General features: G+C 72.2%; 48 protein-coding genes and 1 pseudogene (2 of these 49 running past the window's edge). 28 read left to right on the top strand and 21 right to left on the bottom strand.

Annotated features, from left to right (window positions below):
* The 3 genes in view from ngcE to AC0NH5_RS21455 are tightly spaced (at most 20 nt apart) and all read left to right on the top strand, a layout consistent with a single transcriptional unit that may run on beyond the window.
* A protein-coding gene (gene ngcE, locus AC0NH5_RS21445) for an N-acetylglucosamine/diacetylchitobiose ABC transporter substrate-binding protein (RefSeq protein ID WP_474406504.1) crosses the window boundary here: on the top strand, positions 1-1,258 show its 3' portion. 176 nt of this gene lie to the left of the window's left edge; 1,258 of the gene's 1,434 nt are visible here — the last part of the coding sequence; its start codon lies beyond the left edge, outside the window; its stop codon occupies positions 1,256-1,258.
* 20 nt (positions 1,259-1,278) lie between these two features.
* On the top strand, positions 1,279-2,178 hold the full coding sequence (locus AC0NH5_RS21450; protein ID WP_474406506.1) for a carbohydrate ABC transporter permease: 900 nt from the start codon (positions 1,279-1,281) through the stop codon (positions 2,176-2,178).
* A gap of 12 nt (positions 2,179-2,190) precedes the next feature.
* Positions 2,191-3,093, top strand: a complete 903-nt coding sequence (locus AC0NH5_RS21455) for a carbohydrate ABC transporter permease (RefSeq protein WP_474406509.1) — start codon at positions 2,191-2,193, stop codon at positions 3,091-3,093.
* Here the strand turns inward: AC0NH5_RS21455 and AC0NH5_RS21460 are convergent.
* Complete coding sequence (locus AC0NH5_RS21460; RefSeq protein WP_474406512.1) at positions 3,086-3,493, bottom strand: hypothetical protein; 408 nt, start codon at positions 3,491-3,493, stop codon at positions 3,086-3,088. The genes AC0NH5_RS21455 and AC0NH5_RS21460 overlap by 8 nt on opposite strands.
* Before the next feature lie 99 nt (positions 3,494-3,592).
* Between AC0NH5_RS21460 and AC0NH5_RS21465 the strand changes: the two genes are divergently transcribed.
* From AC0NH5_RS21465 to metH, 4 genes are all read left to right on the top strand, one after another.
* Positions 3,593-4,447 (top strand): aldo/keto reductase, encoded by an 855-nt coding sequence (locus tag AC0NH5_RS21465; RefSeq protein WP_474406514.1) that lies wholly within the window; start codon positions 3,593-3,595, stop codon positions 4,445-4,447.
* Position 4,448: 1 nt separating this feature from the next.
* Positions 4,449-5,438: an L-glyceraldehyde 3-phosphate reductase gene (gene mgrA, locus AC0NH5_RS21470; protein ID WP_474406516.1), complete on the top strand. Its 990-nt coding sequence runs from the start codon at positions 4,449-4,451 to the stop codon at positions 5,436-5,438.
* Between the two features lie 30 nt (positions 5,439-5,468).
* Positions 5,469-7,106 (top strand): bifunctional 3'-5' exonuclease/DNA polymerase, encoded by a 1,638-nt coding sequence (locus AC0NH5_RS21475; RefSeq protein WP_474406518.1) that lies wholly within the window; start codon positions 5,469-5,471, stop codon positions 7,104-7,106.
* Positions 7,107-7,220: 114 nt separating this feature from the next.
* Entirely contained in the window at positions 7,221-10,841 is a 3,621-nt protein-coding gene (metH, locus tag AC0NH5_RS21480; protein ID WP_474406520.1) for a methionine synthase, read from the top strand.
* Positions 10,842-11,258: 417 nt separating this feature from the next.
* On the opposite strand, the gene AC0NH5_RS21485 is transcribed toward metH, so the two are convergent.
* A complete protein-coding gene (locus AC0NH5_RS21485; RefSeq protein WP_474406522.1) occupies positions 11,259-12,080 on the bottom strand; it encodes a metal-dependent hydrolase in 822 nt (273 codons plus the stop codon).
* Positions 12,081-12,169: 89 nt separating this feature from the next.
* Positions 12,170-12,604 (bottom strand): DUF1707 SHOCT-like domain-containing protein, encoded by a 435-nt coding sequence (locus AC0NH5_RS21490; RefSeq protein ID WP_474406524.1) that lies wholly within the window; start codon positions 12,602-12,604, stop codon positions 12,170-12,172.
* Between the two features lie 243 nt (positions 12,605-12,847).
* On the opposite strand from AC0NH5_RS21490, the gene AC0NH5_RS21495 reads away from it, so the two are divergent.
* Positions 12,848-14,365 carry a sensor histidine kinase gene (locus AC0NH5_RS21495; RefSeq protein ID WP_474406526.1) on the top strand — a complete coding sequence of 506 codons (1,518 nt, stop codon included), beginning with the start codon at positions 12,848-12,850 and terminating at the stop codon, positions 14,363-14,365.
* A complete protein-coding gene (locus tag AC0NH5_RS21500) occupies positions 14,362-15,036 on the top strand; it encodes a response regulator (RefSeq protein ID WP_474406527.1) in 675 nt (224 codons plus the stop codon). The genes AC0NH5_RS21495 and AC0NH5_RS21500 overlap by 4 nt, the downstream gene beginning before the upstream one ends.
* A gap of 9 nt (positions 15,037-15,045) precedes the next feature.
* On the opposite strand, the gene AC0NH5_RS21505 is transcribed toward AC0NH5_RS21500, so the two are convergent.
* Positions 15,046-15,540: an NUDIX hydrolase gene (locus AC0NH5_RS21505; RefSeq protein WP_474406528.1), complete on the bottom strand. Its 495-nt coding sequence runs from the start codon at positions 15,538-15,540 to the stop codon at positions 15,046-15,048.
* Positions 15,519-17,018: a GGDEF domain-containing protein gene (locus AC0NH5_RS21510; protein WP_474406531.1), complete on the bottom strand. Its 1,500-nt coding sequence runs from the start codon at positions 17,016-17,018 to the stop codon at positions 15,519-15,521. Before AC0NH5_RS21510 ends, AC0NH5_RS21505 begins: the two co-directional genes overlap by 22 nt.
* Before the next feature lie 329 nt (positions 17,019-17,347).
* Here AC0NH5_RS21510 and AC0NH5_RS21515 point away from each other — a divergent pair, with 329 nt between their 5' ends.
* From AC0NH5_RS21515 to AC0NH5_RS21530, 4 genes are all read left to right on the top strand, one after another.
* On the top strand, positions 17,348-19,969 hold the full coding sequence (locus AC0NH5_RS21515) for an MGH1-like glycoside hydrolase domain-containing protein (RefSeq protein WP_474406533.1): 2,622 nt from the start codon (positions 17,348-17,350) through the stop codon (positions 19,967-19,969).
* 87 nt (positions 19,970-20,056) lie between these two features.
* Positions 20,057-20,734: a CDP-alcohol phosphatidyltransferase family protein gene (locus AC0NH5_RS21520; protein ID WP_474406534.1), complete on the top strand. Its 678-nt coding sequence runs from the start codon at positions 20,057-20,059 to the stop codon at positions 20,732-20,734.
* Complete coding sequence (locus tag AC0NH5_RS21525; RefSeq protein WP_474406536.1) at positions 20,731-21,258, top strand: hypothetical protein; 528 nt, start codon at positions 20,731-20,733, stop codon at positions 21,256-21,258. The genes AC0NH5_RS21520 and AC0NH5_RS21525 overlap by 4 nt, the downstream gene beginning before the upstream one ends.
* 26 nt (positions 21,259-21,284) lie before the next feature.
* The gene (locus AC0NH5_RS21530) at positions 21,285-21,686 is read left to right on the top strand and encodes a VOC family protein (RefSeq protein WP_474406539.1); all 402 of its coding nucleotides are present in this window, start codon (positions 21,285-21,287) and stop codon (positions 21,684-21,686) included.
* Here the strand turns inward: AC0NH5_RS21530 and AC0NH5_RS21535 are convergent.
* The gene (locus AC0NH5_RS21535; protein WP_474406541.1) at positions 21,683-21,952 is read right to left on the bottom strand and encodes a hypothetical protein; all 270 of its coding nucleotides are present in this window, start codon (positions 21,950-21,952) and stop codon (positions 21,683-21,685) included. The genes AC0NH5_RS21530 and AC0NH5_RS21535 overlap by 4 nt on opposite strands.
* A gap of 141 nt (positions 21,953-22,093) precedes the next feature.
* On the opposite strand from AC0NH5_RS21535, the gene trpB reads away from it, so the two are divergent.
* Both trpB and trpA read left to right on the top strand, forming a co-directional pair.
* The gene (gene trpB, locus AC0NH5_RS21540) at positions 22,094-23,260 is read left to right on the top strand and encodes a tryptophan synthase subunit beta (RefSeq protein WP_474406543.1); all 1,167 of its coding nucleotides are present in this window, start codon (positions 22,094-22,096) and stop codon (positions 23,258-23,260) included.
* Entirely contained in the window at positions 23,257-23,985 is a 729-nt protein-coding gene (gene trpA / locus AC0NH5_RS21545; protein WP_474406544.1) for a tryptophan synthase subunit alpha, read from the top strand. Before trpB ends, trpA begins: the two co-directional genes overlap by 4 nt.
* Before the next feature lie 92 nt (positions 23,986-24,077).
* Here the strand turns inward: trpA and AC0NH5_RS21550 are convergent, their stop codons facing one another.
* Complete coding sequence (locus AC0NH5_RS21550) at positions 24,078-25,883, bottom strand: anthranilate synthase family protein (RefSeq protein ID WP_474406546.1); 1,806 nt, start codon at positions 25,881-25,883, stop codon at positions 24,078-24,080.
* A 186-nt stretch (positions 25,884-26,069) separates the two neighbouring features.
* The gene (locus tag AC0NH5_RS21555; RefSeq protein WP_474406547.1) at positions 26,070-26,303 is read right to left on the bottom strand and encodes a hypothetical protein; all 234 of its coding nucleotides are present in this window, start codon (positions 26,301-26,303) and stop codon (positions 26,070-26,072) included.
* A gap of 174 nt (positions 26,304-26,477) precedes the next feature.
* On the opposite strand from AC0NH5_RS21555, the gene AC0NH5_RS21560 reads away from it, so the two are divergent.
* Entirely contained in the window at positions 26,478-26,852 is a 375-nt protein-coding gene (locus tag AC0NH5_RS21560; RefSeq protein WP_474406550.1) for a response regulator transcription factor, read from the top strand.
* On the opposite strand, the gene AC0NH5_RS21565 is transcribed toward AC0NH5_RS21560, so the two are convergent.
* Positions 26,849-29,050 (bottom strand): glycoside hydrolase family 3 C-terminal domain-containing protein, encoded by a 2,202-nt coding sequence (locus tag AC0NH5_RS21565; protein ID WP_474406553.1) that lies wholly within the window; start codon positions 29,048-29,050, stop codon positions 26,849-26,851. The two genes, AC0NH5_RS21560 and AC0NH5_RS21565, sit on opposite strands and share 4 nt — an antisense overlap.
* 140 nt (positions 29,051-29,190) lie before the next feature.
* On the opposite strand from AC0NH5_RS21565, the gene AC0NH5_RS21570 reads away from it, so the two are divergent.
* On the top strand, positions 29,191-29,808 hold the full coding sequence (locus AC0NH5_RS21570; protein ID WP_474406556.1) for a TetR/AcrR family transcriptional regulator: 618 nt from the start codon (positions 29,191-29,193) through the stop codon (positions 29,806-29,808).
* A gap of 256 nt (positions 29,809-30,064) precedes the next feature.
* Here AC0NH5_RS21570 and AC0NH5_RS21575 read toward each other — a convergent pair whose 3' ends face one another.
* The 3 genes from AC0NH5_RS21575 to AC0NH5_RS21585 form a co-directional block, all read right to left on the bottom strand.
* The gene (locus tag AC0NH5_RS21575) at positions 30,065-31,321 is read right to left on the bottom strand and encodes an NYN domain-containing protein (RefSeq protein WP_474406559.1); all 1,257 of its coding nucleotides are present in this window, start codon (positions 31,319-31,321) and stop codon (positions 30,065-30,067) included.
* 55 nt (positions 31,322-31,376) lie between these two features.
* The gene (locus AC0NH5_RS21580; RefSeq protein ID WP_474406562.1) at positions 31,377-31,643 is read right to left on the bottom strand and encodes a GlsB/YeaQ/YmgE family stress response membrane protein; all 267 of its coding nucleotides are present in this window, start codon (positions 31,641-31,643) and stop codon (positions 31,377-31,379) included.
* Between the two features lie 128 nt (positions 31,644-31,771).
* Positions 31,772-33,949, bottom strand: a complete 2,178-nt coding sequence (locus tag AC0NH5_RS21585; RefSeq protein ID WP_474406564.1) for a sigma-70 family RNA polymerase sigma factor — start codon at positions 33,947-33,949, stop codon at positions 31,772-31,774.
* Between the two features lie 268 nt (positions 33,950-34,217).
* On the opposite strand from AC0NH5_RS21585, the gene AC0NH5_RS21590 reads away from it, so the two are divergent.
* The 3 genes from AC0NH5_RS21590 to ctaD all read left to right on the top strand — a co-directional run bounded on the left by AC0NH5_RS21590 (position 34,218) and on the right by ctaD (position 38,363).
* Positions 34,218-35,963, top strand: coding sequence for a DNA polymerase IV (locus AC0NH5_RS21590; protein WP_474406566.1), 1,746 nt, complete (start codon positions 34,218-34,220; stop codon positions 35,961-35,963).
* A 137-nt stretch (positions 35,964-36,100) separates the two neighbouring features.
* Positions 36,101-36,457, top strand: a complete 357-nt coding sequence (locus AC0NH5_RS21595) for a hypothetical protein (RefSeq protein WP_474406568.1) — start codon at positions 36,101-36,103, stop codon at positions 36,455-36,457.
* Between the two features lie 157 nt (positions 36,458-36,614).
* Positions 36,615-38,363 carry an aa3-type cytochrome oxidase subunit I gene (gene ctaD, locus AC0NH5_RS21600; RefSeq protein WP_474406570.1) on the top strand — a complete coding sequence of 583 codons (1,749 nt, stop codon included), beginning with the start codon at positions 36,615-36,617 and terminating at the stop codon, positions 38,361-38,363.
* Positions 38,364-38,503: 140 nt separating this feature from the next.
* Here ctaD and AC0NH5_RS21605 read toward each other — a convergent pair whose 3' ends face one another.
* From AC0NH5_RS21605 to AC0NH5_RS21635, 7 genes are all read right to left on the bottom strand, one after another.
* Complete coding sequence (locus tag AC0NH5_RS21605; protein ID WP_474406573.1) at positions 38,504-39,403, bottom strand: NAD-dependent epimerase/dehydratase family protein; 900 nt, start codon at positions 39,401-39,403, stop codon at positions 38,504-38,506.
* A complete protein-coding gene (locus AC0NH5_RS21610; RefSeq protein ID WP_474406575.1) occupies positions 39,400-40,821 on the bottom strand; it encodes a cytochrome P450 family protein in 1,422 nt (473 codons plus the stop codon). Before AC0NH5_RS21610 ends, AC0NH5_RS21605 begins: the two co-directional genes overlap by 4 nt.
* Positions 40,818-41,609, bottom strand: coding sequence for a glycosyltransferase (locus tag AC0NH5_RS21615; RefSeq protein ID WP_474406578.1), 792 nt, complete (start codon positions 41,607-41,609; stop codon positions 40,818-40,820). The genes AC0NH5_RS21610 and AC0NH5_RS21615 overlap by 4 nt, the downstream gene beginning before the upstream one ends.
* The gene (locus tag AC0NH5_RS21620) at positions 41,606-43,078 is read right to left on the bottom strand and encodes a class I adenylate-forming enzyme family protein (RefSeq protein WP_474406580.1); all 1,473 of its coding nucleotides are present in this window, start codon (positions 43,076-43,078) and stop codon (positions 41,606-41,608) included. The genes AC0NH5_RS21615 and AC0NH5_RS21620 overlap by 4 nt, the downstream gene beginning before the upstream one ends.
* Positions 43,075-43,815 carry a glycosyltransferase family 2 protein gene (locus tag AC0NH5_RS21625; RefSeq protein ID WP_474406583.1) on the bottom strand — a complete coding sequence of 247 codons (741 nt, stop codon included), beginning with the start codon at positions 43,813-43,815 and terminating at the stop codon, positions 43,075-43,077. Before AC0NH5_RS21625 ends, AC0NH5_RS21620 begins: the two co-directional genes overlap by 4 nt.
* Positions 43,812-44,759: a 3-oxoacyl-ACP synthase III family protein gene (locus AC0NH5_RS21630; RefSeq protein ID WP_474406586.1), complete on the bottom strand. Its 948-nt coding sequence runs from the start codon at positions 44,757-44,759 to the stop codon at positions 43,812-43,814. The genes AC0NH5_RS21625 and AC0NH5_RS21630 overlap by 4 nt, the downstream gene beginning before the upstream one ends.
* 188 nt (positions 44,760-44,947) lie before the next feature.
* On the bottom strand, positions 44,948-46,399 hold the full coding sequence (locus tag AC0NH5_RS21635) for a serine/threonine-protein kinase (RefSeq protein WP_474406588.1): 1,452 nt from the start codon (positions 46,397-46,399) through the stop codon (positions 44,948-44,950).
* 139 nt (positions 46,400-46,538) lie between these two features.
* Here AC0NH5_RS21635 and AC0NH5_RS21640 point away from each other — a divergent pair, with 139 nt between their 5' ends.
* The 3 genes from AC0NH5_RS21640 to AC0NH5_RS21650 are packed head-to-tail and all read left to right on the top strand — an operon-like array spanning position 46,539 to position 49,490.
* On the top strand, positions 46,539-47,789 hold the full coding sequence (locus tag AC0NH5_RS21640; RefSeq protein WP_474406591.1) for a hypothetical protein: 1,251 nt from the start codon (positions 46,539-46,541) through the stop codon (positions 47,787-47,789).
* A complete protein-coding gene (locus AC0NH5_RS21645) occupies positions 47,747-48,397 on the top strand; it encodes a class F sortase (RefSeq protein ID WP_474406593.1) in 651 nt (216 codons plus the stop codon). Before AC0NH5_RS21640 ends, AC0NH5_RS21645 begins: the two co-directional genes overlap by 43 nt.
* Complete coding sequence (locus AC0NH5_RS21650) at positions 48,369-49,490, top strand: vWA domain-containing protein (RefSeq protein ID WP_474406595.1); 1,122 nt, start codon at positions 48,369-48,371, stop codon at positions 49,488-49,490. Before AC0NH5_RS21645 ends, AC0NH5_RS21650 begins: the two co-directional genes overlap by 29 nt.
* A 22-nt stretch (positions 49,491-49,512) precedes the next feature.
* Here AC0NH5_RS21650 and AC0NH5_RS21655 read toward each other — a convergent pair whose 3' ends face one another.
* Positions 49,513-51,081 carry a CocE/NonD family hydrolase gene (locus AC0NH5_RS21655; protein WP_474406597.1) on the bottom strand — a complete coding sequence of 523 codons (1,569 nt, stop codon included), beginning with the start codon at positions 51,079-51,081 and terminating at the stop codon, positions 49,513-49,515.
* Positions 51,082-51,202: 121 nt separating this feature from the next.
* Between AC0NH5_RS21655 and AC0NH5_RS21660 the strand changes: the two genes are divergently transcribed.
* Positions 51,203-51,766, top strand: a complete 564-nt coding sequence (locus AC0NH5_RS21660) for a TetR family transcriptional regulator (protein ID WP_474406600.1) — start codon at positions 51,203-51,205, stop codon at positions 51,764-51,766.
* 97 nt (positions 51,767-51,863) lie between these two features.
* Positions 51,864-53,165, top strand: a complete 1,302-nt coding sequence (locus AC0NH5_RS21665) for a hemolysin family protein (protein ID WP_474406602.1) — start codon at positions 51,864-51,866, stop codon at positions 53,163-53,165.
* A gap of 17 nt (positions 53,166-53,182) precedes the next feature.
* Here the strand turns inward: AC0NH5_RS21665 and AC0NH5_RS21670 are convergent, their stop codons facing one another.
* On the bottom strand, positions 53,183-53,716 hold the full coding sequence (locus AC0NH5_RS21670; protein ID WP_474406604.1) for a TetR/AcrR family transcriptional regulator: 534 nt from the start codon (positions 53,714-53,716) through the stop codon (positions 53,183-53,185).
* A 69-nt stretch (positions 53,717-53,785) separates the two neighbouring features.
* Here AC0NH5_RS21670 and AC0NH5_RS21675 point away from each other — a divergent pair, with 69 nt between their 5' ends.
* The 3 genes and pseudogenes from AC0NH5_RS21675 to AC0NH5_RS21685 all read left to right on the top strand — a co-directional run.
* On the top strand, positions 53,786-54,991 hold the full coding sequence (locus tag AC0NH5_RS21675; RefSeq protein ID WP_474406606.1) for an FAD-dependent monooxygenase: 1,206 nt from the start codon (positions 53,786-53,788) through the stop codon (positions 54,989-54,991).
* 233 nt (positions 54,992-55,224) lie between these two features.
* The gene (locus AC0NH5_RS21680) at positions 55,225-55,956 is read left to right on the top strand and encodes a hypothetical protein (protein WP_474406608.1); all 732 of its coding nucleotides are present in this window, start codon (positions 55,225-55,227) and stop codon (positions 55,954-55,956) included.
* A gap of 45 nt (positions 55,957-56,001) precedes the next feature.
* A pseudogene (locus AC0NH5_RS21685) lies at positions 56,002-57,042 on the top strand (sensor histidine kinase); its annotated part runs 375 nt beyond the window's last position; the annotation flags it as partial.

Below are 57,042 nucleotides of genomic sequence, written 5' to 3' on the forward strand. Positions count from 1 at the left end.
CGACCCGAAGGCGCCGATCGAGATCGTGATCTTCGACGGCGGTCTGGGCACCAAGTACGCGACCGACGTGGACACCCCGCTCTACTCGAAGAAGTGGCCGGAGTCGAAGGTCAACTACTCCGCCACGCAGGAGATCTCGACGGTCGTGCAGCCGCGGCTCAACGCCGGCGACGCGCCGGACATGATCAACAACTCCGGCGCGAAGATGATGGACTTCGGCGCGATCGTCGCCGCCGGCCAGGCGCAGGACCTCACCGACCTGTTCGCCGCCCCGTCCTGGGACATCCCCGGCAAGACCGTCGCCGAGACGCTGGTGCCGGGAGCCGTCGAGCAGGGCACCTACAGCGGCAAGCCGTACGCGGTGAACTACGCGTACACCGTCTTCGGTCTCTGGTACAACAAGACGCTGTTCGACAAGAACGGCTGGACCGTCCCCACCACGTGGGCCGACTTCACCGCGCTCTGCGACCAGATCAAGGCCAAGGGCATCGTGCCGTTCGGCTACGCCGGCTCGAACGCGGCGTACTACATGGTCCGGGCCCTGCTGACCAGCGCCGGCAAGATCGGCGGCGAGCAGGCGCTCAAGGACATCGACAACCTCAAGCCGGGCGCGTGGACCGCCCCGGCCGTGCTCGAGGCCGCCAAGGCCTGGGGCGAGATCGGCAACAAGTACCTGGACAAGTCGTTCCAGGGCCTCAAGCACACCGAGGTCCAGCTGCGCCAGAACCAGGACAAGGTCGCCTTCTACCCGTGCGGCTCCTGGCTGGAGAACGAGCAGGCCAAGGACACCCCGCCCGGATTCCAGTACGCGGTGGCGGCGTACCCGAGCGTCACTGCCTCGGACCAGCTCCCGGCGACCGCGCTGAACGCCGCGGCCGGCGAGATCTACTTCGCCTCGTCGAAGGGCAAGAACCCGCGCGGCGGCATGGAGTACCTGCGGGTCATGCTCTCCAAGGAGGCGGCGCTCGAGTTCACCAAGCTCACCAAGTCGCTCACCGTGGTGGCCGGCGCCGCCGACGGCGTGGAGATCTCTCCCGGCCTGACCAGCGGTAGCGCGGCGATCGCGGCGGCCGGCAAGGACGTCTTCATGGGCTACCTCTTCGACACCTGGTACAAGAAGCTCAACGACGAGTCGCTGAGCGCGGTCAACGACCTGATGTTCAAGGGCGGCGACGCGCAGAAGTTCTGTGACCGGATGGAGGCGGCGTCGCAGGCGATCGCCAAGGACTCCTCGGTCCAGAAGCAGACCCGCGCCTAGTAGTAGTGAGGTAGAGCGCCATGCGGCACGGTAAGTACCCCTTCATCATCGGCTTTCTTGCCGTGCCGGTGGCGCTCTACGCCACGTTCGTGGTGGCGGCGTACATCCAGACGTTTCAGCTGTCGCTGACCAGCTGGTCGGGCTTCGGGCCGATCAAGTACGTCGGCTTCGACAACTTCGTGAAGCTGTGGAACGACGACCTGTTCTGGAAGTCGTTGTGGAACAACGCGTACCTGCTGGTCCTGCTCCCGCTCGTGACGATCGCGCTGGCGCTGGTCTTCGCGTTCCTGCTCAACGTCGGCGGCGGGTCCAAGGGCGGCATGACCCGGGGCGTCTGGGGCTCCAAGGTCTACCGGGTGATCTTCTTCTTCCCGCAGTTGATGGCGCTCGCCATCGTCGCGGTGATCTTCGGCCGGGTGTTCTCCTCGGACAAGAGCGGCATGCTCAACGGCCTCTTCCCGGAGTCGTGGTCGCCCTGGCTGTTCCTGGCCGACGAGCGCTGGGCGCTGACCTGCATCCTGGTGGTGCTGGTCTGGCAGGCGGTCGGCTTCTACGTGGTGCTCTTCTCGGCCGGCATGGGCTCGATCGAGCACGAGATCTACGAGGCGGCGGCGCTGGACGGCGCCACCCGGGTCAACCTGTTCTTCCGGATCACGCTGCCGCTGCTCTGGAACACCATCCAGGTCGGCTGGATCTATCTGGGCATCGCCGCGTTCGACGCGTTCGCCCTGGTGAACATCATGACGGTGGACCGCGGCGGGCCGGACGGCGCGACCTCGGTGCTGGCCATGATGATCTACCGCAACACCTTCGAGTACTCCCAGGTGGGATATGCCTCCGCGCTCGGCGTGGTGCTGTTCTTCCTGACCCTGACTTTCGCCGCGATGACCCTGCGGGTCACCCGGCGCGAATCCGTCTGAGCGGGGACGACGATGACCACTTCCGTTACCGCACCCCCCGAGGCCGCTCCGGTGCAGGCCAAGCAGACCCAGCACCGCGAGATCCGCGCCTTCAACAGCCTGGCGCACCTCGCGCTGGTCGCGTGGGCGCTGGTCACCGCCGGGCCGCTGCTCTGGGTGGTGCTGGCCTCGTTCAAGAGCAACACCGAGATCTTCCTCGGCGAGCCGTTCGCGATGCCGGCGAATTTCTCACTGGAGACGTACTTCTCGGCGTGGGACCAGGCGCACATCGGGCGGTACTTCCTCAACAGCATCTTCGTGGTCGCGCTCAGCACTGCGGGCACCATGCTGTTCGGGTCGATGGCGGCGTACGTGCTGGCGCGTTACCGGTTCTTCGGCAACCGGTTCATCTATTACCTGTTCGTCTCGGGACTCGCGTTCCCGACGTTCATGGCGCTCGGCCCGCTGTTCCACATCCTCAAGAACATGGGTCTGCTGAACTCGTACTTCGGCCTGATCCTGGTCTACATCGCGTACTCGCTGCCGTTCACGATCTTCTTCCTGGCCGCGTTCTTCAAGTCGCTGCCGCACGAGATCGACGAGGCGGCGACGGTGGACGGCGCGTCGCACACCCGCAAGTTCTTCCAGATCATGATGCCGATGGCGAAGTCCGGCCTGGTCAGCATCACGATCTTCAACATCGTCGGGCAGTGGAACCAGTACCTGTTGCCCTTGGTCATCATGCAGGGGCAGGGTGCCGACCAGAAGTGGGTGCTCACCCAGGGCATCGCGAACATCTCCACGCAGGCCGGTTACCAGGCTGAGTGGTCGACGCTGTTCGCCGCGCTGACGCTGAGCATCCTGCCGATGATCGTGGTCTACGCGATCTTCCAGCGGCAGATCCAGGCGGGCCTGACGGCCGGCGCGGTCAAATAGGCGGGCGCTGCTGCCGCTCATAGAGCCGGTCGTTCTCGTAACCGGTCAGGTGCAGGCGGGACAGGCCGCGGGCGAGTTTGAAATCGATGCCGGCGTCGACGATCGGCTGGGCGGCCGGGTGGGTGACACCCTCCCGGCCGAGCACCTCCCAGACCAGGGCGGCCGCGCCGTAGGTGGCGAAGCCGCCCCGGTCGGCGGCGGCCACCTCGGCCAGCTCGGTGAGGAAGGCGGCCGGGTCCCGCTGCGCCGGTGCGATGAGCGGCGCCACGATCGGCGACCAGATCTCGTCGGGCTCGACGCCGCTGTGCTCCGGATCGATCGAATAGCGGCCGAGGAGTTCCAGCCGCCGCAGAATATCGGCGGGGAAGAGGCCGGTCCGCCGGCGGGAGAACCATCGCATGCCCCCTCCTGACGGACAGCGCGTCCGTCGAGTCGGCTTGGACTCGCCGCGACGGGGGATATCACCGGGGACAATCGGTGAAGCCTGATGGAGGAACCCATGCAAACCCGTCGTATCGGCGACGTACCGGTCAGCGCGATCGGGCTCGGCGGCATGCCGATGTCCATCGAGGGCCGTCCGGACGAGGAACGCTCCATCCGCACCATCCACGCCGCGCTCGACGCCGGGGTGACCCTGATCGACACCGCTGACGCGTACCACCTGCACGCGGACGAGGTCGGGCACAACGAGTCGTTGATCGCCAAGGCACTGGCCTCGTACGGTGGGGACACCTCCGGCGTGCTGGTCGCCACGAAGGGCGGGCACCTGCGGCCCGGTGACGGCAGCTGGACGCTGAACAGCTCACCGGACTATCTGAAGCAGGCCTGTGAGGCGTCCCTGAAGCGCCTGGGCGTCGAGGCGATCGGCCTCTACCAGCACCACCGGCCGGACCCCCGGGTTCCCTACGCGGACGCGATCGGCGCGATCCGGGACCTGCTCGACGCCGGAAAGATCCGGATGGCCGGCATCTCCAACGCGAACCCCGCCCAGATCCGCGAGGCGCAGGAGATCCTCGGCGGCCGGCTGGTCTCCGTGCAGAACCAGTTCTCGCCGGCGTTCCGCTCCTCCGAGCCCGAGCTCGAGCTCTGCACCGAGCTGGGCATCGCCTTCCTGCCCTGGTCACCGTTGGGCGGCATCAGCAAGGCGGCCGAGCTGGGCGGGCACGCGGCGGCTTTCAAGAAGATCGCCGAGAGGTACGACGTGAGCCCGCAACGTGTCTGTCTGGCCTGGCACCTAGCCAAGTCGCCGGTCGTGATCCCGATTCCGGGCGCCAGCCGGCCCGCTTCGATCGAGGACTCCGCCCTGGCGCCTACGCTGGAGCTGACTGCTGACGATCTTGCGGAGCTCAACTGACATGGAATACCGGCGCACCGGCCGCAGCGGCCTGAAACTGCCCGAGATCTCGCTCGGCCTGTGGCACAACTTCGGCGACGACAAGCCCCTGGAGACCCAGCGGGCCATCCTGCGCCGCGCCTTCGACCTGGGCATCACGCATTTCGACCTGGCCAACAACTACGGCCCGCCCTACGGTTCGGCCGAGTCGAACTTCGGCCGGCACCTGGACCGGGACTTCCGGTCGCACCGCGACGAGATGGTCATCTCGACGAAGGCGGGTTACGACATGTGGCCCGGCCCGTACGGCGACTGGGGCTCGCGGAAGTACCTGACCGCGTCCCTGGACCAGTCGCTCAAGCGGATGGGCCTGGACTACGTGGACATCTTCTACTCGCACCGGTTCGACCCGGAGACCCCGCTCGAGGAGACGATGGGGGCGCTGGACGCGGCGGTGCGCGCGGGCAAGGCCCTCTACGTGGGCATCTCGTCGTACTCGCCGGCCAAGACCGCGGAGGCCGCGGCGATCCTGCGTGGCCTGGGCACGCCGCTGCTGATCCACCAGCCGTCGTACTCGATGCTGAACCGCTGGATCGAGGAGAGTCTGCTGGACACCCTCACCGACGTCGGCGCCGGCTGCATCGCGTTCTCCCCGCTCGCCCAGGGCATGCTGACCAGCCGTTACCTGGACGGCGTGCCGGCCGGCTCCCGGGCCAGCGAGGACAAGTCGCTCAGCACCGACCTGCTCAGCGACGAGAACCTGGAGAAGGTGCGGGCGCTGAACGCGATCGCCGAGCGGCGCGGGCAGAGCCTGGCGCAGATGGCGATCGCCTGGGTGCTGCGGGATCCGCGGATGACGTCGACGGTGCTCGGCGCGAGCAGCGTGGCCCAGCTGGAGGCGAACGTCGCGGCGCTGGAGAACACCACGTTCGGCGACGACGAGCTGGCGGAGATCGACAAATACGCGACCGACTCCGGCATCAACCTGTGGGCCGGATCGAGCGCGCACTGATATGTCGTACCCCCGGGTGAGAATGGCGGCGTGTTGGTAGCCGTCTCACCCGATCCCGCGGGCCGCGGCGGCAGTCTGGTGGAGCTTTCCGCCGGCGGGCCGCCGCGGCACGTGGCCGACATCGCGCCGGCCGTCGCCGAGCTGGAGGCCGCGGCCGGCCCGCGCTGGATCTGGGCGGCCACCACCGACCTCTATCCGGCGCTGCTGCGGTCCGGGGTGCGGGTGGCGCGCTGCCATGACCTCGAGCTCACCGAGGCGCTGCTGCTCGGGCACGCCGGGCGGTGGGGCGAGCCGCGCAGCCCGGCCGCGGCGCTGGCCAGGGCACGCGGTCTGCCGGCGCCCCCGGATCCGGCGCGGCCCGGCGCCGAGCCGCCCGGCTTCGCCCAGGGTGCGCTCTTCGAGTCGGTCGCGGCCCCGGTCCCGGAGATCAAGGACCTCCTCCAGGTGTACGAGGATCAGCGGCGCCGCATCGAGGAAACCGAGCACCCCGGCCGTTTCCGCCTGCTGGTGGCGGCCGAGTCCGCCGGGGCGCTGATCGCCGCCGAGATGGGCCACGCCGGCCTGCCGTGGCGCGCCGACATCCACGACCAGTTGCTGCGGGAGCTGCTCGGCGCCCCGCAGCCGGTCGGCCCGCCGCGCCGGCTCGCCGAGCTGACCGCCGAGGTCAACGCCGCGTTCGGCGTCCGTGGCCTGCACCCCGACTCGCCGGCGGAGGTGATCCGCGCCTTCGCCCGGGCCGGCGCCGACGTGCCGAACACCCGGGCCTGGGTGCTGCGCCGGGTCGAGCACCCGGCGGTCGCCCCGCTGCTGGAGTTCAAGGAGCTCTACCGCATCTGGACAGCGCACGGCTGGGCCTGGTGCGACGCGTGGGTGCGCGACGGCCGCTTCCGCCCGGAATACGTGCCCGGCGGCGTCGTCTCCGGCCGCTGGGCCGCCCGCGGCGGCGGCGCCCTGCAGGTCCCCAAGGTGGTGCGCCGGGCCGTCGTGGCCGACCCGGGCTGGACGTTCGTGGTCGCCGACGCCGGCCAGTTGGAGCCCCGGGTGCTGGCCGCGGTCTCCGGCGACGAGCGGCTGGCCCGCGCTGCCGCCGCCGGCGACCTCTACGCCGCCCTGGCCACCGACTCCTTCGACGGCGACCGGGCCAAGGCCAAGCTCGCCCTGCTCGGCGCGATGTACGGGCAGACCGGCGGCAACGCGATCCCGGCCCTGGCCGTCCTCCGCCGGCAGTACCCGACAGCCTTCGACTACGTGGAGACCGCCGCCCGCACCGGGGAGACCGGCGGCCTGGTGCGGTCGTGGCTCGGGCGCACCTGCCCACCCGCCTTCCACACCCGGGACGCGGGGCTCGATCCCCCCGATGAGGTGGCGCCACCACCCGGACGGGCTAGGGGACGATTCACCCGAAACTTCGTGATTCAGGCCACTGCCGCCGAGTGGGCGCTCGTCCTGCTCGCCACTCTGCGTGGAGCACTGGAAGGGACCGCCGCCGAATTGGTCCTCTTCGTGCACGACGAGGTGGTCGTGCACTGCCCCGCCGAGCAGGCGGAAAGCGTCGTGGCAGCGGTGCACGAGAGCGCGGCGACGGCCGGCCGGCTGCTCTTCGGGGCGACCACGGTGCGTTTTCCCCTCGACGTCTCAGTGGTTGGCACCTACGCCGACGCGAAGTGAGATGGTGGGTATCGTGGGTGCTCCGGCCGAGAGGCGCTGCAGCGGGCCCACCCGTCACGCTCGACCGGTGAAAAACCCGCACAAGGGCGCCTCCGACTATTCGGAGGTGTCCCGTTGACAGATACCGTCAGCAAGCTTCGTGAGCTGCTCGCCGAGCGGATCCTGGTGCTCGACGGGGCGTGGGGCACGATGCTGCAGGGCGCCCGGCTCACCCCCGAGGACTACCGCGGCGACCTCATCCCGGCGGACCACCCGCAGGACGTCACCGGCGACCCCGACCTGCTGATCCTGACCCGGCCCGACGTCATCCTCGACGTCCACCGGCAATACCTCGCGGCCGGCGCGGACATCACCACCACGAACACCTTCACCGCCACCAACATCGCGCAGGCCGACTACGGCCTCGAGCACCTGGTCCGCGAGATGAACGTGCAGGGCGCCCGGCTGGCCCGGCAGGCCGCCGACGAGGCCGCCGCGGCCGACGGCCGGCCCCGGTTCGTGGCCGGCTCGGTCGGCCCGCTCAACGTCACCCTGTCGCTGTCGCCCAAGGTCGAGGACCCGGCGTACCGCGCGGTCACCTTCGACCAGGTCAAGGCGACGTACGAGGAGCAGATCTCGGCGCTCGCCGAGGGCGGCGTCGACCTGCTGCTGATCGAGACGATCTTCGACACGCTGAACGCCAAGGCGGCGATCGCGGCGGCCCGCGAGGTGGCGCCGCAGCTCCCGCTCTGGATCTCGGTCACCATCGTCGACCTCTCCGGGCGGACCCTCTCCGGCCAGACCGTGGAGGCGTTCTGGCGTTCGATCGAGCGGGCCGAGCCCCTGGTCGTCGGCGTGAACTGCTCGCTCGGCGCGGCCGAGATGCGCCCGCACGTGGCCGACCTGGCCCGGCTGTCCGGGGTCTACGTGGCGTCGCACCCCAACGCCGGCCTGCCCAACGCCTTCGGCGGTTACGACCAGACCCCGGAGGAGACCGGCCAGCTGCTCGCCGGCTTCGCCGCGGACGGCCTCGTCAACATCGTCGGCGGCTGCTGCGGCACCACCCCGCCGCACATCGCGGCGGTCGCCGCCGCGGTGGCCGGAGCCGCGCCCCGGGCCGTCGACCCGCCGGCGCCCACCACCCGGTTCAGCGGCCTGGAGCCGTTCGAGATCGGCCCGGACACCGGCTTCGTCATGATCGGTGAGCGGACCAACGTCACCGGCTCGGCCAAGTTCCGCCGGCTCGTCGAGGCCGACGACTACCAGGCCGCCGTCGACGTGGCCCTGGAGCAGGTGCGCGGCGGGGCCAACCTGCTCGACGTGAACATGGACGCCGACCTGCTCGACAGCGAGCGGGCGATGACCACGTTCCTCAACCTGATCGCCACCGAGCCCGAGGTGGCCCGGATCCCGATCATGATCGACAGCTCGAAGTGGTCGGTGCTCGAGGCCGGCCTCAAGTGTGTGCAGGGCAAGGGCGTGGTCAACTCGATCAGCCTGAAGGAGGGGCCGGACTCCTTCCTCGCGCAGGCCCGCCGGATCCGCGACTTCGGCGCGGGCGTCGTGGTGATGGCCTTCGACGAGCAGGGCCAGGCCGACACGACCGAACGGAAGGTCGAGATCTGCGGCCGCGCCTACGACCTGCTGGTCGGCGACGGCTTCGACCCGACCGACATCATCTTCGACCCGAACGTCCTCGCCGTGGCCACCGGCATCAGCGAGCACAACGGCTACGCCAAGGCGTTCATCGACGCGCTCCCGCTGATCAAGCAGCGCTGCCCGGGGGTGCGGACCAGCGGCGGCATCTCCAACCTGTCGTTCGCCTTCCGCGGCAACGACGTGGTCCGCGAGGCCATGCACTCGGCCTTCCTGTTCCACGCGGTCCGGGCCGGCCTGGACATGGGCATCGTCAACGCCGGGCAGCTCGCCGTCTATCAGGACATCCCCGCCGAGCTGCTGGAACTCGTCGAGGACGTGATCTTCGACCGGCGGCCGGACGCCACCGACCGTCTCGTCACGTTCGCCTCCACGGTGACCGGCAGCGGCGCCAAACGGGAGATCGACCTCAGCTGGCGGGACGCGCCCGTCGAGAAGCGACTCAGCCACGCGCTGGTGCACGGCATCGTCGACTTCATCGAGGCCGACACCGAGGAGGCCCGGCAGAAACTGCCCCGCCCGCTCGACGTCATCGAAGGCCCGCTGATGGACGGCATGAGCATCGTCGGCGACCTGTTCGGCTCCGGCAAGATGTTCCTGCCCCAGGTGGTCAAGAGCGCCCGGGTGATGAAGCGGTCGGTCGCCTACCTCCTGCCCTACATGGAGAAGGAGAAGGCGGAAGGCGCCCGCGGGCAGGGCAAGGTCGTGCTCGCCACGGTCAAGGGCGACGTCCACGACATCGGCAAGAACATCGTCGGAGTCGTGCTGGGCTGCAACAACTACGAGGTGATCGACCTCGGCGTGATGGTGCCGACAGCGAAGATCCTGGACACCGCGGTGACCGAGGGCGCCGACGTCATCGGGCTGTCCGGCCTGATCACACCGTCGCTGGACGAGATGGTCGCGGTCGGCGCGGAGATGCAGCGGCGCGGCCTCAAACTGCCGCTGCTGATCGGCGGGGCCACCACCTCGAAACAGCACACGGCGGTGCGCATCGCCCCGGCGTACGACGGGCCGACCGTGCACGTGCTGGACGCCTCCCGGGTGGTCGGCGTGGTCTCCGACCTGCTCGACGCGACCCGCGCCCAAACCCTCGACGAGGCCAACCGGATCGAGCAGGAGCGCCTGCGGGTGCAGCACGAGAACCGGCACTCGCAGCCGATGCTCACCCTCGCCCAGGCCCGGGCCAACCGGGAGACCGTCGACTTCGGCGAGCTGCCGACGCCGGCCTTCACCGGGGTACGCGAGATCGCGCCCACCATCGCGGAACTGCGCCGCATGATCGACTGGCAGTTCCTGTTCCTGGCGTGGCAGCTCAAGGGCAAGTACCCGGCGATCCTCGACCAGCCGGTCGCCCGCGAGCTGTTCGACGACGCCAACACGATGCTCGACCAGATCATCGCGGACGGCTCGTTCCAGGCGCGGGGCGTCTACGGCTTCTGGCCGGCGCACGCCGACGGCGACGACATCAAGCTGGCGAACGGTTTCTCGTTCCCGATGCTGCGCCAGCAGACGGCGAAACCGGCCGGCCGCGCCAACCGGTCCCTGGCCGACTACATCGCCCCGGCCGACCCCACCACCGGCTCCCCGCGCGACCACCTCGGCGGATTCGCCGTCGCCATCCACGGAGCCGACGAACTGGCCCACCGGTACGAGGCCGAACAGGACGACTACCGGGCCATCATGGTCAAGGCCCTGGCCGACCGGCTCGCCGAGGCGTTCGCCGAATATCTGCACCTCAAGGCCCGCCGCGAATGGTTCGAGCCGGACGCCCAGCCGGAGCTGGCGGACCTGCACGCCGAAAGGTTCCGGGGCATCCGGCCGGCCCTCGGCTACCCCGCGTGCCCGGACCACAGCGAGAAGCGTGAGCTGTTCGAGCTGCTCGGCACGTCCGCCATCGGGGTGCACCTGACCGAGTCGTTCGCGATGATGCCGGCGGCCGCGGTCAGTGGGCTGATCTTCGCGCACCCGGAGTCCCGCTACTTCACGGTCGGCAGGCTGGCACGTGACCAGATCGAGGACTACGCGGCCCGGCGCGGCATGCCTGTCGCGGAGGTGGAGCGCTGGCTGCGCCCGAACCTCGCCTACTCCACCGACTGACGCCACCCGCTCGCAGCCACGCCGGCCCTCAGGGGTCGGCCGCTCGCACCCACTCCAGCCCTTGGGGCCGGCCGCCCGCCCGGGCAGCCGGCCCCGAGCGCTGTCTCGCCCGCCTCCGCCGGCCCAGCGCACCCGATTCCCCACGCTCTCGCGGTTGACAGGTTGCGTGGGGACTTGTGGTTAGCTGCGCACCCGAAGTTCCCACGCTCTCGCGGTTGACAGGTTGTGTGGGGATTTGTGGTTAGCTGCGCGCCCGAAGTTCCCACGCTGTCGCGGGTGGGAGGTTGTGTGGGGATTTGTGGTTAGCTGCGCACCCGAAGTTCCCACGCTGTCGCGGGTGGGAGGTTGTGTGGGGACTTGTGGGTAGCTGCGCACCCGAAATCCCGTCGCTGTGAACGGGGCAGCTGGTAGCGGGGGCTACTTGCTGGCCCAGACGTCGAGGTTGAGGCGTTCGAGGACGCCGGGTACGAAGAGGCCGGCGATCGAGAGCAGTGAGATCACGGTGAAGGCGGTGCGCAGGACGATGACCTCGACCTTGCCGCCCACCTTGACGGCCATGCTGTTCGGGATGCCGATCATGCGCCACATGCGGCGCTGGATCGGGATCGGCCACAGGATGGGCACGCCGTTCTTGGTGATCATGTCGCCGAGAATGTGGACGAAACAGCCGACGCCGACGGCTACGCCGAGTAAGGGGTAACCGCGGTCGCTGGGCAGGTTGGCGGCGGTGAACCAGGCGATCGCGGCGCTGGCGATGGTGATGATGACCCAGCCGGCGCGTTCGGCCCACTCGTCGAAGAGGCCGCGCAGGGCGAGGCCGGCCATGAAGAAGACGATGCCGACGACCGCCCACTCACCGTAGTTGGCGGCGAGCGCGGTGGTGCCCCAGCCGATCAGCGCGCAGAACGGCAGGGTGTGGGTGAAGGTGCGGTGGCCGTTGTTGCGGCGGGGGTCGCGGCTGAGCTTGGTGGCGGTGTAGACGCCGAGCGAGAACTTCTCCACCACCTCGGCGACGAACAGCGAGAAGACGCCGAACGTGCGGGCCACCGTGGCGCCGCCCTGGTTGCGGGTGACCTTGCCGGAGAGGTCCATGTCGGGCAGCAGGGCGCCGCCCGCGCAGATCGCCGTGCCGACCGCCACCTCCAGCGGCGACTGGCTGACGTTCGCGAACTGGTCGAGCGCCCAACTGCCCGCCAGCCACGCTGCCGCCCCCGAAAGAGCGTGCGACGGACCCATCATGTGCCTTGTCCCTCCCCGAACAAACTCGGCCACTCTGGCAGAGCCGGCGGGGAAGATCAACGACCGTCGTGTCCATCTCGGAGCGCGGCTCAGAGGTGGCCGTGGCGGCCCAGTGTGTACTCCAGGCGGTAGCGGCCGTGGCGCGCGTGTCTCATCAGGCCCATGACCAGGAAGGCGAGCGGGATGACCGGCCAGAAGAACTGGGCACCGGAGAGCAGCCACACGCCGGTCAGGACCCCGGCGATCATCAGGATGAGACTTGCGTGACGCTGCAGGGACCGGCGTGTCGCGGCGCGGGCCTGCGGGGTGCGGGCGAGGGCCTGCCGGCCACCGTCGGGGAGATCGGCGGTGAGCGGCCTGAGCTCGTCGCGATATCTGGCGGCGTACGCCGAACCGAGCCGTTCCTCGCCCTCGGCCATGTCCAGGCGTCCCTCGGCCATCGCGGCGCGCAGGATCTCGGCGACCTGCTCGCGTTCGGTGTCCGAGGTCCGCAGCCGGTGTGTGTGCGCTTCCATCGGGTTCATGTCCCCTCCTCGTTCGAGGATCGCCGGGTGCCCGGCGGTTGTCCGGTAACCACGATGGCCGTTCCGGTGCCTCCGCCGCGTCGCCCCGGGGGAGCATCCCGGGGGAGTGCCCAGCGGGTCCGCGGGGGACCCTTCGTACTCCCTGGGGGGTACGACGGCCGCGTCCGATGCCTCCGGCGGGGTAGCCGGTTATCGCTCTGCACGTGGATGCCCGGGGCGCACCGGGTGCCGTAGGTTCGGCTCATGACGAAGCCCGCCGACCTCGGAACACGGCTCGCCGTGGCCCGCGCCGCCCGGCGGGACGGGCACCCGCCGCGGAAGCGGGCGCACCGCGACCGGCCGGTCGGCGCCGTGGTGGCCGCGACGCTGTTCCATCTGATCGGCATCCACAACCTCGACGAGGCCGGCCTGGTCTATTTCCACCCGGTGAACCGGGCCGTCGACGCGCTGCTGATGGTGGGGCCGCTGGCTCTGTTCTGGGTGCGGCGCGCCCCGCTCGTGGTGTTCGCCGTCGCCGCGGTCCCGTCGCTGCTGGTCGCCACCCACGCGGTGCCGCACTTCACCTATGCGGTGGCACCGTTGATCGCGCTGTGGGCGGTGTCGCGCCAGGGCCGGCTGCGGGCGGCTGCGGTCGCGGCGACGGTGGCCTACGGGGCCTACCTGCTCGTGGTCGTGGTGCTGGGCGAGCGGCTCGGGCTGGCGCCGGAGATCCGGCCGACGGTGGGTGAGGCGGTGCTGGCCGCGCTCGGGCCGGCCGCAGCGGTCGTGCTGGGCGCGGTGTCCAAGGTGCACACCGAGCACCTGGCCGAGATCAGCAAGGCCCGCGCCGAGCAGGCCCTGGCGAAGCGGGAGCAGGAGCGGCGGCAGGCCTCGGAGGAACGGTTGCGGATCGCGCAGGAGCTGCACGACGTGCTCGGCCATCACCTCTCCCTGATCAACGTGCAGGCCGGGGTGGGCCTGCACCTGATGGACAACCGGCCGGAGCAGGCCCGCGAGGCGCTCACCGCGATCAAGAGCGCGAGCGCGGAGGCGCTGCGCGAGGTGCGCTCCGTGCTGGGCGTGCTGCGGACCGAAGGGGAGGCGGCGCCCCGGCAGCCGGCGCTCGGGCTGGACCGGCTGGAGGAGCTGACCGCGGGCGCCGGGATCCCGGTGCGCACCGTGGTCAACGGGGAGCCGCGGGAGCTGCCGGCCGAGGTGGACCGGGCGGCGTACCGGATCGTGCAGGAGGCGCTGACCAATGTGCGGCGGCATGCGCCGGGACCAGATCCGGGCGCGGAGGTCACGGTGGGCTATTTGCCAACGGCACTGCACCTGTCGATCCGCAACGACGGGCCGGCGGAGAGCGCGGTGGCGCCGGGTGGCAGTAACGGCGGGCCGGCGGCGGGCGCGGTGCCCGGTGGCGGCAAGGGCGGGCCGGCGGCGGGCGCGGTGCCCGGTGGCGGCAAGGGCGGGCCGGCGGCAGGCGCGGTGCCCGGTGGCGGCAAGGGCGGGCCGGCGGCAGGCGCGGTGCCGGGTGGCAGCAACGGCGGGCCGGCTGCGAGCGCGGTGCCGGGTGGCGGCAACGGCGGGCCGGAGGCGGGCGCGGACGGCGGGGTGGTGCCGGGTGGCGGGATCACCGGGATGCGGGCGCGGGTGGAGACGCTCGGTGGCCGGTTCGCGGCCGGGCGGCTGCCGGGTGGGGGGTTCCTGGTCTCGGTGATGCTGCCGACTTCGCCCGGGGGCGCTGCCGTGCCGGAGGCCTGCGTGGAGGAGAAACGATGATCAGGGTGCTGCTCGCCGACGACCAGGCGCTGGTCCGGGCCGGGTTCCGGGCGCTGCTCGGCGCCGAGCCGGACATCGAGGTGGTCGGTGAGGCCGCCGACGGGTTGCAGGCGGTCGAGCTGGTACGGGCGACCCGGCCGGACGTCGTGCTGATGGACATCCGGATGCCCGGGGTGGACGGGCTGGAGGCGACCCGGCGGATCGCCGCCGACCCCGCGCTGGCCGCTGCCCGGGTGGTCATCCTGACCACGTTCGAGCTCGACGAGTACGTGTTCGAGGCGCTCCGCACCGGCGCCTCCGGGTTCCTGGTCAAGGACACCGAGCCGGTCGAGCTGCTGCGGGCGGTGCGGGTGGTCGCGGCCGGTGAGGCGCTGCTGTCGCCCAGCGTGACCCGCCGGGTGATCGGGGAGTTCGCGGGTGGTGCGGGGCGGGGCCGCGAGCCGGTGCCGCCGCGCGGGCTGGAGCAGCTGACGGACCGGGAGCGGGAGGTGATGGTGCTGGTCGCCGAGGGCTTGTCCAACGACGAGATCGCGGCCCGGCTGGTGATCAGCCCGGCGACGGCGAAGACGCACGTGAGCCGGACGATGGTCAAGCTGGCGGCGCGCGACCGGGCGCAGCTGGTGGTGCTGGCGTACGAGGCGGGGCTGATCCGCCCGGGCTGGCTCGCCTGAGCGGCGCGGTCACCAGCCGGGCATGATGCCTTCGCCGGGGCCGGCGAACCAGGCCGGGCCGTCCTCGGCGAGAGCCGTCCGGATGCGGTGGTGGGTGAACGGGTTGAGTTCCGGCAGCGCGTCCAGCGCGAACCACTCGACGGCTAGCGACTCGGAGTCGTTGACCCGGGCCTCGCCGCCCGTCGCCCGGCAGCGGAACCATGTGTTGACCATGTGGCACAGGTCACCGTTCGGATAGGTGATCTCGTGCAGCGCCACTCCGGCGAGCCGTTCGACCTTCACCTGGACCGCGGTCTCCTCCTCGGCCTCGCGCACCACCGCGTCGGCCGGCTGCTCACCCGGGTCCATCATGCCGGCGATCAGCGTCCACACGCCGGTGTCGCTGCGCCGGTGCAGCAGGATCTCGCCGCGGTCGTTGAGGATCACCGCGGTCACCGTCGGGAACATGATCAGACCGGAGCCGACCTTGGCCCGCAGGTTGGTCACATATTCGGAAGCTGGCACGCCTGCGACTCTAGAACCCCGGCCACCACCGAGCGGTTGCGACCCGCGTGCTTGGCCTCGTAGAGCGCCTGGTCGGCGGAGCGCACCAGCAGTTCCGGGCTGAGACCGGGCCCTGCGACGACGGCCGCGCCGACCGAGGCCGTGACGCCGATCAGCTCCTGTTCGCCGACCTGGACGGGCAGACCCGCCACGGCGACGCGGAGACGTTCGGCGAGCGCCAGCAGGGTGGCGGAGTCGGCGTGCGGGGCGAGGACCACGAACTCCTCGCCGCCGAACCGGGCCACCACGGCGCCGGCCCGGGAGGCGGCGGCGAGCCGCTGGGCCACCTCGCGCAGCACCTGGTCGCCGGCCGGGTGCCCGTAGCTGTCATTGATCTGTTTGAAGTGGTCCACGTCGATGACGAGCAGGCCGAGGCCGTACCCGGCGCGGGCGGCCCGCCGGCACTCCACGGCGAGGGCCTCGTCGAACGACCGGCGGGTGCGCAGGCCGGTCAGCCCGTCGGTGACCGCCGCCCGCCGCTGGATCGCGACCAGGCCGGCCATCCGGGCCAGCACGAGCAGGAACATCACCGCGCAGGCGATGCTGATCAGCGGGACGCTGACGTCGTCGCCACGCAGATGCTGGATCAGCTGGAGGCCGGGCGCCATCAGCACGGCCACCGTGAGCACCGCCAGGCGGGCCGGGGAGGCGTCCGGGACGGCCGAGTCGCTGCGCTGGTCGAAACGGCGTACCCCCGGGTGCAGGCCGGACGCGCCGAGCAGGCCGAGCGCGGCCATCCAGACGGCGTCGAGCCAGGTCTCCGTCACGCTCTCGCCGTCGACCACACCGAGCACGGCGTAGAAGGTGTCCGCGGCGAACATCAGGGACAGGCCGCCGAGCAGCAGGTAGAGGACCATGCCACGGGTGCCGGTGCCCATCACGAGCCGGACCGCCAGGACGAGCAGCATCAGGTCGAGGACCGGGTACGCGGACTGGGTGAGCTTCGCGGCCAGCGGCAGCTCCGAGTCGGAGGTGAGCGGCTCGATCAGGTAGACCCAGGTCAGCAGGCCGGCGCTGACCGCCACGATGAGCGCGTCCACCGCACTGGCGACGTCCCAGCCGGGGCTGCGCCGCCGGATGAACACCAGCACGGCCGCCGCGGTGAGCAGGTACGAGAGCAGGTAGAGCACGTCCGCCGGCGTCGGCTCGAGGAACTCGCCGGAGATCCAGTCGTCGAGCACCATGACGATGTCCGCGGCGGCGTAGACGAGTTGCGCCGCGGCCAGCGTGAACCAGCCGGCGCGGTGCGGCGGGCGGTTGCGGATGGTTCCGGCGAGCAGGACCACCGGCGTGCCGACGGTCACCACCAGGTAGGGGATCAGGCTCAGCATGTGGTGCTGCCCGGTGAAGCCGAGGACGGCGCGCACGCCGATGCAGCCCGCGACGGCCAGCAGCCACAGTCGCCAGGCCCGGCCGCGTCCTCCGTCTACATGTCGCACCGGCCCAGAGTCCCGGCCCCCGGTTGCGGTCCGGGTGCACGGCCGGTGGCGGGTTGGTTGCGGCCGCCGTCAAAGGGCTGGTCGCGGCCGACGGCAAAGGCCGGTCAGAAGGTTGGTCGCGGCCGACGGCAAAGGCCGGTCAGAAGGCTGGTCGCGGCCGACGGCAAAGGGCCGGTTGCGGCCGACGTCACAGTGGAGCGCCGGCCCCGCCGGGTACCGGAACAGCTGGACCGGGCGTCGACCGAAGGCAGGCCGTGAACGACCCTCACTTGACACAAACACGTGACAGTCTCAATGTGATCGACTCCGGGGGATTTCGCGTTGTGGGGGTGAGAACGGACGTGTCGGAGCGCGTACGCCTGGCGCAGGCCGATGCGGGCGAGCAGCCGTGGCGCGCGTGGGGGCCTTATCTCGCCGAGCGTGCGTGGGGCACCGTCCGGGAGGACTACAGCGAGCACGGCACGGCGTGGGACTACTTCCCGCACGATCACGCGCGGTCCCGGGCGTACCGGTGGAACGAGGACGGCATGGCCGGCCTCTGCGACGACCGGCAGACGTTCTGCTTCGCGCTCGCCCTCTGGAACGGCAGGGACCCGATCCTCAAGGAGCGGATGTTCGGTCTCGGCGGCGACGGCGGCAACCACGGCGAGGACGCCAAGGAGTACTGGTGGTACCAGGACTCCACGCCGACCCACTCGTGGATGCGGTGGCGGTACCACTACCCGCAGGACGAGTTCCCGTACGACCAGCTGGTCGGCGTCAACGGCCGGCGCACCCGCAACGAGGGCGAGTACGAGCTGGTCGACACCGGGGTCTTCGACGAGGACCGGTTCTGGGCGGTGACCGTCGACTACGCCAAGGCCTCGCCGACCGACGTCTGCATCGCGATCACCGTCGACAATCGCGGTCCGGAGCCGGCCACCCTGCACGTCCTGCCCACCCTCTGGTTCCGTAACACCTGGTCCTGGGGGCTGCCGAACCGGCAGGCGCCGTCGATGAAGGGGTGGCCGGGGCGGCTGCACGGGGTGCACCGCTCCCTCGGCCACATCACCCTGCACGGCGAGGCCGGCGCGCCCGCGCTGATGTGCGACAACGAGACGAACGCGCAGCGGCTGTGGGGGCTGCCGGGGCGTAGTTCGTACCCCAAGGACGGGATCAACGACCACCTGATCCACGACATGCCGACGGTGAACCCGGCCGGCGTCGGCACCAAGGGCGCCCTGCATCACGTGCTCGCCCTCGGGCCGGGCGAGTCCCGTACCATCCGGCTCCGTCTCACCCAGACCGACCAGCCGCTGCCGGAAGCCGACCTCGGTGCGGGCTGGGCCGCGGTGATGGGTGCCCGGCGGGCCGAGGCCGACGAGTTCTTCGCCGACGTGCTGCCGGCCGCCGCCTCGCCGGAGGAGGTGTCGGTGGCCCGGCAGGCGGTCGCCGGGCTGATGTGGGGCAAGCAGTTCTACCACTTCGACGTGAAGCGGTGGCTGGCCGGCGATCCGGGCAACTCGCCGCCCCCGCCGGGCCGGCGGTACGGCCGCAACAACGGCTGGTCGCACATGAACAGCTTCGACGTGATCAGCATGCCGGATCCTTGGGAGTACCCCTGGTACGCCGCCTGGGACCTGGCCTTCCACTGCGTCAGCATCGCCCGCGTCGACCCGGGCTTCGCCAAGTCGCAGCTGCTGCTGCTGCTCCGCGAGTGGTACATGCATCCCAACGGGCAGATCCCGGCGTACGAGTGGTCGTTCGGCGACGTGAACCCGCCGGTGCACGCGTGGGCCGCGCTGCGCGTCTTCGAGATCGACGGCGGCCGGGACTACGACTTCCTCTCCCGGGTCATGCACAAGCTGTTGCTCAACTTCACCTGGTGGGTGAACCGCAAGGACGTCGGCGGCAACAACGTCTTCGAGGGCGGCTTCCTCGGCCTGGACAACGTCGGCCCGTTCGACCGGTCGGCCGCGCTGCCGGTCGCCGGTGTGCTGGAGCAGTCCGACGGCACGGGCTGGATGGCCATGTACGCGCTCAACCTGCTCGACATGGCGATCATCCTGGCGCTGCACGACCGCACCTACGAGGACATGGCCACCAAGTTCTTCGAGCACTTCACGTACATCGCGGAGGCGGCGTACCGGCAGGGGCTGTGGGACGAGGAGGACAGCTTCTTCTATGACGTGCTACGCCTGCCGGACGGCCACCGGGTGCCGCTGAAGGCCCGCTCGATCGTCGGCCTGCTGCCGCTGGCGGCCACCACCCGGCTCACCTCGGAGACCCTCAACCGGCTTCCGGAGATCAACGCACGGGTCCGGTGGATGCTCCACCACCAGGGCGAGTTCGGCGACGTGATCAGCGCCCGGCGCCTCGGCGGCGCCGATCGGCGCCAGCAGCGCCTGCTCAGCATGGTCGGCCAGGACCAGCTGCTGCGCATTCTGGCGCGTCTGCTCGATCCCGAGGAGTTTCTTTCGCCGTACGGCCTGCGCACACTGTCCCGGGCGCACCTGGAGAAGCCGTTCACGGTGTCGCTCGGCGGCTCCGACTTCACCGTCGGGTACGAGCCCGCGGAGAGCACGAGCGGTCTGTTCGGCGGCAACTCCAACTGGCGCGGGCCGGTCTGGATGCCGGTGAACTTCCTGCTCGTCCAGGCGCTGCGCGAGTTCGCCGAGTTCTACGGTGACGACCTCAAGGCGGAATACCCGACCGGGTCGCAGTGCAAGGCCTCGCTCACCGAGATCGCCGATGACCTGTCCCGGCGGTTGATCGGGCTGTTCGTGCCGGGCGCCGACGGGCGGCGGCCGATCTACGGGTCGACCGAGCTGTTCCAGACCCATCCGGACTGGAAGGACCTGGTCGCCTTCCCGGAGTACTTTCATGGCGACAACGGTGCCGGGCTCGGCGCGTGGCACCAGACCGGCTGGACCGCCCTGGTCCTCGACCTGATCTTCGATCTGCACCGCTGATCTCGTTCGGGTGCCGGTCCGGGGCAGCGTGAGGTTGACACTTTCGCGTTGAATTGCGTGACAGCGCTCACGCGAGATGGGAAACGCATGCCCCGAACTGGAGTACCGGCCCAGCGCTCGCAGCCGGATCCCGGGTCACCGCACTGGGACCCGGACATCGTGGCGTCCGGGTCGGACGGCTTCCGGCTGAACGTGCCGAACGTGATCACCGCGCTCCGGACGATCGTCGCGGTCGGGTTCGCGGTCGCGGCGATCGTCGAGGCCAGCTGGCCTTTCCTGATCATCGCCTACGGCGTGTACTGGATCGGCGACATCCTGGACGGGCTGTCCGCCCGGATGCTGAACCAGGAGACCCGCTTCGGGGCGGTCTTCGACATCGTGTCCGACCGGGCCTGTTTCGCCCTGTGCGCCACCGGCCTGATGACGGTCCGGCCGGACGCGGCCCTGCCGATCGCGGTGTTCCTGCTGCACTTCCTGGTCCTCGACTGCCAGCTCAGCCTGGCGTTCCTGCGCTGGCCGATCGTCAGCCCGAACTACTTCTACGTGGTGCATCCGGGGATCTACCGGTGGAACTGGTGGCCGCCGGCGAAGGTGCTCAACACCACCGCGCTCGCCGTGGCGGTGCTGCTGCCGGTGCCGGCCTGGGTGGGCGTGCTGCTCGGGGTGGCCGCGATGGCGATCAAGGGCGTCTCGCTGGTCGCCGTGTCCCGCATCCCGCACGATGTCCGGCCCGCGGCGACAGAGGCGCCGCCGGTGCTGACGTGATCTCGGTCCTGGCCCTCACGTTCGCGGTCGGCTTCGTCTCGTCGTTCTACCCGGGCCTGCCGATCGAGCCGTACCTGATCGGGCTGATGGCCACCACCAGCCACAACGCGATCCTGATGGGCGCCGTCGCGGGGGCGGGGCAGACCTGCGGGAAGATGGGGATCTTCCTCGCCACCAGGGGAGCGGTGCGGGTCCCGGCGCTGCGGAGCTGGATCGGCAGGCGCAAACAGGAGCAGGTGGCCGCCGAGGCGAAGGGGGATCCCGGGCGCTGGTGGTCGCGGTGGGCCCGGCGGGCGAGCGCGTGGGCCCGGCGGATGATGCCGCTGGACAAGCCGATGCTGGCCGCGCCGGTGATCCTGCTCAGCGCGTTCGTCGGGATCCCGCCGCTGCTGTTGATGACCTTCGCCGCCGCGGCGACCCGGATGCGGTCCTGGGTGTTCCTGACCGTGTGCCTGGTCGGGCGGTCGGCGCGGCTGATCCTGATCGCGTTCACCCCGGCCGCTGCGGGGTTTCTGATCGCCTGACCCCGCGCGGCTGGTGGAATGGGCCGATGACGGGGATCGAAGCAACCACACATGTGCGGCTGGCGCGGCCGAGCCGGGACCTGGCCGCGGCCGAGCGGTTCTACGTCGGCGGGCTGGGGCTGGAGGTGCTCTACCGGGCCACTGCCGGCGGCCCCGGCGAGCACGACCTGCTGATGGTCGGCCGGGCCGGTGCCGCGTGGCACCTGGAACTCGTCGCCGGACCGGAGCCCTGCCCCTCGGCGCAGGACCTGCTGGTCCTCTATCTGGACGGGCCGGTGCCGGAGGAGCTGCTGGACCGTCTGGTCGCCGCCGGCGGCCGGCGGGTGTCGCAGGGGCCGTACTGGGATCAGTGGGGTGTCACGATCGCCGACCCGGACGGGTACCGCCTGGTGCTCTCGACCAGGCGGTGGCACAACGTCCCTCTTTAGGCTCGGGCCACGATCTCCTCGGCCACGTGACGCAGCTGCCCGTGGTCGGGGTGGAAGCCGGCCGCGATGTCCGGGTGCAGGCCGGCTTTCGCCTGATCCAGGAGCATGTCGGTCACCTGCTCCACGCTCTCCCCGGCGTACTTCTGTCTGATCTTGACCGTCGCTGCCTGCAGCGCAGAGCTCAGCTGTTCCTCGAGTGGGCCGCGGAGCTTCTCCTCCACGGGATTGAGCGATTGCGGGTCGAGGGTGATGTGCGGCTCGGACATGGTTCCCTCCCGGTCATGCGGCGACGCGGGGCGGGATACCCGTCCGCGCGGCTGCTGTAAACCCTGTTCACTCATCAGTGGAACAGTTCTAGAACTGTGTGCTATAACTCTAGCACTGTTCTAGAACTCTTGGGGGTTGTCGTGGACCAGTTGGCACGTGCCGACGCCCGCCGTCCGGCGGGGCTCGGCCGATTCGGGGAGTACGGCGGACGATTCGTCCCGGAGTCTCTCGTGCCCGCCTGTGACGAGGTCGAACAGGCCTTCACCTCAGCATGGGCGGACCCGGCGTTCCGCGCGGAGTTGCATCACCTGCTGTCCGTCTATGTGGGGCGGCCGACCCCGCTGACCCCCGCCGTGCGGCTCTCCGCGGAACTCGGCATCACGCTGCTGCTCAAACGTGAGGACCTCGCCCACACCGGCTCCCACAAAATCAACAACGTGCTCGGCCAGGCGCTGCTGGCACGGCGGATGGGCAAACGGCGCCTCATCGCCGAGACCGGCGCCGGCCAGCACGGCGTCGCCACCGCCACGGCCGGCGCGCTGCTCGGCATGGACGTCACAGTGTTCATGGGTGCCCGCGACATCGAACGCCAGGAGCTGAACGTCTTCCGGATGAAGATGCTCGGCGCCGAGGTGGTGCCGGTGACCGCGGGCAGCCGCACCCTCAAGGACGCCACCAGCGAGGCGTTCCGGCACTGGGTGACCGCGGTCGAGAACTCGTACTACTGCCTCGGCTCGGCGCTGGGCCCGCACCCGTACCCGTGGATGGTTCGGCAGTTCCAGCGGGTCATCGGCGACGAGGCGCGCGCCCAGGCCGACGGCGTCCCCGACTATGTGGTGGCCTGCGTGGGCGGCGGCTCCAACGCGGCCGGCACCTTCGCCGGGTTCCTCGACACCCCGGCCCGGCTGGTCGGCGTCGAGGCGGCCGGCGGCGCCGCGATCAGCGCCGGACGCGACGGGGTGCTGCACGGATTCCGGTCCAAGGTGCTCCAGGACTCCGACGGGCAGATCAGCGAGGCACACTCCATCTCGGCCGGCCTGGACTACCCGGGCGTCGGACCGGAACACGCCGACCTGGCCGCGACCGGCCGCGCCGTCTATGTGACAGCCGACGACGAGGCGGTGCTGGCGGCCACCCACCGGCTGGCCCGCGCCGAAGGAATCCTGTGCGCGCTGGAGTCCGCGCACGCGGTGGCCTGGGTGCTGGCCGCCGCCGCGGACGGAACCATCCCGCGCGGATCGACCGTGGTGCTCACGCTCTCCGGCCGCGGCGACAAGGACATGGCGACCCTGATGGAGCGGTCATGAAGATGCTCGTCCCCTACATCACCGCCGGCGTCACCCCGGACTGGACCGACCTGCTGCGGGCCGCGGCCGGCGCCGGCGCCGACGCCATCGAGGTCGGGCTGCCGTTCTCCGACCCGACCATGGACGGCCCGGTTGTCCAGCAGGCCTCCCACCAGGCGCTGAGCCGGGGCGCGACGACCGCCGGAATCCTCGCCGAGCTGTCCCGCCTCGAGCTGGGGGTGCCGCTGATCGCCTTCACGTACGCGAACCTGGTGGTCCATCGCGGCGCCGCAACCTTCTGCGCGGACCTGCGCGGCGCCGGTCTCACCGCGCTGATCGTGCCCGACCTGCCGATCGACGAGGCCGGGCCGGTCGGCGCGGCGGCCGCCGCCCACGACATCGACCTGGTCCTGCTGGCCTCACCGGCGACGCCGCCGGCCAGGCGGCGGGAGATCGCCCGGCAGAGCAGAAGCTTCGTGTACGCGGTGAGCGTCATGGCCCCCACCGGTGAACAACGGTCGTTGAACGCGACGAGCCGGGACCTGGTCGAGGGGCTGAAACGGGAGACCGACCTGCCGGTGGTCCTCGGCTTCGGCATCTCGGGCGCCCGCCAGGCCGCCGCGGCCTGCGCCTACGCGGACGGGGTGGTGGTCGGTTCCGCCCTCATGCGCCGCGTCCTGAACGGCGCGGGCCCCGCCGGCGTCGCCGCCCTGATCGCCGAGATGCGCACCGCCATCGACGCCTGACGACGCAAGACACAGATGGGCCGGTGGCCCAAGGAGAGGCTCTCGATCGCCTTGGACCACCGACACTGTCTCGCTACCCGCTTATGGCCTGACTAATCACCCATTCGTGGGCCGGTCGGAACTTTTGCCTCCGCACCGAGCAGAGAAGGCAGGAGATCCCGCAGCACGTCGACCCCGTCGCGGCTCAACACCGACTCGGGATGGAACTGCACCCCCGCGAAGCCCGCCCCGCGCACCGCGTGCACCGTCCCGTCCGCAGCGTCCCGCGCCACCGAGACGGGACCGTACCCGCCGGCCGCCGCCTCCGGGACCAGGGACGAGGCGGCCACGGCGGAGAAGCTGGAGTAGAACCCGACCCGCCGCACCTTCCCGAACAACTCCACGTCGCGGGCCACCCCTTGATAGGGCGACTCCCGCCGCACCAGCGGCAACCCCAGGAGCGACGCCAGCACCTGATGCCCGAGGCACACTCCCAGGACCGGCCGCCCTTGCGCCAGCAGCGACGCGACCAGCGACCGCAACGCCAGGATCTTCGGCGATGTCGCCGACGACGGGTCCCCTGGCCCCGGGCCGACCACCACCAGGTCCGCGGCCGGCACCGGCGCCGTCCACGGCACCACCGACACCGCCATGCCGAGCGCCTTCAGCTGGTGGGCCAGCATCGCGGTGAACGTGTCCTCGGCGTCCACGATCACCACCGTCCGCCCGCGCAGCGCCGGCACCTCCAGCGCCCTCGGCGCCCGGGAGTCCAGCCAGAACCGGGCCAGCTGGTCGTTGCGGGACGCCAGCAACGCCTCGACCGAAGGGGACTGTGCGCTCACCCGTACCCCCGAACGGGTTGGGGCCGGCACCGCACCCAGCGCGGCCAGCACGCCCGCCGCCTTGGTGTGTGTCTCCGCCACCTCGCCCGCCGGCGTCGAATGCCGGACCAGCGTCGCGCCGACCGGCACCCGCAGGGCGCCGTTCGGCGAGATCTCCGCCGTCCTGATCAAAATCGGCGCGTCGAGCGTGTCCCCGTCGATCAGCGCGAGCACCCCGGCGTAATACCGCCGTCCGCGCCGTTCGTGCCGGGCGATCACCCGGCACGCGTTCTCGATCGGGCTGCCGGTCACGGTCGGCGCGAACATGGTCTCGCGCAGCACTTCCCGCATGTCCAGCGAACCGCGCCCGGCCAGCAGATATTCGGTGTGGGTGAGGTGTGCCATCTCTTTGAGGTACGGCCCGGCGACCTGCCCGCCGTGCTCGGCGACCGTGGCCATCATCTTGAGTTCCTCGTCGAGGACCATGTAGAGCTCCTCGATCTCCTTGGGGTCGCGCAAGAAGTCGAGCAGCGATCCGGAGCCGTGCCGGTACGTGCCGCTGATCGGATTCATCATCACGATGCCGTCGGAGACGCTCACGTGCCGTTCCGGGGTGGCGCCGACCAGCGTCCGGGTGCCGGTGTGCACGAGGAACGTCCAGTACGTGCCCTGTTCGGAGGCGAGCAGCCGCCCGAAGGCCGCCCGCGCCGCATCCACCGGGTCACCCTCGACCGTCGCCTCGTAGACGCGGTGGATCACGAAGTTGGCGCCTTCGCCGCGGCCGATCTCGTCGCGCAGCACGTCTTCGACGACGGTCGCGTACTCCTCGTCGGAGAGGTCGAACGCGCCGCCACGCAGGGTGAGCGGTCCGGGCGGGAAGTCGGACCGGGGCCGCTTCTCCGACGACGTGATCAGCAGGCATTCGAGCGGCGCGCCGTCGTCGACGCAGTCGAAGCCGCGTTCGGTGATCTGGCGGTAAGGGATCACCGCGAGGGTGCGTCCGGCAGGGATCTCGGCGAGCGTCGCCACGGTGACGACGTCGCCGGTGAGCACCTCGACGTGGTCGGCGCCGTCGCGGTGCAGCAGGGCGAAAGGCATGGGTCCTCTTCCGGGTCTCGGCGGCGCCGACCGAGTCCGGCCATGCAGAACGGCCGCCTCGGTGGAGGCGGCCGCGGTGTCTTACGCGCGGGGGATGGGGCCGCCTGTCAGGCGGGCCACCACATGGTCAATCTCGCGCGCATGCCGGTGAGCTTACGGTCCGTCGCGGTTCAGCGGAAGTACGTCTCACACCTCGAACGCCGCCCGGACGGCCGTGCGGGCCCACCGCATCCGCCCGATGGCGCAGTCCGGGTGCTCGCCGAACTCCTGCGCCACCAACTCCGCGCAGCCGTTCTCCCCGAGCCGGCCGACCGTGGCGCGTACGGTCTCCCGGATCACCTCGGGCGTCGGTTGCTGGGAGCGCTGCAGGTGGGAGGCGAAGAGCGCGTCACAGCGTACGTCGTCCATCAGTGCGGTCATCGGTTCCTTCCCCGTCAATCGATGCCTGATGTCCAGGACACCGCTTCGAGGATGCGGCGCGGGCGCGACCCGGGTGCGGACGGGTTGCGCGCACATTCCCGCAGAGCACCCACCTGCCCGCCCGCAACGGGCTATCGTCCCAACAGGTAGTGAATCGCATCGGGGGGAGCTGCCGTGACGACGGTCCTGGTGGCCGACGATGACGCCGACATCCGCGACCTGGTGGCGTTCAAGCTGGAACAGGCCGGCCTGGAGGTCATCACCGTCGGAGACGGCCAGGCCGCCGTCGAGGCCGCGCGCGCCCATCACCCGGAACTCGCGGTGCTGGACGTCTCGATGCCGGGGCTCTCCGGCATCGACGTGTGCCGGATGCTGCGGGGCGATCCGTCCACCGCCGGTATGTTGATCATCATGCTGACCGCGCGGGTGCAGGAACAGGACGTCGAGGGCGGGTTCAGCGCGGGCGCCGACGACTACGTGACGAAGCCGTTCAGCCCGCGCGAACTGGTGTCCCGCATCCAGGCCCTGCTGACCCGCGCCCGCACCTAACCGTTCGCGGCCTCGACCAGTTTCTGGAGCACCTCCGGCCGCAGCGGGCTGCCCGGGAACTTCGCCATCCGGCTCAGCGGCAGGCTGCCCAGCATCATCAGCATGTTCGGGTCCACCACCATCGGCGCCATCCCGGCCCCTTCGGCGACCGCCGAGGTGAACGCCTCGCCGAGCAGCTCCGCGCCGCGCGGGTCGGCGAACCACTCACCCACGCTGGAGTCCGCGGTCAGCGGGATCCGCGCCGGGTCACCGGTCACCGCGACGGCGACCGCCGACCGGATGTCCCGCGACGACGCGCCGACCTCGACCGTGTACTCACCCTCCTCGACCACCCAGCGGCCCAGCCGGGTCTCCCAGTAGGCCAGGTCGTCGCGCTCGACGGTGAGCACCACCTCCTCGGTGGCGCCGGCCGCGATCGCCACGTTCGCGAACGCCTTCAGCTCCCGCGGGGCGCGCCGCACCTTCGAACCGGGCAGGCTGACGTACGCCTGGACCACCTCACGCCCGTCCCGGGAACCGGTGTTGGTGACCTCCACCCGGATCTCGATGCCGTCCGGGCCGGCCGCCACGTCCATGGTCCCGTAGGAGAACGTCGTGTAGGAGAGCCCGAACCCGAACGGGTACGCCACCTCCTGCTCCCGGGCGTCGAAGCCGCGATAGCCGATGTGCAGGCCCTCGCCGTACCGGACGTGCCCGTGTTCGCCGGGGAAGTCCAGGTACGACGGGTGGTCGGCGAGCTTCACCGGGATCGTCTCGGCGAGCCGCCCGGACGGGTTGACCCGGCCGAACAGCACGTCCGCGATCGCGCTGCCGCCGGCCTGGCCGAGCAGCCAGCCCTCCAGCAGCGCGGGCACCGCCGAGTCCCACGGCTTCGTCGCGATGACCGCGCCGTTGGAGAGCACCACGACGGTGCGCGGGTTGGCCTGCGCCACCCGCTCGATCAGGGCGAGCTGGGCGGCCGGCAGGTCGAGCGAGGCGCGGTCGGCGCCCTCGGTCTCGTGCACGCTGCCCACGAAGACGATAGCGACGTCGCTCTCCCGGGCGGCCGTCTCGGCCTCGGCGATCAGCGCGGCGTCCGGCGCCTCGTCCTCGGCCGTGTAACCGGCGGCGAACCGGACCGTCGCGCCGGTCGATGCCTGAATCTCGGTGAGCGCGTCGTCCAGCCTGGTCGGCGTGATCTGCGAGCTGCCGCCACCCTGGTAACGCGGGGTGCGGGCGAACTCGCCGAGCACAGCCACCGACGTGCCCTCGGCGGGCAGCGGGAGCAGGTCATCGTCGTTCTTCAACAGCACGATCGCCCGGCCGGCGATCTCCCGGGCGAGCGCGTGGTGCGCTTCGGCGTCATAGCCGCCGGCCGGGCGCTCCCCAGCCTTTTCGATCATTTGCTGTACGCGCTCCGCGCTCCTTCTCAGCAAGGCCGGGTCGAGCTGTCCCGCCTCGACCGCCGCCACCAGCGCCCGGTCGCCGTCCTCGTCCGGGCCCGGCATGGTCAGGTCGAGGCCGGCCGCCACCGACCTGACCCGGTCCACCACGGCGCCCCAGTCCGAGACGACCAGGCCCTCGAAGCCCCACTCGTCGCGCAGCACCTCGGTGAGCAGCCAGTGGTGCTCGCTCGCATACACCCCGTTGACCTTGTTGTAGGCGCACATCACGGTCCACGGCTGGGCCCGGGTGACCACCCGCTGGAAGGCCCGCAGATAGATCTCACGCAGCGTGCGCTCGTCGACGTCGGCGCTGACCCGCATCCGGTCGGTCTCCTGGCTGTTCACCGCGAAGTGTTTGAGGGACGCGCCGACGCCCCGGCTCTGCAGGCCGCGCACCCACTCGGTGGCGAGCACCCCGGTCAGGATCGGGTCCTCGGAGAAGTACTCGAAGTTGCGGCCGCCGAGCGGGCTGCGCTTGAGGTTGATGCCCGGTCCGAGCAGCACGGCCACGTCCTGGGCGCGGCATTCGTCGCCCAGCGCCTCGCCCATCCGGCGCAGCAGGCCGGGGTCCCAGGTGGAGGCGCTCGCCACGGCCGGTGGGAAGCAGGTCGCCGGGACGCCGGCCAGCAGGTCACCGCTGGCGGCCTGCATCCGGACGCCGTGCGGGCCGTCGGTCACGGTGACGGCGGGCAGACCGGCCGACTCCACCGCTGTGGTGTGCCAGAAGTCGCTGCCGCTGGTGAGCGCCGCCTGTTCCGCGGGGGTGAGCTGCATGTCGCGCGTCCCTTACCCTAGTACCCACTACTTAGTACCCACTAAGTAGTAACTGCTCTGTAACATAGCGATGCCCCGGGGTCCCGGCAAGGGGTTGCTGATCGGAAAGGCGCTGTGAAACCGCTGGTAGGAACGATCTTGTGAAGGCCGCCCCGCCACGTCGCGAACGGTCCCGGCTGCCCGCCGCCGAGCGACGTCACCAGATCCTCGAGGTCACCACCCGGCTGATCGCCGAGCGCGGCTTCTGGGGCCTGTCGATGCAGGACGTCGCGGACGTCTGCGGCGTCACCGTGCCCGGCCTGCTGCACCACGTCGGCTCCAAGGACAGCCTGCTCGTCGCGGTACTGGAGCATCGGGACGAGGCTGACGCCACGTCGCTGGCCGCCGAACTCGAGATCGCGCCGGAACAGATCCGGTCGGCCGCCGCCGACGTGATCACCCTGCCTCAGGTCTGCTCGGCCCTGGTCCGGCGCAACGCCGGGCAGCCCGAGATCGTCCGGCTCTTCGCGGTCCTGGAGGCCGAGTCGCTGGCCCCCGACCACCCGGCGCACCAGTTCTTCCACGAACGCCAGCGGCGCACTCTGCAGACGTTCGCGGCGCTCGCCACCGGACACGCCGCGGAGCCCGCCGCGCTGGCCGGGCAGGTGGTCGCGATGATGGACGGCCTGCAGATCCAATGGCTCCGGGAACCCGGCCGGATCGACCTGGTCGCGGCCTGGGACGCGGCCGCCGCACGCCTCTTCGCCGACTGGCGCTGACCGATTCCGCCCAGCCCCACCCCTGGACCCACCCCCAGAGCCATCCCAGAGGCTTGAAGATCCCCGCCGGAGGCAAAGCCCGCCGCAGGCGAATCAGCTTCCTCCCCGAACTCCCGGACGCGCCCCGGTCCGGCACCCAGACCGGGCCGGGCTGGGTGGCGCGGCGCCCGGTTGGGTTGGAGCTGGGTGGCGCGGTGCCCGGTCGGGTTGGGGCTGGGTGGCGCGGTGCCCGGTCGGGTCGGGACGCCGAACTCGGTCAGGGTTGCGGCTGGGGGGCGCCGAGCCAGTCGCGGACCTGGGCGGTCTCCTCGTCGGTCAGCGCGATCGACGCCGCCTCGGCACGGTTCAGCACGTTGTCCGCGAAGGCGCCGGCGATCTCCTCGGCGGCCGGTGCGGGCTGCCGGTAGAGCGGGGCGCCGCCGAACGCCGTGCCCCGGGTGACGAAGGCGATCGCCGCTCGGCTCACGTCGACACCCTGCTCGGCCAGCTTGTCGCGGGCCCACCGGGTTGCCTCGGTCAGGTTGAAGTGGTGGCTGGCGGCGTAGTCGGCGAGGGCCTTGTACACCGACGGCCACATCTCCTGGGACAGCCGGGGCAGGCTGAGCAGTGAGCTGAGCCGGCCCACCGCCTCCGGGGCGGCGCCGGCCACGCCGGCCGACTCGGGCGGGTCGTGCCGGTCGTCGTCCCAGACGAAGTGGTGCGAGAACTTGGCGTGCGGCAGGTGCAGGCTCTCCAGCGCGCGGACGAAGCCGCCGTAGCTGAACCAGTTGGTCTGGTCGACGCCGGTGCCGAGCTGCCGGCGCAGGTCGTGGGCGAGCGAGGCGAGGTTCAGCGGGCCGGGCGCCGCGTTGTACCGCCAGCGGACCAGGTCACGGAACTGCTCGTAGGTGACCGGGGCTTCCGGCTCGCCGGAGTCGCCGATCGTGGTGTCCCCGACGGCGGGTTCGTCGTCGATGTCGACCGGCTCGCCCTGCACCAGCTCCAGGAGTTCCTGGCTGGTGATGAGGCGGTCGGCGACCGCGATGAAGGCCTCGGCCGCGTCCGACGGCGAGACGATCGTGGTGCGCCGGTCGGACCGCCGCAGGCGGACCAGCAGCGGCGTCATGTCGGAGTCGCCGGAGGCGATCACGAACTCCTCGTACGTCACCGGGTCGGCGAGCGCGTCCACGGCGTCGACCACCATTCGGATGTCGGCCGCGTTCTTGGTGTGCGTGAGGCGGGGGCAGTCGATCACCTCGAAGCCGGCGTTGACGAAGAACGGCCGGAACTGCGAGTAGTACAGGCGGGGCTGCCCGGCCGTGGGGTCCGGGTGCGGCACCCAGCCGCCCGGGTTCATGTAGCACCGGACGATCAGCCAGCGGCGCGGGCCGTCCACGGTCAGCGTGGTGGTGAGCCGGGACAGCCAGGCCCCGGGCTCCTTGGCGAACTGGATCGCCACGTCCGGGTCCTGCTTGATCAGTCCGCTGAACACGTTGTCGAAGTCGAGATACAGAGCAGCGCGTACGCGGGCCATGACCGAAACCTACCGTGCCGGGCCGGGCCCGGTGACCAGGCCCGGCGTACGGGGTTCAGGGACGGCGGCCGCGGACGCCGGCGACCAGGGCCACGCCGGCGGCGGCGAGACCCACCTGGATGGCCAGCTCGATCCAGTCGATGCCGGGGGTGTCGTCCACGCCGACCGCGGCGGCCAGGAAGGTGCCCAGCAGGGCGGCGACGACACCGATCAGCATGGTCAGCCAGATCGGGATGTTCTGCTTGCCGGGCAGGACCAGGCGGCCGAGCGCGCCGATGATCAGACCGATGACGATGGCGGTGAGGAAACCGGTGACTTCCATTGCAGCTCCTTGAGTGGGGTGGATGCGCCCCCCGGTGTTCCCGGGCATCGACCCTCGCCAAACGTGCGCGCGATCTCAGCGTGGCCCGCCGGTGCCCCGGGCGTCCCGGCCATGTGGACGATCCCGGATCATCCGGTCATGCCGGCGCCCCGGCCGTTGCCGGTGCTGAGGAACGTGGTGCCGGGCAGGCCGCCGTCCGCCCGCCGCGCCGCCCGCGCCCCGGAGTCGTCGACCGACCGGAAGCTGCGCTCCGACCAGCCGTCTTCCTGCCAGCTGTTGTTGTCCGCCTCGGCCCGCCGGGACAGGCCGTGCCTGCCCTGGTCGTTGCCGACGGAGACGTTGAAGCGCAACACGGCCGGTGCGGTGGCCAGCGCGAAGCCGAGGTTCACGTTGCGGTACGCGGTGTTGTTGCTCAACTCGACCGCGGCGGTGTTGCCCTCGTCGACGAAGCCGTGTCCGTCGTTGCGCCACGACGCGTTGTGCCGCAGCCGGTGCGCGGCGGCCGCGGGCGGGTCCCCGCCGCCGACCGCGAAGCCGTTCGCCCCGTTGCCGAACGACCAGGTGTACTGCACCGTCACCGGACTGCCGAACGCGCCGAGGTTCACCCCGTCGCCGCCGTTGCGGAACGAGCGGTTGCCGCGCAGCAGGTTCCCGTCGCCGTCGCCGAACTGCACGGCCAGACCGGAGCCCCGGTTGTCGTGGAAGTCGCTGTCCAGCACCTGGTTGCCGGCGGTGCCCTCGTCGCGCAGCATCAGGCCGGAGCCGTTCGCGCCGTGCACCGAGATCCGCCGGAAGACATTGTTCTTACAGGCCAGACAGGTGTACGCCGCATCGCGCGCCCCGCTGACCTCGAGGTCCCGCACGGTCCAGAAGGACGAGCGGTGAGTGATCGCCCACTCGCCCGCCGGGAGCGCCGAGGCGTCGATGACGGCCCGCTCGGCGCGGTACCCGCTGAGCGTCACGCGCCGCGTCGCCGTCCCGCTCGTCGTGATCTCGAGCGGGCTGGTGGGCCGGTGGGTCCCGCCCCGGAGCGCGATCGTCTGGCCGGCCTCGACCTCCGCCAGCGCCTTGGCCACGGACCGGTACGGCCGGGCCAGGCTGCCGTCGCCGTCGTCCGAGCCGTCCGGTGCCACGTAGATGTCGGCCCTTCGCACGCCGGTCCCCCCGGCCGCGCCCGCGGTGGGAGCGGCCCGGCTGGTGACGGCCGACGACGGGCCCGGGCTGACCGCCGCCGACGGGCGGGGCGAGAAGGGCGGCGCGGCGGGCGCGGTCACCGGCGGCGGGGCGACCGCCGCCGGCGTCTGAGTCTCGAGCGGCGTGTGCACCACCGCGTACGCGAGACCGCCGCCCACCGCGACTGTCACCGCGGTGGTCGCGGCCAAGGTCTGGTGCTGCACCAGCGAGGTGACGTGCGCGACCAGCGAGGCGCCGGACGCGGCCGCCGGCGCGACCGCCGCGCCACCGTGCAGGGTGGACTGCAGCCCGGCCAGCAGCGCGGCCGGCACCGGCAGGGCGGCGACCCCGAGCAGCAGCCGTTCCGGGGCGATCAACCCGCGCTGGTGGGCGCGGCAGTGCGGGCAGTCCCGGACGTGCCGGGCCAGGCGCTTGCGCCAGACCGAGTCGACGGTGCCGTCCCAGGACCGGACCAGGCCGGACAGCTCCGGGCAGAGTGGCCTGGCCCGCAGCGCGCGGACCACGCCGCGGCTCAGGTCCAGTTGGGCCTTCATCCGTTGCACCCGCACCGCGGCGTGCTTCGGCTTCACGCCCAGGGCGGCGGCGATTTCGGCGCGGGTCAGGGCGCCGGCGGCCTCCTGCCACCAGAGCGCCAGCAGCCGGCGGTCGGCGTCCTCCAGCCAGCGGCCGGCCTCGGCCAGCTCGCGCCGCTGCTCCGCGGCGACCAGCTCGGCGGTGGTCCGCTCGGCGAAGTCACCGCCCGGGTCGGGCACGTCGACCGGCTCCGGGTGGCGGCGGGACAGCGTCATCTTGCGGGACCGCAGGTGCATCTGCACCCGGCGGTACGCGATGGCGATCAGCCAGGACCGGAACCGGCCGGGGTCGCGGAGCGAGTCGAGGCCGCGGATGGCGTGGAGCATGGTGTCCTGCACCAGGTCGTCGACGTCCGGGTGGCCGGCGAGCGCCCGGCCGATGATGTTGTAGATCAGCGGGAGGTGCCCGGTGACGAGCTGGTCGAGAGCCGCCGTGCTGCCGGCCTGTGCGGCGCGGACGAGGTCCGCCACGTCGTCCGCGACCGCGGTCTGACTCTCCGGCACCGTCCGCTCTCCTCGTCCCGGCGCATCGAAGGTCATCCCTGGACTCGTTCAAGCTCGAGCCCATCACCTGCGACAACGCTCCACTGGTCGATGATCGAGCCGTATCGTGGCACAGGCCCCGAGGGCTGTAAAGCAGCGGTGGTCACGCTCCCATGGGAAAAGTGTTGTCCGTGGGAGCCGTCGGCAACTACTGGCTGTGCTGACCGACTTTTGTCGTACCCCCGGCTTAGGCTTCGCTCGTGAGGGCTTTGTTCGTGCGGTCTCGTTCGTGAGAGCCCCCTTGTTCATGAGAGCCCCCTCGTTCATGAGAGCCCAGCCCAGCATCCTGCACGTCGACCTGGATGCGATGTTCGCCGCCGTCGAGCAGCGCGACAAGGTCTCGCTGCGCGGGCGGCCGGTGGTCGTCGGTGGGGTGGCCGGCCGCGGCGTCGTGTCGACCGCGTCCTACGAGGCGCGGGTCTTCGGCGTGCGCTCGGCGATGCCGATGGCCCAGGCGCGCCGGCGCTGCCCGCCCGGCACCGCATATCTGTCGCCCCGCTTCGCCGCCTATCAGCGCACCAGCGCGGTGGTGATGGCGCTGCTGCACGAGGTGACGCCGCTCGTCGAGCAGGTCAGCATCGACGAGGCGTACCTCGACCTGGCCGCGGCCGGCCACGATCTCAGCGTGCCCGGCGTCACCGAGCTGGGCCTGCGCGTGAAACGCGAGATCGCCGCCGCCACCGGTGGCGTCACCGGGTCGGTCGGCATCGCGTCCTCCAAGCTGCTCGCCAAGATCGGCTCCGAGCTGCGCAAGCCCGACGGGCTCACCGTGGTGCCGGCCGGCGAGGAGCTCACGGTGCTGCATCCGCTGCCGGTGGGCACGCTGGGCGGGGTCGGCCCGGCCACCGAGCAGCGCCTGCACCGCGCCGGGGTGCGGACGGTCGGCGACCTCGCCGCGGTCGCGCTGGAGGACCTGATCGACTGGTTCGGCATCGCACACGGCGGCGGGCTGTACCGGCTGGCCCGCGCCCAGGACGACCGGCCCGTGGTGGGGGAACGGGAGGCCAAATCGGTGTCGGCCGAGGAGACCTTCGACGTCGACCTCACCAACCCGGCGGCGCTCGCCCGCGAGCTGGACCTGCTGTCGGCGCGGGTGGCCGGGCGGTTGCGGGCGGCCGGGATCACCGGGCGGACGGTGAACATCAAGGTCCGCCACCACGACTTCACCACGGTGACCCGGGCGATCACCCGCGACCAGCCGACCGACGACCCGCGGCTGGTCGCCCAGCTGGCCCGGCGGCTGCTCGCCGAGGTGGACACCTCGGCCGGGATCCGGCTGCTCGGGGTCGGTGTGTCGACGCTGGCCGACTTCGCCCAGGACGACCTGTTCTCGGCGGACGACCTGCTCGCCGACTTCGTGGAGGACTACCGCTCGGGCCTGCGCGGCGAGGTGGACGGGCCGCCGGAGGCGAGCATGCTCCCGGTGCCGGCCGGGCCGGCCACGACTGCGCCGGACGGGCAGCCCGATCCGGCGGGACCGTCCGCGGTGGCCGGCCCGACGTGGCGGCCGGGGCAGGACGTGTGGCACGACGACCACGGCGCGGGCTGGGTGTGGGGCAGCGGGCTGGGGCGGGTCACGGTCCGCTTCGAGGGGCCGCACACCGCGCCGGGGCCGGTGCGGACGTTCGCGGTCGACGACCCGGCGCTGCGCCCCGGCGACCCGCCGGACTGGACCACGCCACCCGGCGGCCCGCCGGACCCGACGACACCGCTCGGCGGCACACCGCATGCGACCGCGCCGCTGGGCGGGTCGCCGGACTCAACCACGCCGCCGGGCGGGTCGCCGGACTCAACCACGCCGCCGGGCGGGTCGCCGGACTCAACCACGCCGCTGGGCGGGTCGCCGGACTCAACCACGCCGGCGGGCGGTTTGCCGGAACCGGCCACGCCGGCCGGCGGCTCGCTGGGTCCGGCCACTTCGCTCGGCGGCTCGCTGGGTCCGGCCGCGCCGGCCGGCGGCTCGCGCGCGGAGGGCGTACCGGACGGGTCGCATCTGTCGTGGCCGGGATGAAACGGCCCGGCGCCGAACCGCCGGGTGATCGCGACCAGGATCGCGCCGCCGGCCGTGACAAGGACCGCGCGGCTGGTGGGGGCGGACGGGCGCGGCGGCCGCAGCCGCTTCCGGGAACCGGTAACCTGGCCCCCCTGGTGGCGGCCATGCGGGCGGCGGGTCTCGCGGTGGAGCTGCGATCGTCGCTGCGGGCGGACGTGTCCGGGGCGGCGGGGCTGGCGATCTATCGGGTCGTGCAGGAGTCGCTGGCCAACGCGATGAGGCACGCGCCGAGGGAGCGGATCCTGGTCGAGGCCGAGGAGGAGGACGACGGGGTGCTGGTGTCGGTGACCAACCGGCTGCCGGCCGGCTTCCGGCCGACGGCGGGCGGGCACGGGTTGCGGACCGTGCGGGCGCGGGCGGCGGCCGCCGGCGTGCAGGTGGAGTTCGGAGCCGAGGCCGAGAACTGGCGGGTGACGGCCTGGCGGGGCCGGGACGCGGCCCAGCCGGACTGACTCCGGGAGTGGGCGATGCCCGGGTGTGCGGATGATGCACGTCCGGGGCCTTGATCGGTATTTGCCGATGTGGGCGGGGTTGGCAACCGAGAAGCCGAGCGGTACGAACAGTGCCAGAGGGGTACGTGTGCCGCCTGTCTGCCCCGAGGAGACCCTCATGACCGCAGTCGCCCCGCGTCCCGTGCAGACCCGGCCCTATCCGGTCCGACGTCAGGTGCGTGGCTCCTGGCTGGCCAAGACGATCAGGACCACGGACGCGAAGCAGATCGGCATCATGTACATGGCCACGTCCCTCGCGTGGTTCGTGCTCGGTGGCCTGATGGCGCTGATCATGCGGGCCGAGCTGGGCCGGCCGGGCATGCAGATGCTCTCCCCGGAGCAGTACAACCAGTTGTTCACCATGCACGGCACGATCATGCTGCTGTTCTTCGCGACGCCGATCGTCTTCGCGTTCGCGAATTTCGTGGTCCCGATCCAGATCGGCGCGCCGGACGTGGCGTTCCCCCGGCTGAACTCCTTCGCGTACTGGCTGTACCTGTTCGGCGGCCTGATCGCGTTCGGTGGGTTCCTGGTCCCGGGCGGCGCCGCGGACTTCGGCTGGACGGCCTACACGCCGTTGAGCACCTGGGACCACTCGCCGGGATACGGCGGCAACATGTGGGTGGTCGGCCTGGCGATCTCCGGTGTCGGCACCATCCTCGGCGCGGTCAACATGATCACCACGATTCTGTGCCTGCGCGCGCCCGGCATGACCATGTTCCGCATGTCGATCATGACGTGGAACATCCTGCTCACCAGCGTGCTGGTGGTGCTGGTCTTCCCGTTCCTGGCGGCCGCCCTCTTCGCCCTCGCCGCGGACCGGGTGCTCGGCGCGCAGGTCTTCAACGTGGACACCGGCGGGCCGATGCTCTGGCAACACCTGTTCTGGTTCTTCGGCCATCCCGAGGTCTACATCATCGCGCTGCCGTTCTTCGGGATCGTGACCGAGGTGATCCCGGTCTTCAGCCGCAAGCCGGTCTTCGGATACAAGACGCTGGTCGCGGCCACGATCCTGATCACGATGCTGTCGATGAGCGTGTGGGCGCACCACATGTTCGCCACCGGCCAGGTGCTGCTGCCGTTCTTCAGCCTGCTCAGCTATCTGATCGCGATCCCGACCGGGATGAAGTTCTTCGTCTGGATCGGGACGATGTGGCGCGGGCAGCTCAGTTTCGAGTCGCCGATGCTGTGGTCCCTCGGGTTCATGGTGACGTTCCTGCTCGGCGGCCTGACCGGAGTGCTGCTCGCCTCACCGCCGGTCGACTTCCACGTGCACGACAGCTATTTCGTGGTGGCCCACTTCCACTACGTACTGTTCGGCACGATCGTGTTCGCGGTCTTCGCCGGCATCTACTTCTGGTTCCCGAAGATGTTCGGCCGGATGCTCGACGAGAAGCTCGCCAAGCTGCACTTCTGGCTGACCTTCATCGGCTTCCACACCACGTTCCTGGTGCAGCACTGGCTCGGTGCCGAAGGCATGCCCCGGCGGTATGCGGACTATCTGCCCAGTGACGGGTTCACCACACTCAACATGGTGTCCACGGTCGGCGCGTTCATCCTCGGCGTCGCCACGCTGCCGTTCATCTACAACGTGTGGAAATCGTACCGAGCGGGTGAAGTGGTGACCGTGGACGACCCGTGGGGCCACGGCAACTCGCTGGAGTGGGCGACCTCGTCCCCGCCCCCGCTGCGCAACTTCGACCGGATGCCGCGGATCCGATCCGAGCGGCCGGCCTTCGACACCAAGTTCCCGGAGCTCGCGGCCGGCGGCCAGTCGGTGGCCGGTCCGCCGGAGGGCGGGGCACGCCCGCTGACCGAGGAATCCACTGGTGGAGCGACCTATCGGGAGGACACGTCGGATCGTTGATGCGCCGTCGCGGGTTCCGGCGGCGTCGGCGTAGGACCTGGCCGATCTCTGTACCGGTGGGCGGGCCGGCTGGCGGTGGTGCGGGTAGAACGGCGCGGGATCATGCGTGAGTGCCGGCTCAGCGGGCGGGCCGGCGGGGGTCAGGGTAGGAAATCGGGGAACGTGCGGGAAGGTGTCCAGCCCTGTGCGCGAGCGCGGGAGATGTCGAGGACGACAGGAGCGATGAGCTGCTCCAGCGCGTACCGCGAAAGGGTTGCCTCGCGATGGGTGACCCGCGCGATGCCGGTCGAGACCGCGGCGGCCGCGCGGGCCAAGGTGATCGGCAGGTGCCGGACCGGCACGCCGCAGGCCGCCGCGACCACCGCGTCGCGCCGGTAGACGGGCGCGTCAGCGATGTTGTACGAGCCGGGCGGCCAGGCGTGCGCCGTCAGGCAGGCGTCGGCGAGGTTCTCCACGGCGGTCAGACTGAGTGGAATGTCCGGTCCGGGCAGCAGGGCCCGGCCGCCGCGGACCGCCCGTCGCAGCCGCGGAAGCAGGTGCGGATCGCCGGGACCGTAGACGGCGCGCGGCCGCAGCACCACCGCCCCGGCGGCGAGAGCGAGGTGTTCCCCGGCGGCTTTGGTGCGACCGTAAGCGGTCAGCCCGCCGAGCGGATGGTCCTCCCGGATCGGGGTCGGGCCGGTCGGTGGGGCGTACACGCTGGCGCTGCTCACCCAGACGAGCGGTCGCCCGCCGGCGGCTTCGAGCAGGCGGGCGGTGCCGTCCACGTTGACTGCGCGGAACGCGGCTTCGGCGGCGCGGCCGGGTGGTGGGTCGCCCACCGCCGCGGCGAGGTGGACGATGAGGTCTGTTTCGGACAGGTCGGGGATCGTACGGCGGGCGTCCCAGTGCCGTGACACTCCGGTGGGACCTGGGCGGCGGCCCAGGCAGATCACCTTGGCGCCGGCGGCCGCGGCGGCTCGCGCGACGGCGGTCCCGCAGAATCCGCTCGCGCCGGTGACCGCGATCCGCAACCCGGCGAGAGCTGGACCGGTGGTCATCGGCCGGCTTCGACGATCAGGGTGGACCAGCCGGGGAGGGCGCTTCGGCGGTCCACCCGGGCGGTGACGATCACCGGGCGACAGGCGGCGAGCGCGGTCAGGGTGTCGGCGATCTGTTCCCGGGCGAGGCGGGCGCCGGGGCAGGCGTGCGGTCCCACGCCGAAGACGAGCTGGCTGATCTGTGGTGGTGCCGGATCCGCGGGGGACGGGTCGCGGCGGTGAGCTTCCACGGCGTGCCGTGCGGTCAGGATCAGTCGGTCACCACCGCGTACCGGGCAGCCGGCCACCGTGCCCGCCTCGGCGGCCACGCGGGGGAGCAGGGGGGTCGGGGCGGTGACCCGCAACAGTTCGGCGGTGAGCGCCGCTGGGTGGGACTCCGCATAGGACCAGAGGCCGGCGTCGGCACACCAGGCGGCCATCCGGGGGAGTGCGGCCACGGTGGTGTTGATCGCCGCGACCGCGAGCATGGCGGCCAACCCGCCGTCATCCGCCGGAGCTGCGGGGGAGACGGGCGGAGCTGCGGAGGAGACGGGCGGAGCAGCGGAGGAGACGGGCGCGGCAGCGGAGGAGGAGGCCGGCGGAGTGTCGGAGCCGGGTGGGCGGCCGGCGGTGATGAGGGCGGTCAGGTGGTCGGCGGCTCGGCGGGCTGCGCGGCGACTGCCCGGGCGGGGAAGTCCGGGCAGGTGTTCGCGGGCGCCGGTTGCGGCTGCGGCGCGGGCGGCCGAGGCGAGTTCGCGGGCGTCCACGTCGAGGCCGAGGAGTGCGGCGGCGGTGGTGCCGGCCAGTTCGGCGGCGAGATCGACCAGGTCGACCCGGCCGCCGGCGGCCAGCGGGGCGAGACGCCGGTCGAGCACAGCGGTCCAGATCGGGCGGAGGCGGGCGACGCCCTCGGCGCTCAGCGAGTCGGCGAGGGAGCGGCGGGTGCCGCGGTGGTCGTCGCCCTCCTGGTCGAAGAGGAGTCCGCCGCCGGTCAACCGGCCCGCGGCGCCGCCGGTCGTGCCCTCGGCGGTGCGATCCAGCGGCACCCGGGTCAGCCCGTCGACGAAGGCGGCCCGCGAGTGGGCGAGCACCACCCGGCCGAGGCGGGTGACCGGCCGGCGGCGGGTCACGGCGAGCAGCGCGAACAGCAGCGGATGGCTGTAGAGGTAGACCTTCCGATCGCGTCGCCGCGCGGCCCGCGATCGAGCCGCCCGCGTTCCGGGCGCGTTCGGATGCGGCAAGCAAGCAGGTGGGGGCGCGATGGCCGAGGCGCCGGGATGGTGCGCGGTGGAGGCGGGGTGGGGCGTCGCGGGGGTGGCCACCGAGGCGGCCGGTCGCGGCGGGGCGGGCCGCGTGTCGAGGTACGGCGCGGTGGGCCGGGTGCCGGGGTGGGGTGCGGCGGGGGTGGGCCGGGGTGTGGCAGGTGGTGGCACGGTCATCGGATGTGGACCTCGGCCGGGGTGGTGGGGCGGTAACGACGGTCCCAGTGCCAGAGGAGCGTTCGGCGGGGGCCCCAGGCTCGGAGGCGGCGCAGGCTGGACTCGACGACGAGGTCTTCGGCGCGGACGATGCGGTCGGTGTGGCGGCGGGCCCGGTTGAGCAGGGTGACGTCCTCGGAGCCGGCTTCCAGCGGCTCGCGGGCGGTCCCGCCGCAGGCCAGGTAGAGCTCGGCGGTCAGGGCGAGGTTGTGGCCGTGGATCAGGACGTACGGGGTGTGGAACTCGGGGGCACGATGCGCGCGCCGGAAGCGGCCGTAGAGGGCGGCGAGCCGGACGGCGGCGGGGAAGAGGTGGCGTTCCGGCCAGGTGGGGTGCTCGTCGCGGCGGGGGACGCTGCGGCCGCAGACCAGGTGGGCGCCGGCGGTGAGGTGGGCGCGGGCGGTGGCCACCCAGTCGGGCGCGGGGCGGCAGTCGGCGTCGGTGCGGGCCAGGAAGGTGGCGCCGTAGTCGATGGCGTACCGGAAACCGGTGTCGGCGGCGGTTCCGGCGCCACGTTCGGCTTCGGTCACCAGGGAGACCGGGAAACGCGCGGTGGTGGCGAAGCGGCGGACCACGCCGGGGGTGTCGTCGGTGGAGGCGTTGTCGACCACCACGAGGTGGAACGCGGTGTCCGTCTGGGCGGCGAGCGCGGCGAGGGTGGCGGGGAGCGAGACGGCCTCGTCGTAGGCGGGCACGATCACGGCGAACCCGAAGGAGGCCCCGGGGACGGTGCCGGCGGGAGTGCTCAAGGTCGTACCCCGAACCGGTTTCTCTGGTGTGGAATGCCGGCGGCGAGCGACGTGGCCGCGGCCCGGTCGGGTTTGCGGGAGCGGCCGGCCAGGGGGACCGGCGCGAAGAGCACGCGATCCGGGCGGGCCGTTCCCATCCGCCGCAGGGGGTCGCGCAGCGCGGCGCTGACCGTGGCCCGGTCGGCTCCGGGCGCGGTCTCGACGATGGCGACCACCTGTTCGTCGCCGTCGGTGGCGGGCACGCCGACCAGCACGGCCAGCGCGACGCCGGGCACGTGCAACGCGGGTTCGTAGAGGCCGGGATAGATGTTCTCGGCCCGCCGCAGGATCATGTCCTTGCTGCGGCCGCCGAGCACGACGCGGCGGCCGTCGAGGCGGGCGATGTCGCCGGTGGCCACCCAGTCGTGCGGGTCGGCGCCCAGGTACCGGTCGCAGACGCCGGCGCCGGCGAGCAGCAGCTGCCCGGTGTCGTCCAGCCGGGCCCGTACGCCGGGCAGAAGATCGCCGACCAGGTCGCCGGTGCCGTCGAAAGCGGACTTGGCGGTGGCTTCGACGGCGGCCGCGGGGAACACCTCGGTGAGGGCGTAGACGCCCCATGCCTCGGCCGCGCCGGCCGCGCGGACACGGTTGAGGAGGGTGGCGGAGACCGGTGCCGATCCGCTGTAGACACGGCCGGTGAACGGGACGCCGGCGTCGAGGGCGGCCCGCAGCTGCGGCGGGGTGAGATAGACGGCCTGCGGCCGGAGCGAGGTGATCTGCCGGGCGAGCGTGCGGGGGCGGCGTGCGGGCAGCGCGACCGGGGCGCCGGCGGCCAGCGACGGCAGCATGACGAAGAACGTGCCGCCCAGCACGGGCACGCCGGGGTGGGGTCTGACCAGGTCGGACACGGCGCGCAGACCGGTCACGAGGCCGGACCGGGTGTGCACGACAGCCCGGGGGCTGCTGGTCGTGCCCGAGGTGAAGATGATCACCGCGTCGCCGTCGCCGGTGTAGCGCGGTGCGGTGCCGGTGACCATCGGCAGGGCGGGCGCGGTGCCGGGCAGCCGGCGGCCCACGGTGACGGTGGGTGCCAGCGCGGAGAGATCGGGCAGGGCCAGGCCGGCGCGGCGGGCGAGGGGCGCGGCCCAGCTCGCGACCGCTTGCGCGGCCGCGTCGGCAACGATCAGATCCGGACGGGCGTGGGTGAGGCGCGCGGTCAACACGTCGGGTCCGGCGGAGGGGTCCAGGACCGCGACGCGGACCCCGATCTCGTACGCCGAGAGCACCACCGCCAAGGCCCGGGGCCCCGGGCGCACGGCCAGCCCGAGGGTGTCCCCGGCCCGCAGGCCGCGGGCGTGCAGCGCCGCCGCGTACCGGTCCCGCAGTTCGGCGAGGCGGCCGCGGGTGACGGCCGACCGGCCGTGCAGGATCGCCGGGGTGTCGTCACCGGGGCGCAGATCCACCAGCATGTCCGCCTCGGGCCGGTTCACCGCGGGTCCGCCGTCAGCACGCCGCTGCCCCGGTCCAGGTACCACTTCGCGGTGCCCACCACGCCGTAGGCCCGGAGCCGCCGGGTGGAGTTCTCCACCACCATGGTCCGGCTGCGCGCGATCGAGGCGGTGGTGCGCCGCACCCGGTTGAGGAAGAGCCGGTCGGTCGGGGACGGCCGCCGGGGCATCCCGCCGCACGCCTCGTACAGCTCCGCGGTGATCGCCATGTTGTTGCCGGCGTGCATCCGGTACGGCGCGCGGAAGCCGGCGTCGCGGTGTGCCGGGCGCAGCCGGCCGAAGAGGGCCGCCAGCGCGACCAGTCCGGAGAAGAACGCCCGCCCGGCCGGGCCGTGCTCGTCGCGGCGGGCGGTGATCCGCCCGCACACCATGCCGGCGCCGCCGTCCAGCGCGGCGCGTGCCGCGGCCACCCAGCCCGGCCGGGGCAGGCAGTCCGCGTCGGTCCGTGCGATCAGCCGGGCCCCGGCGGCGATGGCGTGCCGGAAGCCGGTGTCGACCGCGCAGCCCACACCCTTCTCCGGCTCGATCAGCACGTGCACCGGGAACGGCGCGGTGCGGGCGAACGCGCGCACCACCTGCACGGTGTCGTCGGTGGAGCCGTTGTCGGTCACCAGCAGCGTGAACCCGGTGTCGGTCTGCGCGGCCAGCGCGGTCAGCGTCGCGGTGATCCGGGCGGCCTCGTTCCAGGCCGGGACGACCACCCACAGCGGGGTGCTCACGAGCACTCCCAGACCATCGTCATGATGCTGACGCCGCCGCCGAGGCCCATCAGGAGCACCCGGTCGCCGGCGGACAGCCCGGGCCGGACCCGGGCCAGCTGCACGCCCAGGGTGGCGCTCGCCATGTTGCCGAGGCCGGTCACGGTCACCTCCAGCCTGTCCCGGGGCACGCCGGTCACCTCGACGAACCGGTCCAGGTAAGGCAATGTCACCTGGTGCACCAGGATCCGGGCGAAGTCGGTGTATTCCAGGCCGGTGCGGCTGCGCATCCGGTCCAGGATGCTGGCGCCGACCTTCTCGAAGACGCCGCGCAGCCGGTGGCCGTCACCGGCGAAGTACGTGTGCTCGTCGCCGCGGGGGTGCCGTGAGCCGCCGCCCGGGATCCCGCCGACCGCCCAGTGCTCCGAATGCGTCTCGGTGTCGATGTCCAGGATGCCGCCGCGTTCCACCGGCTCGACCACCACCGCGGCGCCGGCGTCACCGAACGTGTAGCCGGCGAACGAGCGGCGTGCCTCGGCCAGGTCGGCGACCCCGGGGCGCATCACCCGGGACGGCGTCTCGCCGGTGACCACCAGGGCCCGGCGGGCGCGGCCGGCCAGGATCATCGAGCGGGCCAGGTCGATGCCGTTGACGAAGCTGTTGCACGCGTTGGTGACGTCCAGCGCGTGTGCCCGGCTGCCGAGACCGTCCTGCAGGATGTGCGCGGTGGCCGGCTCCACCATGTCCCGGCTGGCCGACGCGAACAGCAGCAGGTCCACGTCGAGCGGGTCCAGCTCGGCGGCGTCCAGCGCCTGTCGGGCGGCGTGCAGGCCGAGCGTCGACGCGTACTCGCCGGGGCCGGCGAGTCGCCGGCGCTCGATGCCGGTGAGCCGGCCGAACAGACCGCGCGGCAGCCGCACGGCGCCTCCGCGCGAGACGGACTCCTGCAGCTCGGCCGTAGTCACCTCACGTTCCGGCAGATGGGCGCCAACCCCGGTGATCCCGACCCGCATCGGCTGTGCAGCCCTCCCACCCAGATGATCAAGTCGTTCATTGTCCCCCGCGGGCGCCGGGCCCGGTACCGGACTATCGGCCGGGCACGCCGGAACAGAAGGCGACCGCCGTGATCATCTCCGCGGCGGATTCCGCCGGTTCAGGCCGTGGGCTGGGTGAAGGTGGCGAGGACGACGGTGAGCAGCGGCAGCGCCCGGCTCCAGCCGGCGCGGTCGGTGCGCCACTCCAGCAGGTACGCCTGGTCGCCGGTCCCGACCACCCGGCGCAGGCCGCGCATCGGCTCCCGGTCGGCGGCGTGGAAGGTGAACTCCCAGACGGCGCCGGGTGGGGTGGTCGGCAGTGCCTCGATCCGCAACCGCCGGTACGCCTCCAGCGGAACTTTCTGTTCCTCGGCGAGCAGGGCGGTGACCAGGTCGCCGGGCGGCGCCGGCCAGCGGCCGACACGCAGGGTCGGGCCGCCCCGCGGGCTGGTGAAGGCGGCATCGCTGCTGGGGCCGGGCAGCGGGCGCCAGTCGCCGGGCAGCGCGACCCGGAAGCCGCTCGGGTCCTGCCACCAGACGAACCCGGCGGGCAGGGGCGGCGTGAGCGACGCGGTGACGGGCGGCGGGACGGGTGCTCGTCGCGTACCGCCGAGGGGTTGTCCGTGTGCGCTCGCCGTGACCGCCGAGAGCATGGCGACCAGCGTGGCCACCGCAGCCGTCGCGGAGAGCCGGCGGCGCACCACCGGGCGCAACCCCGGACGGCGCCGGGCGCGGGCCGGGCGGCCGGACCGGGCGATCGGCTCCAGGTGGGCCCGGACCTGCGCGGCGGTGAGACGTTCCCCGGGATCGCGGCGCAGCAGCCCGGTGAGCACCCGGGTGAGCGGACCGGCCAGCCGCGACGGATCCGGCGGGGTGTCGGCGAGCGCGTGCAGGATCCCGGCGATGGTCGGGCGCGAATAGGGCGGACGGCCCTCGACCGCGTGGTAGAGCGTCGCGCCGAGCGACCAGAGGTCGGTCTGCTCGGTGGAGACGCGGTCGAAGAGGCGCTCCGGCGCGATGTATTTCGGCGAGCCGAGCACCACCCCGGCCCGGGTCAGCGCGGTGACGGCCGCGGGGGTGACCGCGAGACCAAAATCGGTCAGCATCACCCGGCCGTCGTCGGCGATCAGCACGTTGCCCGGCTTGACGTCGAGGTGCAGCAGGCCGGCCCGGCGGGCGGCGGCCAGCGCGGCGAGGACGGCCAGGCCGATCGTGGCGACCTGGTCGGGCGGCAGCGGGCCGGACTCGTCGACGATCTCCTGGAGCGAGCGGGACGGTAGAAACTCCATCACGGTCCACGGGCCGTCGGTGTCGGGCAGGACCTCGAGGATGCGGACGACGTTGGGATGCCGCACGCGGGCAGCGGCCCGCGCCTCGGAGAGCGCCCACTCCTGGACCACGTCCCGCTGCTCAGGAGTCAGTCCGTCGGGGACGGTGGACTGTTTGACGACCACGAAGGGCGCGCCGGGCAGGCCGTCGGCGGCGGCGAGCCAGATGCGGCTCATGCGACCGGTGGCGAGTGGACGGATGACGCGGTAACGCGCGGAGATGACCTCTCCCGGAGGCATCATGCCGTCGAGGTTACTCGATGCAAGCGAACCGTGACTGTCGGCTTTCCGGCTGACCCGGTGAACGGTCCGGCAGCGTAATGTCATTGTCCCTTCCGGACGCCGGGACGTACCGGTCCGGACGCTGCGGCGATGAGGCGACATGCGGACATCACGATGGTTGTCGATACCGGTCCTCTGCGTGCTCCTGCTGATCACCCCTGGGCCACCGGCGGCCGCGGCCGCCACCCCGGCCGATCTGGCGGTCCGGTTGCAGGCGCTGCTCGGGCAGCACTCGGTGCTCGCCGCGGACGTGATGCGCAGCCGGATCCGCGGGGACGACGACTTCGTCCAGGCGGCGAACACGGCGCTCGGCCGCAACACCGACGCGATGACCGGGCTGATGGTCCAGCTCTTCGGCGAGGACATGGTCAACACGTTCAGTCCGATGTGGGCCGCGCACGTGGTCGACCTGGTGGCCTACGCGAGCGCGGTGGCGGCCCGTGACGACGCCGCCCGCCGGCACGCGCACGAGGAGTTGAGCGGGTCCGAGGAGGAGCTGAGCGAATTCATCGCCGGTTCGTCGCGGGGGCGGCTCGCGCCGGCGGACGCTCATCACGCGCTCGCGATGCACGTCGAGCACCTCACGTCGCAGGTGGACGCCTATGCGGACGGGGACTATCCGACCGCCGACCGGGTCAACCGGGAGGCCTATCAGCACATGTACGACCTCGGGCTGGTGGTGGCCGACGCGCTGCTGCCGGCCGCGGACCGGCCGACGTTGCGCGAGCCTGTCTGGCGGCTGCGCTCCCAGCTCGGCAAGCTGTTCGCCGAGCACGTGATCCTGATCAGCGGCGTCACCCGGGCGGCGGTCGCGGACACACCGGACTTCGACGCCGCGGCTCGCATGATCAACACAAACACGCGGGACCTGACGAAGGCGATGGACAGCATGTTCGGCACCGCGGCGGCACGGCGGTTCCAGAAGCTGTGGGGCTTCCACGTGGAGCAGCTGGTGGCGTACAGCGGGGCGATCGCGGCGGGCGACGAGCAGCGGCGGGAATCGGCGCGGGCGGCGCTGACCGGCTACGAACGGGAGATGGCCGAGTTCCTGAGCGGGGCCACCGAGACGCGGATGCCGGCCGCGGAGCTGTCGGCGGTGCTCGCCGGGCACGACGGCATGCTGGTGCGGCACGCGGACGCCTACGCGAAGCGGGACTACGTGACGGCCCACGACATCGCCTACGAGACGTACGAGCACGGGTTCGAGATGGCCCGGCAGCTGGCGGACGCGTTCGGCGAGACGGTGGCCGAGCGGCTGCCGCGGGGCGGGGCGCAGACCGGGCACGGCGGCCTCGCCGGTGGCCCCGTGTGGTCGACCGGACCGGTGTGGTCCGTGAGCGGTGGACGCTGAGCATGCGCGGCGTCCGGGTGGCCCTGCTCGTCCTGCTGGCGGCGGGTGGCCTGGCCGGACTGGGTGGGGCCCAGCCGCCCGCCCGGCCGGGACCGGTGCAGGCCGGGACGCCGGTTTCCGGGCCGGTGGCCGCCGACGGCTTCCAGTCGGTGAGCGACTTCGACGAGGTGGCCGAGCCGGTGCGGGTGCGGATCCCGGAACTTCGGGTGCGCAGCCGCCTGGACCGGCTCGGGCGGCAACCGGACGGCGCAGTCGCGGTGCCGGCGGACCCGGGCGTGGCCGGGTGGTACTCCGCCGGGCCCCGCCCGGGACAGGCCGGCCCGGCGGTGATCCTCGGGCACGTCGACTCGCGGACCGGGCCGGGCGTCTTCGCGCAGCTGGCGGGCGCGCCGGCCGGGACGCTGGTGCACGTGGACCGGGCGGACGGCAGCACGGTGACGTTCCGGATCGGGCTGATCTCACGGGTGCCGAAGGACGAGTTCCCGACCGACCTGGTCTATGCGCCGACCTTGGACGTGGCGTTGCGGCTGGTCACCTGCGGTGGCGGTTTCGATCGGAGCAGAGGGAGCTATCGGGACAATGTCATCGCGTACGCCGACCCGGTCTAGCCTCGCGGCGGTCGTCGTGGCGCTCGCGCTGCCGGCGCCGGTGCCGCTTCCGGTTGCTGCCGCCATGGTGGCAGGCGGGGAGACGACGATCGTCGTCGACCTCGGCGCCGGCCCGCCGCCGTCCGACGGCTCCCCGTCCGCCCCGGGGACGGCGACCGTGACCGTCGACGGTGCCGCGCGGCCCGCCCGGCTGGAGCCGGTGGTGGCCGACGGGCTCGCGGTCGTGCTGGTCGTCGACGCCTCGACGGCCGGCGCCACCACCTTGCCCGCCTGGCTCAGCGCCGCCGCCCGGTTCATCCTCGACGCGCCGGCCGGGACCCGATCCGTGGTCGTTCCGGACCGGGCGCCGGTCACCGCGCTGACCGAGCCGCAGCGCGGGCCCTTCGGCGTGGTCCGGGCCCTGCACTCGGTCCGGGCGGGCGGCGAGCGGGACACCGCCGCCGCGCTGGACCTGGCGTCCCGGCAGTTCCCCGGGGTCGCGCCGGGCCGCCGGGTCGTGGTGCTCTACACGACCGCGGTGGATGCGGGCGGCCCGGAACCGGACCAACTGGCCGCTCAGCTGCGGGGGAGCGGGACGATCCTGGTCGTGGTCGGCGCGGCGGCCTCGGCCGGGTTCTGGCCGGCCGCCGCCACCGGCACCGGCGGCTTCTTCGCGCCCGCCGGTGACCCGGTGGTGGTGCCCGCGCTGGACCAGGTGGAGACCACCCTGCGCGGGCGGCACCTGGTGCGGTTCCCGACCCCGGGCGATCTGCCGGCCCGCGTCGTGGTGCGGGTGGAGACCGAGGAGCTGGCCTATTCCGGGACGGCCCTGGTGGAGTCCCCGACCGCGGACCCGGGGCCGGCCCGGGTGTGGTGGGCCGTGCTCGCCGCCGGCCTGATCGTGCTGGCCGGGCTGCTGGTCGCGGTCCGGGCGCGGCGTGCCGCCCGTCGCCCGGCAGCGCCACTCGATCTGGATGCGCTGCCGGCTCCGGTGACGCTTCCGGCGGCGCTCCCGGTGGCCGAGCGGCCGGGCGAGTTCCGTGCCGGACCGCGCTCGCCGCACCCGATGAAGCCACCCGCCACCGGCCGGGCAGCGGTGCCGCCCGGCCCGTGACGGGCGCTCCACTCTCGCCGGGTCAGCGCAGCGGCATGTCCAGGTAGGACCCGCCGCCGATGGTGATCGAGTCACCGGCGGCGTTCTCGTCGTAGTAGAGCGGGTCGACGGTGTCCACCACCAGCGTCAGCGAATGTCCGGCCGGCACGTCGTAGGCGGTGGCGGGCAGCGTGAGGTCGACGTCGCGGGACCCGCCCAGCCAGGTCACCGGCGCGTGGGTGATCAGCTTGGCGTTTCCGGCCGCGTCCAGGTCGTAGAGGTAGGCCACCACGGTGCCGGTGGGCGCGGTCCCGGAGAGCTCCAGATGCAGTCTCGCGGAACCGCGGATCTTCTGCGCCGTGGACCGGCGCTCGGCGGCCCAGACCCCGGCCCGGCCCCGGTCCACGAACGGCAGCCAGATCCGCGGCTGCTCGCCGGTGATCGCGGCGGCCCCGTTGGTGATCAGCACGACCCCGCCGGCGGCCACCGTGTCCCGGTCGGTGGGGATCGTCTTCGTCCAGCCCGCGGACGCCTCGCCGCCGAGCAGGCCGGTCCCGTCCAGCGCCCGGATCTTCCCGAGGCCGTGCCGGCGGGTGGTCCCGGCGAGCGCGGACCAGTCCGGGTACGTCTCGACCGGGGCGTTCAGCGGCTTGATCCGCACCGGGGCGCCGGTCGTCCCGGTGCCGGCCAGGTGCTGGTCGAGCCAGGAGTAGAGGCTGGTCCAGACGTCGTTGGGCAGGCCCAGCACGCCGGTCAGCTCGGCGATCGCGTGGTCGCCGGGGCGCAGCTCGAGGCGTTTCGGCGTGGTCAGCCGGCCGTAGAAGTCGACCAGCTGGTTCGGCGGGAAGAACGTGTCACCCCAGCCGTTGGCGATCAGCACGGCCGGCCGGTTGGCGTTGATCCGGTCCAGATAGGTGGCCGCGGAGCGCACCCTCGCCCAGCTCATCACCTCGGCGACGTCGCGGTTGGCGTTGAAGTCGGCCATCTTGTCGGTGAGGTCGGCGCTCGGCTTGCCGACGAGCTTCGCGGCCAGCTCGAGCAGGCCGGCCGACTGGCGGTGCCGGGTGTCGTCGCCGTAGAGCGAGTAGACCAGGTCGGTCCAGCCGCTGAGCACCCCGACGACCCGGATCCGGGGGTCGAAGGCGGCGCCGAGCAGGCTGATCCCGGCCCCGTACGAGATGCCGGCCGCCCCGATCCGGCCCGGGTCGGCGGCGGTGTTCGCGATCGTCCAGTCCAGCACCCGGGACAGGTCGGCCATGTCCTTCGGCCCGGCGGTGTCGATCTCGCCACCGGACAGCCACCAGCCGCGGGGCGTGTAGGAGACGACCACGTAGCCGCGCCCGGCGAGCACTCTGGCCTGGGCGAGGTACTCCAGGTCGTTGAGCCCCCAGCTGGCCGGCAGGACCACCGCGGGATGGGGGCCCGCGGCGGCCGGGGCGATCACGTTCGCCTTGAGTCGTACGCCGCCGTCGCCGGTGATGTCGACGGCCCGGAACCCGGTGACGGCGACGGCCCGAGCCGCGGTGGGGGGTGCGGCGGCCTCGGCCGGCACGGCCAGGAAGGTTGTCATCAAAATGGCGATGAGCAGGGGGAACCAACGATGAGGCGCCATGCGCCCTCCTCGGGTGGGGATGGTGTGGCGGCAGCGTAGGAATCGGTTCCGAGAATTTGAAGATGGTGACTTTCTCGTTACCGACTAGTAACGTGACTCGTCGGTAGTAAGGGGGTGCCGGGTGCTGTACGGGACACCGACCGCGCGTCGCCGGGATGCTCAGCGCAACCGCGCGGCCATCCTCGAGGCGGCCGGTGAGGTGCTCGCCGGCGGCGGCGCCGTCGCCCTGATGCCGGCGGTCGCCCGCCGCGCCGGCGTCGGCCAGGCCACCCTCTACCGGCACTTCACCGATCGGCAGGCTCTGGTCGCGGCCGTGGTCACCGATCAACTGGAGCGCCTGGAAGCCTTGGTGGCGGCGCACGCCGACCGCCCCGAGGAGTTCCGCCGCCTGCTCTGCGAGGTGCTGCACACCCAGATCGCCATGCGCAACCTGATCGGCCTGGTCCGCCGCCTCGACCGGGTCACCCAGGAGCGTTACCGGCAGCGGGTGATCGCGGCGGTCGCCACTCCGATGCGGTTCGCGCGGGAGCGCGGTTACGTCCGGGCCGACCTGGTGCCCGAGGATCTCGCGCTGCTCTTCGCGATGGTCCAGGGTGTCGCCGAGGACACCGGCGACGTGGCCGCGGCCCGCGCCGCTGCTGACCGCGCTGTCGACCTGATGCTCGACGGGGTCTTCCGCGGCTGACGGCACGCCCGGCCGGGCCCCGTGGGAATGACTCACAGCTTTCCTGGGTAGCGTTGGACCTTCGCATCTTTTCTCAGCGAAGGAGTTGATCTCCGCCGTGGGCGGATACGGGTGGCAAGTCGTCCTCGTCGTAGTGCTTGTGCTGCTCAACGCGGCTTTCTCGGGAAGCGAGATGGCGCTCATCTCGCTGCGCGAGAGCCAGTTGCAGAGGCTGGAGCGGCAGTCGCGCACCGGCCGGACGCTCGCCAAGCTGGCCCGGGACCCGAACCGGTTCCTGGCCACCATTCAGATCGGCATCACGCTGGCCGGCTTCCTGGCCTCGGCCGCCGCGGCCACCACGCTGGCCCAGCCGCTGATCGAGCCGCTGAGTGGCGTGCTCGGCACGGCCGCCGAGCCGGTCGCGATCCTGCTGATCACCATCGTCCTGACGTTCTTCACGCTGGTCGTCGGCGAGCTGGCGCCGAAACGGGTCGCCATGCAGCGCGCCGAGGGCTGGGCCATGCTGATGGCCCGCCCGCTGGACATCCTCTCCACGCTGTCCCGGCCGGTGATCTGGCTGCTGGGCAAGTCCACCGACCTGGTGGTCCGGCTCGCCGGCGGTGACCCCGACGCGGGCCGCGAGGAGGTCAGCACCGAGGAGATCCGCGACATGGTCGCGCAGCAGCAGGACATCACCGCGGAGCAGCGGACCATCATCTCCGGCGCCTTCGAGATCGCCGACCGGATCCTGCGGGAGATCCTGGTCCCGCGCCGGGACGTGCTGGTGCTGCCGGCCGACATGCTCGCGCCCGACGCCCTCGACCTGCTCGTCTCCGACGGGCACTCCCGTGCCCCGGTGACCGGGCCGATGGGCCTGGACGACGTGCTCGGCGTGGTGCACCTGCGCGACCTGATCGGCGCCAAGGGCCCGGTCCGGGACCACATGTACACCCCGCTGTTCCTTCCGGAGACGCTGAAGGTCTCCGACGCGATGCGGCAGCTGCGGGTCCAGCGCCAGCAGTTCGCCATGGTGGTGGACGAGCGCGGCGCGATCGACGGCATCGTGACCATGGAGGACCTGGTCGAGGAGGTCGTCGGCGAGATCTACGACGAGACCGACCGGGACGTGCAGTCGGTGATCCGCGAGGACGACGGCGCGATGCTGCTGCCCGGCACCTTCCCGATCCACGACCTGCCGGACATCGGGGTCGACATCGAGGAGCTGGACGCGGGGGACTACACGACCGTCGCGGGCCTGGTGCTGGCGCGCCTGGGTCACATCCCGACCGGGCCCGGCGAGATCGTGACGATCGACGGGCACACCGCCGAGGTGGTGGAGGTCACCGGGCGGGCGATCACCAAGCTCCGGCTCCGGCCGCTCGCCGAGCAGCCGGCCGAGGAGGAGGACGCTCAGGTCTGACCCGCCGGCCCAGCTGATCAGGCGCGCAGGACGTCCTCGGCCGCGTCGAGGACGGCCTCGCGCAGCCGCTCCGCCGGCGCCTCCGGCATGACGATCGTGCAGTCGCCCAGACCGCCGATCGCCATCTGCGCCCGGGTCAGCCGGGCCAGCGTCGGCTCGGGGCCGACCAGCAGCGTCACCATCTGCTGCCGCCACCGGCCCATCGCCGCGGCCAGGTCGACCATCGCGAGCACGCTCGGGTCGCGCATGATCATCGCGGTGACGTCCCGGTGCCGGTACACCACGTCGAAGTAGGCCCCGAGCAGCTCCCGCGCGCCGGTTCCCGGCCCGAACCGGGCCAGCACCGCCTCGACGTCGTCGATCAGCGGCTGGACCAGGCTGCGGACCAGGTCCTCCCGGGACGCGAAGTGGTAATAGAGCGCCGGTTTGGTGACGCCGACCCGCTCGGCGATCTCCCGCAGGCTGACCTGCCGCACGCCCCGGGCCGCGATCAGCTCCAGGGCCGCCGCGCGGATCCGGTCGGCGGTCTCGCTGGTTCTGGGTCTCGGCACATCGCAACTCTAGGCCTTGACAACCCAGCGTTTACTTACCGGTAGATCAACGAACCGGAGGAGGGTGCCATGCACGCTGTGATCTCCGGCGCCGGCATCGCCGGGCCGGTGCTTGCCCACTGGCTGACGCGGTACGGGTGGGACGTCACCGTCGTCGAGCGGACCCCGGAGCTGCGAGCCGGCGACGGTGGGCACCCGGTCGACCTGTTCGGCCCGGCCGTCGACGTCATCGAGCGGATGGGCCTGCTGGCGGAGGTGCGGGCGGCCCGCACCCCGAACGACACCATCACGCTGTTCCGTCCCGGCCGGAAGCCGCCCGTCACGCTCGCCACCGCGGTCCTGGCCACCGGCATCTCCGGCCGGCACGTCGAGATCATGCGCGGCACCCTGGCCGGGCTGCTGCACGAGGCGACCCGGGACCACGCCGACTACCGGTTCGGGACCGTGATCGAGCGGCTCGACGGCGGGGTCGCGGCGCTCTCCGACGGCAGCACGATCAGCGCCGACCTGGTCGTCGGCGCGGACGGCCTGCACTCCGGGGTGCGGTCGCTGGCCTTCGGCCCGGAGCGGGATCACCGGCACTTCCTCGGGGCGTACCTGGCCGTCTACACGCTGCCGGACGTGCTCGGCACCGGACCGACCGTCGCCGCGTTCACCGCCCCGGACCGGGCCGCCACGGTCTATCCCACTGCCGTCCCCGGCCTGTCCCGGGCGCTCTTCCTCGTCCGGACCCCGCGGGAGGTGCCGTACGACCGGGCCGACCCGCGCCCGGTCCTGCGTGACCTGATCGGCGACGGCTTCGGCGCCCGGCTCGATCCGGTGCTGGCCCATCTGGACACCGCGGACGACCTCTACTTCGACGGCATCTCGCAGATCCGGATGCCGAGCTGGTCGCGGGGCCGGGTCACGCTGGTCGGCGACGCGGGGTACGGCCCCGGCCCGGCCGTCGGTGGCGGCACCAGCCTGGCCACGGCCGGAGCTTATGTGCTGGCGTCCGAACTGGGCGCCGGAGGTGACGTTCCCGGCGCGCTGGCCCGGTACGAGGCGGTGATGCGCGAGCCGGTCCGGCACGGCCACCGGATCGGGCCGGCCGTGCTCGGCTCGATCGTCCCGCGCGGCCGTGCCCAGATCTGGCTGGCCGCCCAGGTGATGCGCGCGCTGCCGCACCTGCCGGCCCGGGCCCGGGCGCGGCTCACCTCGTTCGGCGGCGGCCCGGCCGCGATGCTCGACGGCCTGCGTCTCAGCGACGCCCCACCACCCGCTGACACCGTGTGAACTTGAGGCGCGTATCGCACCCGAACTTCACACACTGGTTGTTACCGCGGGTGACAGTGTGTGAGGTTGGGGCTCGGATCGCACCCGAACTTCACACGCTGGGGTGTGTGGTGTCCTTCGGGGGACGGTGACCTGCGCCTCAACCGGGCCGAAACGGAAATTTATCGGGATTCTTCCGGAATGCGATCGGGTACCGTGGCGTCGACGGTTACCGGCAGAAACGAGTCCCCACCATGCAGCTCGCCACCTCGGACTGGGGCCTCTGGCATCCGTTCGACCCGGCCGGCGAGGCGGAGCGGGTGGAGCTCAAAGTGATGATCCCGGAACGGGCCGGCCGGTCACTCGGCCGGGGCGCCGGTCACGTCCGGGTCCGGCAGGTCTACTTCCTGGAGACGGCTGACCTGGCGCTCTCCCGGCACGGCCTGGTCGTCCGGATCCGCAGCACCTCGGCCCACCCGGACGACGTCGTGGTGAAGCTGCGCCCGATGGAGGCGCGGACCGTGCCGCGCTGGCTGCGCCGCGCCGACCTGGACGTGGAGATCGATGCGCTGCCCGGGCACCGGGTCTGCTCCGGCGCCCTGAAGGTGCGCCTGGGCCGGCGGGCCGTGGCCCGGTCGATCGCCTCCGGGCGGCCGCTCACCGAGCTCCTCTCCGCCCACCAGCGGCGGATGATCGCGGCGTACGGCCCGGACGACCTCGATCTGGACGAGCTGCGGGTGTTCGGCCCGGTGCAGGTCAAGAAGCACCGGGTGCGGCCGCACGGGCTGGGCCGGCCGCTGACCGCCGAGCGCTGGACGTACCCGGACGGCTCCACGCTGGTGGAACTCTCCACGCGTTGCGCCGCGGCCCGGGCGCCCGAGGTCGCCGCGCGGATGTCGGCCGTCCTGCACGCGCACCGGGTGGTGCCGGACTTGCGTCAGCGGACCAAGACCGAGATGACGCTGCGGTACTTCAGCGGTTCCTGAGGCGATGACCGGCGGACGGCACGCGGTGAACCGGTGATGCCCTTCGGCGCGGGGCCGGACGGGACACGGCTGCCGGCCGCGCTCTCCCGTGGCCGCCGGATCGCCGGCCTGCTGACCGTGCTGGCCGGGCTGCCGCTGCTGACGATGCTGCTCGTCGCGGTCGACCCGCCTCTGATCAACGACATCCTGTTCTTCCTGGTCGCCGTCGTGGGGGTGGCGCTGGTCGGCGGCCTGGGGCCGGCCCTGATCGCCGCGGTCGGCGGGTTCCTGCTGCTCAACTGGTTCTTCACCCCGCCGTACGGCCGGTTCGCCATCGCCGAGGGACACAACCTGCTGGCGCTGGCCATCTTCGTCGTGGTCGGCGTCGCGGTCAGCTGGGTGGTGGACACCGCCGCCCGCCGGACCCGGCAGGCGGCGCAGGCGTCCGCCGAGGCCCGGATGCTCGCGATGGTGGCCGGTGGCGTGCTGCGCGGCGAGCGGCCCCTGCTGGCCCTGCTCGATCAGCTCCGCGAGACGTTCGGCCTGGAGTCGGTGGCGCTGCGGGAGAACGGGACGACGGTCGCCCAGGTGGGCACGCCCGGCCCGGACCCGGCCGGCACGGTCCAGAGTGTCCGGGCCGACGAGGAGGTGCTGGTCCTGCTGCGTGGTCGCCCGCTGAGCGTGTCGGACCGGCGGGTGGTGGAGGCGTTCGCGGCGCAGGCGGCGGTGGCGCTGCGGCAGGAGCGGCTGGCGGCCGAGGCCGCCGCGGCGCGACCTCTGGCCGAGGCGGATCGGTTGCGCACCGCTCTGCTCGCGGCGGTGAGTCATGACCTGCGTACGCCGTTGGCGTCCGCGAAGGCGGCGGTGGCGAGTCTGCGCAGCACCGAGGTGGACTTCGGTGCGGAGGACCGGGCCGAACTGCTGGCCACGGCGGACGAGTCGCTGGAGCGGCTGGACCGGCTGGTCGCGAACCTGCTGGACATGAGCCGTCTGCAGGCGGGCGCGCTGGGGGTGGCCGCGATCGAGGTGGGCGCCGAGGAGGTCGTACCCCGGGCGCTTGATGATCTTGGCCCGGAGGGTCGCCGGGTCGCTGTGCGGGTGCCGGAC

It is taken from the genome of Actinoplanes sp. 13 (genome assembly GCF_056134165.1).

Bases quoted from the DNA above. Each gene is read 5' to 3' on its own strand.
- AC0NH5_RS21520 (WP_474406534.1), top strand. From the start codon at position 20,057: ATGCCCCGAACTGGAGTACCGGCCCAGCGCTCGCAGCCGGATCCCGGG.
- AC0NH5_RS21465 (WP_474406514.1), top strand. From the start codon at position 3,593: ATGCAAACCCGTCGTATCGGCGACGTACCGGTCAGCGCGATCGGGCTC.
- AC0NH5_RS21535 (WP_474406541.1), bottom strand. From the start codon at position 21,952: ATGTCCGAGCCGCACATCACCCTCGACCCGCAATCGCTCAATCCCGTG.
- AC0NH5_RS21460 (WP_474406512.1), bottom strand. From the start codon at position 3,493: ATGCGATGGTTCTCCCGCCGGCGGACCGGCCTCTTCCCCGCCGATATT.
- AC0NH5_RS21450 (WP_474406506.1), top strand. From the start codon at position 1,279: ATGCGGCACGGTAAGTACCCCTTCATCATCGGCTTTCTTGCCGTGCCG.
- ctaD (WP_474406570.1), top strand. From the start codon at position 36,615: ATGACCGCAGTCGCCCCGCGTCCCGTGCAGACCCGGCCCTATCCGGTC.
- AC0NH5_RS21640 (WP_474406591.1), top strand. From the start codon at position 46,539: ATGCGGACATCACGATGGTTGTCGATACCGGTCCTCTGCGTGCTCCTG.
- AC0NH5_RS21565 (WP_474406553.1), bottom strand. From the start codon at position 29,050: ATGCAGCTCACCCCCGCGGAACAGGCGGCGCTCACCAGCGGCAGCGAC.
- AC0NH5_RS21455 (WP_474406509.1), top strand. From the start codon at position 2,191: ATGACCACTTCCGTTACCGCACCCCCCGAGGCCGCTCCGGTGCAGGCC.
- AC0NH5_RS21680 (WP_474406608.1), top strand. From the start codon at position 55,225: ATGCAGCTCGCCACCTCGGACTGGGGCCTCTGGCATCCGTTCGACCCG.
- AC0NH5_RS21550 (WP_474406546.1), bottom strand. From the start codon at position 25,883: ATGCCTTTCGCCCTGCTGCACCGCGACGGCGCCGACCACGTCGAGGTG.
- AC0NH5_RS21495 (WP_474406526.1), top strand. From the start codon at position 12,848: ATGACGAAGCCCGCCGACCTCGGAACACGGCTCGCCGTGGCCCGCGCC.
- AC0NH5_RS21610 (WP_474406575.1), bottom strand. From the start codon at position 40,821: ATGACCGTGCCACCACCTGCCACACCCCGGCCCACCCCCGCCGCACCC.
- AC0NH5_RS21490 (WP_474406524.1), bottom strand. From the start codon at position 12,604: ATGAACCCGATGGAAGCGCACACACACCGGCTGCGGACCTCGGACACC.
- AC0NH5_RS21485 (WP_474406522.1), bottom strand. From the start codon at position 12,080: ATGATGGGTCCGTCGCACGCTCTTTCGGGGGCGGCAGCGTGGCTGGCG.
- AC0NH5_RS21650 (WP_474406595.1), top strand. From the start codon at position 48,369: ATGTCATCGCGTACGCCGACCCGGTCTAGCCTCGCGGCGGTCGTCGTG.
- AC0NH5_RS21555 (WP_474406547.1), bottom strand. From the start codon at position 26,303: ATGACCGCACTGATGGACGACGTACGCTGTGACGCGCTCTTCGCCTCC.
- AC0NH5_RS21530 (WP_474406539.1), top strand. From the start codon at position 21,285: ATGACGGGGATCGAAGCAACCACACATGTGCGGCTGGCGCGGCCGAGC.
- AC0NH5_RS21590 (WP_474406566.1), top strand. From the start codon at position 34,218: ATGAGAGCCCAGCCCAGCATCCTGCACGTCGACCTGGATGCGATGTTC.
- AC0NH5_RS21675 (WP_474406606.1), top strand. From the start codon at position 53,786: ATGCACGCTGTGATCTCCGGCGCCGGCATCGCCGGGCCGGTGCTTGCC.
- AC0NH5_RS21500 (WP_474406527.1), top strand. From the start codon at position 14,362: ATGATCAGGGTGCTGCTCGCCGACGACCAGGCGCTGGTCCGGGCCGGG.
- AC0NH5_RS21605 (WP_474406573.1), bottom strand. From the start codon at position 39,403: ATGACCACCGGTCCAGCTCTCGCCGGGTTGCGGATCGCGGTCACCGGC.
- AC0NH5_RS21655 (WP_474406597.1), bottom strand. From the start codon at position 51,081: ATGGCGCCTCATCGTTGGTTCCCCCTGCTCATCGCCATTTTGATGACA.
- mgrA (WP_474406516.1), top strand. From the start codon at position 4,449: ATGGAATACCGGCGCACCGGCCGCAGCGGCCTGAAACTGCCCGAGATC.
- AC0NH5_RS21580 (WP_474406562.1), bottom strand. From the start codon at position 31,643: ATGGAAGTCACCGGTTTCCTCACCGCCATCGTCATCGGTCTGATCATC.
- AC0NH5_RS21635 (WP_474406588.1), bottom strand. From the start codon at position 46,399: ATGATGCCTCCGGGAGAGGTCATCTCCGCGCGTTACCGCGTCATCCGT.
- AC0NH5_RS21575 (WP_474406559.1), bottom strand. From the start codon at position 31,321: ATGGCCCGCGTACGCGCTGCTCTGTATCTCGACTTCGACAACGTGTTC.
- AC0NH5_RS21585 (WP_474406564.1), bottom strand. From the start codon at position 33,949: ATGACCTTCGATGCGCCGGGACGAGGAGAGCGGACGGTGCCGGAGAGT.
- trpA (WP_474406544.1), top strand. From the start codon at position 23,257: ATGAAGATGCTCGTCCCCTACATCACCGCCGGCGTCACCCCGGACTGG.